A 55300-nucleotide genomic window follows, 5' to 3' on the forward strand; every position below is an offset into this window, starting at 1 on the left:
GCCGGCCATGTTCACCGTCCTCGTCAGCCAGTCGGTCCGCAACCGCCTGCTCGTCCTCGCGCTCGCCGCGGTGCTGGTGCTGTACGGCGCCTTCACCGCCACCAAGCTGCCGGTCGACGTCTTCCCGGACCTCAACAAGCCCACCGTCACCGTCATGACCGAGGCGGAAGGGTACGCGCCTCAGGAGGTCGAGCAGCTCGTCACCTATCCCATCGAGACCCGGATGAACGGGTTGCCGGGTGTCACCCGCGTGCGCTCGGTCTCGGGGGTCGGGCTCTCGATCACCTACGTCGAGTTCGACTGGGGCACCGACATCTACCGCAATCGCCAGCAGGTTGCCGAGCGGCTGTCGCTGGTGCAGGACCAGCTGCCCCGCGGCGTGACCCCGGTCATGGGGCCGATCTCGTCCATCATGGGCCAGATCCTGCTGGTGGCGGTGACGGGCGAGACCGCGACCCCGATGCAGGTGCGCGAGGTCGCCGACTTCACCATCCGGCCCCGGCTGCTGACCATCCCGGGCGTGGCGCAGGTCATCCCCATCGGGGGCGAGGTGCGCCAGTTCCGGGTCAGCCCAAACCCGGCGGCGATGCGCGCGCTCGGGGTGACGAACGCCCAGCTGGAGACGGCGCTCGCGCAGTTCGGCACCAACGCCGGCGGCGGCTTCACCGACCAGAACGCCCGCGAGTACCTGATCCGGAACATCGGCCGGACCATGAGCCTCGACGACCTGCGCAACCTCGTGGTCGCCACGGTCGCCGACGCCCCGGTCTACCTGCGCCAACTCGCCGAGGTGTCCTTCGCCGCGAAGGTGAAGCGGGGCGATGCCGGCTACATGGCCAAGCCCGCGGTCATCGTCTCGGTCGAGAAGCAGCCCGACGTCGACACGGTGCGGCTGACCCGCAGCATCGAGACCGCCCTGAAGGAACTCAACCCGACCCTGCCCGGCGGCATCAAGGCCGACCAGGTCTTGTTCCGGCAGGCCGACTTCATCGAGACTTCGATCCGCAACGTCGAGCGCGTCCTCGTCGAGGCCGTGCTGGTGGTGGCCCTGGTGCTGTTCGCCTTCCTCTTGAACGTGCGCACCACCGCGATCTCGCTGCTGGCCATCCCGGTTTCGGTGCTGACGACCGCTCTGGTGTTCCACCTGTTCGGCCTGTCCATCAACACGATGACGCTCGGGGGGCTCGCCATCGCCATCGGCGAGCTCGTCGACGACGCGGTGGTCGACGTCGAGAACATCTACCGACGGCTCGGCGAGAATCGGAAGGCGGGCAACCCTAGGAGCACCTTCGAGGTGGTGGTCTCGGCCTCGAACGAGGTCCGCTCCGGCATCGTCTACGCGACGCTGATCATCATCCTGGTCTTCGTGCCGCTGTTCGCGCTCTCAGGCATCGAGGGCCGGCTCTTCGCGCCCCTGGGGCAGGCCTACATCATCTCCATCCTGGCGAGCCTGCTCACCTCCATCACCCTGACGCCCGTGCTGGCGTCCTGGCTGCTGCCGGGGCTCCGGAACCTGGAGGAGCACGACAGCCGCTTGCTGAAGCTGCTCAAGCGCGGCAACGCCGCCCTGCTGCGGGTGGCTTTCCGGCATAAGGGCCTGCTGGTCGGCACCGTCGCGGCCGCGGTGGCCGCCGCCGGCATCGCCGCCTGGAACTTGCCGCGCGCCTTCCTGCCGCCGTTCAACGAGGGCTCGTTCACGGTCAGCATGACCTTCAACCCGGGCATCTCGCTCGCCGAGAGCAACCGGGTCGGGCTGATCGCGGAAAAACTGCTCCTGGAGATTCCGGGCGTGAAGGCGGTCGGCCGCCGGACCGGCCGGGCCGAGCTCGACGAACACGCCGAGGGGGTGCATTCCTCCGAGATCGACGTCGCCCTGGACGATGGGCTGAAGCGTCCGAAGCAGGCGCTCGTCGCCGACATCCGCGGGCGCCTCGGTGCCCTGCTGGTGGCGGTCAACGTCGGCCAGCCGATCTCGCACCGGCTCGACCACATGCTCTCGGGCGTCCGCGCTGAGATCGCGCTCAAGGTGTTCGGCGACGACCTCGACGCCCTGCGCCGGGTGGCGAACGGCCTGAGGGACCGCCTCGCCAAGATCCCGGGGCTCGCCGACCTGCAGGTCGAGCGGCAGGTCCGCATCCCGCAGCTGGAGGTGCGCGTCGACTACACCCGGGCGGCCCTCTACGGGGTCCAGCCCGCCGCGGTCGTCGAGCAGATCAGCCGCCTCTCGAACGGGCGGGTGGTCTCGACGGTCGTCGACGGCGTGCGCCGCTTCGACGTGGTGCTGCGCCTGTCGGAGAACCGGCGGACGACGGCTGGCCTCGGTGACCTGCTGCTGGAGACGCCCTCGGGCTGGGTGCCGGCGCGCCAGGTCGCGGACATCCGCGAGACGGACGGGCCGAACCAGATCCTGCGCGAGAACGCCCGCCGCCGCATCGTGGTCCAGGCCAACACCACGGCCGAGAGCGACATGGCCACGATCGTGGCGGCGATCCGCGAGGCGGTGGCCCAGGAGCCGATGCCGCCCGGCTTCTTCACCAGCCTGGAGGGCACCTTCCAGGCGCAGGAGGAGGCGAGCCGGACCATCGCGGCGCTCTCCGGCCTGTCCTTGGCGCTGGTCTTCGCCATCCTCTACAGCCGCTACCGCTCGGCCGCGCTGGCGCTCATCATCATGGGCAACGTGCCGCTCGCCCTGATCGGCTCGGTGGCGGCCCTGTGGCTGGTCGGGCAGCCGCTCTCGGTCGCGTCGATGATCGGCTTCATCACGCTGACCGGCATCGCGGCCCGCAACGGCATCCTCAAGATCAGCCACTACCTGAACCTGTCGCTGCACGAGGGCGTGCCGTTCGGGCCCGAACTCGTCGTGCGCGGCAGTCTGGAACGGCTGACCCCGGTGCTGATGACGGCGCTCTCGGCCGGCGTGGCGCTGTTGCCGCTGCTCTACGACGCGGCGAGCCCGGGCAAGGAGATCCTGCACCCGGTCGCGGTGACGATCTTCGGCGGCCTGATCAGCGCGACGTTGCTCGACACCTTCCTGACCCCCGTCCTGTTCCTGCGCTTCGGCCGCAGGCCGCTTGAGCGGCTGCGTGCGCTGCACGCCGAGGCGCCGGCCTACCCATCCCCGGACGGCGCGCCCCCGCGGCCGGCCGAGGCCTACTGACCCCGCAACCGAGGAGTTCCCCATGATCCTTTCGAGAGTGACCCTGGCCGCCGGCCTGCTCGCCGCGACCGCCGCCTACGCCCACGAGACCACCGGCCAGCACGGCGGCCGGGTGGCGGACGCGGGCAAGTTCCACGTCGAGCTCGTCACCAAAGGCGAGACCGTCGACGTGTTCCTGTTGGACGAGGGCCAGAAGCCGGTCCCGACCTCCGGCTTCAAGGGCACGGCCATCCTCGTCGTCGGCGGCAAGCCGACCCGCGTCCCCCTGGAGCCCGCCGACGGCAACCGCCTGTCCGGCAGGGCCGCGGTCGCCCTCGGCGAAAGCCCCAAGGGGGCCGTGCAACTCACTGGTCCCGACGGCGCGACCGCCAGCGGCAAGTTCAACTGACCCCTCGCACCAGGAAGCCTCCTCGATGAAGACCCTGACCTCGACCCTCGCCGCCGGAGCCCTGGCCCTCGGCCTCTCGGGCATCGCCTTAGCGCACGAGGCCCACGACCATGCCAGCCATGGCGGTCACGACCACGCCGCCATGGCTGCCGCGGACAAAGCGGACACGCCGGCCACGAAGGCGTTCCGGGACGTCGATGCCGAGATGCACCGGAACATGGACATCCGCTACTCGAACGACGTCGACGTCGATTTCGTGCGCGGCATGATTCCCCACCACAAGGGCGCCGTCGGGATGGCCAAGGTCGCCCTCCAGCATTCCAAGGACCCCGAGATCCGGAAGCTGGCTGAGGAGATCATCAAGGCTCAGGACGTTGAGATCGCCCAGATGGAGGCCTTCCTCAGGAAGCGCGGCACCAACTGAGCGGTCGCGTCCGCGCGCAGGCGGCCCTCCCGAATACGTGATGCTTCAGAGTATTTATTTCAGAACGCATCTGTATCCCGTGAGTTCTATATTAGGGTAATGACGGTCTGACTTATCTGATACTGAGTCAGCATTCCAGTCGTGCCGCAAACCTTGCGATGGATAGACGGAGAACCTGAATGCACCAGATGTCGAGCGAGATGCAGTCCTGCATCGACGAGTGCCTACGCTGCTACCAGACCTGCCTCAGCATGGCCTCGAACCACTGCCTCCCGGCCGGCGGCAAGCACGTCGAGCCCGAACACTTCCGGCTGATGCTCGCCTGCGCCGAAATCTGCCGGACCTCGGCGCACTTCATGCTGTTGGGGACCGCACACCACAAGCATACCTGCGCCGAGTGCGCCGACGTCTGCGAGGACTGCGCCCGCAGCTGCGAGCAGGTCGGCGACATGCAGCAATGCGTCGAGCAGTGCCGCCGCTGCGCCGAGAGCTGCCGGAAGATGGCCGCCTGATGGATCCGGGGCGGCCGACCGGGCCGCTCCTCACCCCCAACGAGAGAAGGCAATCATGCTTGTTCGTACCCTGATTCTCGCCGCGGCCCTGGCGCTCCCGGGCGCCGGGATGGCTCTCGCGGCCGACCACGACCATGGCTCGATGCAGTCCGCCGTGAAGCTGCCGGAGGCCTGCAAGGCGGCCACCGCCGGCAAGGACGCCATGATGAAGGACATGCAGGGGCACATGTCCCAGGCCATGCAGGGCATGGGCGGCCAGATGACCGAGACCCAGAAGGGTCTCCAGCAGGCCATGATGTCGATGAACGGCCCGATGATGCAGGGGATGATGGCGGGCGACCCCGACGTCGCCTGGATCTGCGCGATGATCCCGCACCACCAAGGCGCCATCGACATGGCCCGCGCCGGGCTGAAGGGCGCCGACAACGCCGAGAGCAAGCGCCTCGCCGAAAAGACAATCGAGGAGCAGGAGAAGAGCATCAAGGAGCTCGTCGCCTGGCTCGACAAGAACGCCAAGACGGAAGGCAACCAGTAAGCCGCCGGCTGTCGTCGGGTCGCTTGCGGCCCGGCGGCGCCCGCTCGGCCATGCGGAAGGAGCGGTCATGAGCGACGCGCCACAGGGACACGATCCTGCCCCAGGAGGCCACGGCCATGCCGAGCACGGGCACGCACACGGCCACGACCACGGCCACCATGCCGGCGTCACGGAGAGCGAGGACGGCGCCTTCCGCGTGAAGGACCCGGTCTGCGGGATGATGGTCGACCCGCATGCGACGAAGCACCGGGCCGAGCACGACGGGCACCCCTACTACTTCTGCTCGAACGGCTGCCGGACCAAGTTCGAGGCCGACCCGGTCCGCTACGTCGACCCCGGCCGGGCCGCGAAGAAGGCCGACCCGGTGCCCGAGGGCACGATCTACACCTGCCCGATGCACCCCGAGATCCGGCAGCTCGGCCCAGGGGCGTGTCCGATCTGCGGCATGGCCTTGGAGCCGGTGCTGGTCGGCGCCGACAAGGGTCCGAGCGAGGAACTCGTCGACATGACCCGGCGGTTCTGGATCGGGCTCACGCTGACCCTGCCGGTGTTCGCGCTGGAGATGGGCGGCCACCTGACTGGCCTGCTCGACCTCCTCGGCCAGCAGAATTCGAACTGGGTCCAGTTCGTCCTCGCGACCCCGGTCGTGCTCTGGGGAGGCTGGCCGTTCTTCGTGCGCGCCTGGGCGTCGGTGCGCAGCCGCAACCTCAACATGTTCACCCTGATCGCGATGGGCACCGGGGTGGCCTGGGCCTACAGCGTCGTCGCCACCGTTGCGCCCGGACTCTTCCCGCAGGCGCTGCGCGGTCACGGCGGGGCGGTGCCGGCCTACTTCGAGGCGGCCGCGGTCATCACGGTGCTGGTGCTCCTCGGGCAGGTCCTGGAGCTCCGGGCCCGCGAGAGCACGGGCGGGGCGCTCCGCGCGCTGCTCGACCTCGCGCCGAAGACGGCCCGCCGCATCCGGCCCGACGGGACGGACGAGGAGGTGCAACTTGACGCCATCGGCGTTGGCGACCGCCTTCGCGTCCGCCCCGGCGAAAAGGTGCCGGTCGACGGTGCCGTCGTGGAGGGCCGCAGCTCCGTCGACGAGAGCCTCGTGACCGGGGAATCGATGCCCGTCACCAAGGAGGTCGGCACCTCCGTCATCGGCGGCAGCCTCAATCAGTCCGGCGCCCTCGTCATCGAGGCGACCAAGGTCGGGCGCGACACCATGCTGGCCCGCATCGTCCAGATGGTGGCCGAGGCCCAGCGCTCTCGCGCGCCTATCCAGCGTCTCGCCGACCAGGTCGCCGGCTGGTTCGTGCCGGCGGTCATCGGCGTGGCGGCGCTGGCCTTCATCGCCTGGATGGCGTTCGGGCCGGAGCCGCGCTTCACCTTCGCGCTGCTGGCGGCTGTCGCAGTGCTCATCATCGCCTGCCCCTGCGCGCTCGGCCTCGCCACGCCGATGTCGATCATGGTCGGCGTTGGCCGCGGCGCCGGGGCCGGGGTGCTCGTCAAGAACGCCGAGGCGCTGGAGCGCATGGAGAAGGTCACCACGCTGGTGGTCGACAAGACCGGCACGCTGACCGAGGGCAAGCCAGCGGTGACGCGGGTGGCGGCGGCGACCGGCTTCGACGAGGCCAGCGTGCTGCGCCTCTCGGCGAGCGTCGAGCGGGCGAGCGAGCACCCGCTCGCCCTCGCCATCGTGAAGGCGGCCGAGGAGCGCGGGATCGGCCTGGCTCCCGTGGCGGATTTCGACAGCCCGACCGGCAAGGGCGCGCTCGGCACCGTCGAGGGGCGCCGGGTGGCGCTCGGCAACGCCGCCTTCCTGCGCGAGCAGGGGGTGGAGGTGTCGACTTACGCGGCCGAGGCGGACGACCTGAGGCGAGATGGGGCGACCGCGATCTTCGCGGCCGTCGACGGGCGCGTGGCCGGCGTCATCGCGATCGCCGACCCTGTCAAGGTCACGACGCCCGAGGCGCTCGCCGCGCTCCGGGCCGAGGGCATCCGGGTCGTGATGCTGACCGGCGACAATCGGACGACCGCAGAGGCGGTGGCGCGCCGCCTCGGGATCGAGGAGGTCGAGGCGGAGGTGCTGCCCGACCAGAAGGCCGCCGTGGTCGAGCGGCACAAGGCGGCCGGCCAGGTCGTGGCGATGGCCGGCGACGGCGTCAACGACGCTCCCGCGCTCGCCGCCGCCGACGTCGGCATCGCCATGGGCACCGGCACCGACGTGGCCATCGAGAGCGCTGGGCTGACCCTGCTCAAGGGCGACCTCCTCGGCATCGTGCGGGCGCGGCGGCTGTCGAAGGCGGTGATGGGCAACATCCGCCAGAACCTGTTCTTCGCCTTCGTCTACAACGCGGCCGGCGTGCCGATGGCGGCGGGCGTCCTCTACCCGTTCCTCGGCATCCTGCTCTCGCCCGTCATCGCCGCCGCCGCCATGGCGCTGTCTTCGGTCAGCGTGATCGGCAACGCCCTGCGCCTGCGGGCGACCCGGCTCGGTTGAAGCGTCCCACCTCGGAGCCCCTTGTTCGCGCCCGTCGTCCACGACCTGATCCACCGGGTCACCGGCCTGGATCAGCCCCACGGCCCTGGGTGGATTGAGCTCGTCTCGGTCCTCGTTCTCGTCGTGGCGCCGGCCTGGACGGGAAGGCTGGCGCTCCGCCTCGGCTGGCGCTGGCTGCGCGGACGGCAGCGCCGTCGCGGCGCCGGAAGCCCGGAGCGGCGGAGCCTTGAGCGCGACGTCCCGCGGGCGACGCTGCGCTTCCAGCTGCGCCTCGTGCTGCTCTCGCTGCTGACGCTTCCGGCGGCGTGGCTTCGTCCAGGGCCGCCTCTCGCTCGACGCCCTGGTCGCGGCGCTGGCAGCCTTCAAGGAGATCGCGCCGGCCCTGCGCGAGCTGTTCGGCTTCGCGCAAGGCTGGTCCGACGCGAGAGCGCGGTTCGAGGAGATCACGAGGTCGCTGCAAGCACTTGAGTTGGCCGTGGGGCTGCGCGGCCTTGAGGTGAAGCTGGAAGCTCGCCACAGCGCGGCCGGACCCGCGTCGATCATCCACGCCATGTCGCGGCAGCTATCCGCTGTCGGGGTTCGCGGCGTCCTCCCGAAGTTCCGCAATTGAAGACCAGGCGCCGGTTCGTTCGTGCGCGCCTTCCATCGATGTTCGGCCGTTATATGGCATCCCGGACGCTCGCATTGCGTGCTCGCTCATACACTGCTCAGGCTTGAGTGAGTTGTCCGGACGATCGTTGTGTTCGGGATCTCGATGCGCGCCGCGGTGGAACATTGCATCATCGTCGGCGAGGTGAGGTGATGAGACAAGGCGCGGCTGTGCTGGCAGCGGAGGATGCGGGCCCTCACCGTCGCGCCAGGGCCGCCGTCCGGGCGATGGCCACGGTCGCCCCCCCCCCCCCCGCCGTGGCGTGCTGCGGGTTCGCGGCCAAGGGCCGTTCGAGAGACGGGAGCTGATGCCCCTTGCGTCGCCTGCGGAGCCAGCCGCACGTCCCTCAGGCGGGGTCGACCATCGGCGAGAGGGCCTCGATGATGCGGCAGTCCGCGACCGACCCGCAGCCGCACTGGCCGATGACCTCGCGCAGTTCCGCGGCGAGCCGGGCCAGGTCGGCCAGCTTGCGCTCCACGTCGGCGAGGTGGGCGCGGGCGATGATGTCGACCTCGGTGCACGAGCGCTCCCGGTCGTCGGAGAGCGCCAACAAGTCCCGGATCTGCTCCACCGTGAACCCGAGGGTGCGGCTCCGCCGGATGAAGCTCAGCCGGCGCAGGTGCTCGGGCCCGTAGAGCCGGTAGTTCCCGCTCGACCGCGCCGGCGGGGGCAGCAACCCGACCTTCTCGTACCACCGCACCGTCTCGACGCGGGTCTGCGTTGCCTCCGCGAGCCTGCCGATGGTCATGGACGCGGTTTTGCTCACGGCTTGACCCTGCAGTGACTACAGGGTGCATGTAGGCACCCGTCCCGGTCCGGTCCAGGGCTCGGACGAACGGAGCGCAGCATGAACCAGGCCGCCCCCGCGGACACCCTGTCCCCGTCCGCCCCCGGCGCGCAGGCCCTGCGCTACAGGGTCAGGGGCATGGACTGCCCGACCTGCGCCGGGAAGATCGAGACCGCCGTCTCCCGGCTGCCGGGCGTCGCGGACGTGCGCGTGAACTACGGCAGCCAAATCCTCGACCTCGCGCTCGACGAGGCCGCGACGCCGAGGACCGACTTGGAGGGGCGCATCGAGCGCCTGGGCTACGGCGTCGCGCCGCTCCCCACGGCCGCGGACCTGGCCAGGGCGCAAGCCTCGGGCGGCGCCCCGCCCGCCGAGAGCGCGGAAGAGCCCGAGCCGCCGCTCTGGCGGAGCCGGAAGGCGCTGCTGGGCATCCTCATCGGCGCCCTGTTCGCCGCCGGCTTCCTCGTCGAGCGGATCGCGCCGGGCCTGGCGGGCGAGTACGCCTACTGGCCGGGCGCGCTCGTCGGGCTCGCCTATTACGGCCGCCGGGCGGTCCTGGCGGCGTTCGCCGGCACGCCCTTCTCCATCGAGATGCTGATGTCGGTCGCGACCGCGGGGGCGCTCGCCATCCACGCCGCCGAGGAGGCCGCCATCGTCGTGCTGCTCTTCACGGTCGGCGAGATGCTGGAGGTCGTGGCGGCGGGCCGGGCGCGCGCCGGGATCAAGGCGCTCGCCGCCCTGGTGCCGAAGACCGCCCGCCTCGTCGACGGGCCCGACGGCGCCATCCGCGAGGTGCCCGCGGCGTCGCTGGCCATCGGGCAGGTCGTCGTCGTGAGGCCGGGCGACCGCGTGCCCGCCGACGGCGTGATCACCGACGGCGCGTCGAGCCTCGACGAGTCCCCCATCACCGGCGAGTCGGTCCCGAAGCCCAAGGAGGTCGGCGACCCGGTCTTCGCGGGCAGCGTCAACGCCGACGGCGCGCTGCAGGTCCGGGTCACCAAGACGGCGGCCGACAACACGGTCGCCCGCATCCTGCACCTCGTCGAGGAGGCGCAGGCCTCGAAGTCGCCCACGGCGCGCTTCATCGACCGGTTCAGCGCGGTCTACACGCCCATCGCCTTCGCGTTCGCCGCCGCGGTCGCAATCGTGCCGCCGCTGCTGCTCGGCGCCGACTGGGGCACCTGGGTCTATCGGGGCCTGGCGCTCCTCCTGATCGCCTGCCCCTGCGCGCTGGTGCTCTCGACCCCGGCCGCCATCGCGTCCGGGCTGGCCGCCGGAGCGCGGCGCGGGCTGCTCGTGAAGGGGGGCGCCGCGCTGGAGGTCATCGGGCGGGTGCGCACGGTCGCGTTCGACAAGACCGGGACGCTGACGGCGGGGCGGCCGCGGGTCACCGACATCCTGGCCCTCGCCCCGGACGCGTCGGAGCGGTCGCTTCTCGGGTTGGCCGCCGCGGTCGAGAGCGGAAGCAGCCACCCCATCGCCCGGGCCATCCTCGACCGGGCGAACACGGACGGGGTGCCGCTGCGGCCGACGCGGGACGCCCGCGCCATCCCCGGCAGGGCGGTGCAGGCCACGGTGATGGGCCAGACGGTGCTCGTCGCCTCCCCGCGCCACGCCGCCGAGAGCGCGCGGCTCGGCCCCGAGGCGGACCGCGCCGTCGCGGAGCTGGAGGCCGGCGGCAAGACGGTGGTCATCGTCGTCCGCGGCGCCGAGGCCCTGGGCGCCATCGCGGTCCGGGACGAGCCCCGCGCCGACGCGGCCGCCGGCATCGCGGCCCTGCGGAAGCTCGGCGTGCACAGCGTGATGCTGACCGGCGACAACCGCCGCACGGGCGGGGCGGTCGCGTCCGAGCTCGGCCTCGACGTGAAGGCCGAGCTCCTGCCCCAGGACAAGCTCGCCGAGATCGCGGCCCTGAAGGAGAGGGGCCCGGTCGCCATGGTCGGCGACGGCATCAACGACGCCCCGGCCTTGGCCGCCGCCAGCGTCGGCATCGCGATGGGCGGCGGCACCGACGCGGCCCTGGAGACGGCGGACGCGGCGGTGCTGAACGACCGCGTCGGCGACGTGGCCGCGCTGGTCTCGCTGTCCCGGGCGACCCTGGGCAACATCCGCCAGAACGTCGCCATCGCGCTCGGCCTGAAGGCGGTGTTCCTGGTGACGACCATCGCCGGCATCACCGGCCTCTGGCCCGCCATCCTGGCCGACACCGGCGCGACCGTCCTGGTGACGGCCAACGCGCTGCGTCTTCTGAGGGCCTGATGAGCTCTTCGTCAGGCTGGGCCGGCCGCATGGCGACCGTGGCCGTGGTCATCCTCGCCTCCACGGCCATCGACCTCGGCGCGAAGGCGGTGGCCGAGGCGTGGCTGACCGAGGGCGTGCCCCGGGGCTTCGTGCCCTTCGTCGACCTGAGCCTGTCGTTCAACCGGGGCATCAGCTTCAGCCTGTTCGCGGCGCACGATCCGTCCTCCCTCGCGCTGCTCCTCGCCCTCCAGGGTACGCTCACCTGCCTCGTCATTGCCTGGGCGCTGGCTACGACGGGCACGCTCGAACGTCTCGGGCTCGCCGCGATCGCCGGCGGGGCGGCTGGAAACTTCCTCGACCGGCTCATCGACGGCGCCGTCACCGACTTCCTCGACCTGCACACCGGCGGCATTCGCTGGTTCACCTTCAACCTGGCCGACACCTGGATTTCCGCCGGCGTCGTCCTGCTGCTCCTCGAAGGCCTTTCCGCGCGACGGAGCCATCCCGGTGCCGGGGAACCAGTCCCATGAGGGGCCCGATTCCGCCGAACCACGGCCACGACAACCTGGCATCAACCCTTCGGGCCCAGGCTCGTGCGCCCACCCCAGCGAGGCCGACATGCTGAAGACGACGACGCTCGGTCTGGCCCTCCTCCTGGCGCTGTCCGCCTGCCAGGACGGCCAGTACGCGGCCTCGACGCGCCACCTCGCGCCGATCCCGCCCGCGACCCTGGCCCTGATGTCGACCAAGGGGGTCTCGGCGGCCGACCCGATCCTGATGCGGGCCTACAAGAAGGAATCCGAGATCGAGCTCTGGAAGCGCGGCGCGGACGGCAGGTACGCCCTCCTGAAGACCTATCCGATGTGCCGCTGGTCGGGCCAGCTCGGGCCCAAGACCCGGGAGGGGGACCGGCAGGCGCCGGAGGGCTTCTACGCGGTCACGCCCGCGTCCCTGAACCCGAATTCGAGCCTCTATCTCTCGTTCGACCTCGGGTACCCGAACGAGTACGACCGCTCCCTGGGACGCACGGGCGCGCACCTGATGGTGCACGGCTCCTGCTCGTCGCGGGGCTGCTTCGCGATGACGGACGAGGCGATCTCGGAGCTCTATGCCGTGGTGCGCGAGGCCTTCGCGGGCGGGCAGCGTGCCGTCCAGTTCCAATCCTATCCGTTCCGCATGACCCCGGAGAACCTGGCCCGGCATCGGCAGGATCCGAACGTCGCGTTCTGGAGGAACCTCAAGGAGGGGTCCGACCGCTTCGAGGTGACGTGGGCCGAGCCGGTCGTCGGCGCCGCGGGCGGTCGCTACGTGTTCGATGCCGGCGGCGACGAGGCCACGGCCGGCGCGGTCGCGCGGAAGCAGGCGGACGACGAGCGGCAGGTCGCCGCCCTCGTGGCGAGCGGGACGCCGGCCGTCCGGCTGGTGTACGAGGACGGTGGCCAGCACCGGGCTTTCCGCGAGACCATGATGGCGATGGGAAACGGGCTCGGCGAGGTGAGCCGCCCCGAGGCCCTGGCCGCAGGGCCGCGCGAGGTCGCGATGCCGGCCTCGGGCCCGGTTGCCCTTGCCGGACAGCGCGAGCCGGTCCGGGGTGCGGCGGCACGCAAGCCGCCGGGGCCCGGCGGGACCGAGGCGGAGCGCCAGCGCCCCCGCAAGACCTTCGCCGCGGCGGGGGACGGGCGGGAGTGACGAGCCTGCCTTCATCCCTGCGCCGGGCCTGAGACCATGGCCATCGACGCCTCAAGCGTGGGCTTCGTGGCGGCCTTCGCGGCCGGCGCCGTGTCGTTCCTGTCGCCCTGCGTGCTGCCCCTCGTCCCGGGCTACGTGTCCTACGTCGCGGGCCAGTCGGCTGCCGGCGGGCGCGACAGCCTGCGCACGCTCGGCCTGAGCCTCTGCTTCGTGCTCGGGTTCACGACCGTCTTCGTCGCGTTCGGCGCGGGGGCGAGCGCGCTCGGCTTCGCCCTGCTCGCCCATCGCGAGGCGCTGAACCTCGCCTCGGGCCTCCTCGTGATCCTGTTCGGCCTGTTCACGGCCGGTCTGCTGCGGCCCGCCTGGCTGCAGCGCGAGCTGCGCTGGCACGGCGATCCGCCGGGGCGAGGGCCGGTCGCCGCCTATCTCCTCGGAACGGCCTTCGCCTTCGGATGGACCCCCTGCATCGGTCCCGTCCTCGGCGCCATCCTGGCGGTCACGGCCTCCTCGGCCTCGGGCAAGGGCGTCGCCCTGCTCACCGTCTACTCGCTCGGCCTCGGCGTGCCGTTCGTGGCCGCGGCCCTGTTCCTGTCCGGCTTCGTCGCGCGCCTTCGGACCCTGCGCTGGTTCGGCCGTGCCCTTCAGGTGGTCGGCGGCGGCGTCATGGTGGCGATGGGTCTGCTGATGATCACCGACCGCATGACCGCCGTGGCCGCCCTCATCCTGGAGGCCTTCCCCGCGCTCGGGCGGATCGGTTGAGCCGGGCGAGCGCGCAGGCGCCCGCGCGGCGGCAGAGGCAGCCGCCGAGGCAGGGCGTCGTTCGCGCGGAGCGGGTCAGCTTCGTGGCCGCCGGCGCGGGATCCGGACCTCGCCGTCCCCAACCCGGGGACGGAACGACGGCGGGTCAGGAACGTAGGGAGGCGCGCCTCAAGCGAGCTTCGCGCGCGGCGCGGATCGGCGCGAGGCGGTCGCGCAGGGCCTCCATCCGAGCGATCTTCTCGCCGAAGGTCAGGGCGGCGAGCTCGCGGCGCCCTTCCGCTTTCCGAGCAAGGATGTCGGACCGGTCGGGATAGGCAGCGGTCGAAGCGTTCTTCATGACACCGTCGACCCTACGGCGCACCGATCCGCGACGCCAACCACCGGGCGGAAGGCCTGCCACTTCTCGACCGGCTTGATCCGTACCGACACGGGGGCCGGGCCGTTCAGCCAAGCTGACGCGTCGCCCTTCCCGCGATCCGGCGGGCATAGAGGAGGCCGCCGGCGCCCGCGTCAGGCGTACGGGACCGCTGCCGACGGCATCCGTGCGAGGCCGCATGCCTGCCCGGCCGCCCCTCAGCGCCGCCGCCATCGTTCCCGCAATGTTCCCTTTCCGGTCCGGGTGCCCTACCCTCTTGCGACGCGGGCCGGCACCATGCGGAAACGAATCCGTGGACAACGGCCGGAATCGGACGTGACGGGCGGGAGAGCCGGAACGTAGACCATGCGTCATGCGGTTGTGGGAGGCGGCGGAGCCGGCGTCGCCGCGGGGACAGGACCGAGGATGGGCGAGCAACTCGACTGGACGGCCCTTCTGAATTCCCGGCGTCGCAAGCCGAGGCCCGGCGGGAAGGCGCACGAACCGAGGCTGGGCGAGGATCGGACCCAGCACGAACGCGATCACGACCGCATCCTGTTCTCCACCCCGGTGCGGCGCCTCCAGGACAAGACGCAGGTCTTCCCGCTGGAGCGCAACGACAGCGTCCGCACGCGGCTGACCCACAGCCACGAGGTGGCGAACATGGCGCGGAGCATGGGGACCACCCTGGCCTTCGTCCACGGCGAGGCGCTCGGCTTCCCGGCGTCGGTCGAGCCCCTGCGCAACGTGCCGGCCCTGCTGGAGGCCATCGGGCTCGCCCACGACCTCGGCAACCCGCCTTTCGGGCACCAGGGCGAGACCGCGATCCAGACCTGGATGAAGCGTCACGCGACACCCCGTTCGGAGGAGCCGGGCTCCTTCGCGATCTTCGACGCGCCGGGCCTGACCGAGCCGATGCGCCGGGACTTCCTGGCGTTCGAGGGCAACGCGCAGGCGTTCCGCTTGCTGACCCGGCTGCAGATCCTGAACGACGATTTCGGGCTCAACATGACCTACGCCTTCCTGGCGGCCCTGATGAAGTACCCCGTGCCCTCGGACGCGGTCGACAAGTCGTCCCATGCCCGGAAGAAGTTCAACTTCTTCCAGTCCGAGGCCGGCATCGCCGCGGAGGTCTGGGCGGAGACCGGGCTGCGCCAGGGCGTGCGGCATCCGCTGACCTTCGTGATGGAGGCTTGCGACGACATCGCCTACTCGGTCGTGGACGTCGAGGACGCCGCCAAGAAGAACCTGATCAACTTCAACGTGCTGACGGCGTGGCTGCGCCACGATGCCTGCGACGACGAGGTCACCCTCGGGGTCTGCGAGCGGGCGGAGCGCTACCATGCCGACTTCCGCGACGAGGGACTCTCGCCCGGGGAACTCGACGACATCTCGATGCAGATGTTCCGCGTCGACGCCATCGGGACGATGGTCCGGGCGGCCGTCGGGGCCTTCGTCGCCAACCGGGACGCCATCATGGCCGGCGCGTTCGACAGGGAGTTGATGGCGGCCTCGGACGCCGTCGTGCTGTGGACCTCGCTCAAGCGCTTCGCGAAGTTCCACGTCTACCGCCACCGCAGCGTCCTTGAGGTCGAGCTCGCCGGCCACCGCACGCTCCACGAGCTCATGGACATGTTCTGGACGGCCGTGGTCGAGCGCAAGGACCCGGACGACCTGAGGTCGGATCGCGAGGCCCTGCCGGCCTACGTCTACTCCCGGATCTCGGAGAACTACCGGCGGGTCGCCGAGGCTCCGGGCAACCGGATGCCGATGCGCTACCGGGAGTTGCAACTCATCACCGACATGATCTCGGGCATGACCGATACCTTCGCGGTATCGCTGCGCGACGACCTGGGGCGGCACCATGGCTGACCCGGGCAGGCGCGCCCGGGACGGGGCCGAGCTGGGCCGGCGGATGCGGGCCTTCCTCGCGGACGAGGCCCGTGGCGGCGACGAGATCGCGGACCTGATCGGCCACCTGGGCCAGGCCGGCGAGGTCGCCATCTTCGGGGGCATGCCCCGCGACATCGCCTGGGGCGGGGCCGACGCGTTCGGGTCGGACGTGGACCTCGTCGTGGACACCGCGCCGGGGCGCCTGGCGGAGCTGCTGCGCGACGGCCGCGCCGTGCGCAACCGTTTCGGCGGGTACCGGATCGCCGGCCGCCGGCACTCCTACGACGTCTGGGCCCTCCCCTCCACCTGGGCGGTGCGCACCGGCCACGTCCGCGCGACGCGCCTGGCCGACCTCGTCCACACGACCTTCTTCGACCGGGACGCCGTGCTGTACCTGTGCGGCTGCCACCGGGTTCACCACGGCCCGCGGTTCGCGGCCTGGCTGGGTCACGGCACGGTCGACATCAACCTGGAGGAAGACCCGAACCCGCGCGGCACGGCGCTCCGGGCGCTGCGCATCCTCCTCGAACCCGGGCAGGCCGTCGGCCCGAGGCTGGCCGACTACCTGCGCCGGATGGCGACGGCGCCCGGCCACCATCTCGACGCGGATACCGTGTCGCGGCTCGCCGCGGCGGCGAACCTTGCCGGCGCGCCGTCCCGGCCTGTCGGACCCGTGGCGCAGCGCCGGTGCAGCCCTGCCGAGGGCCGGGCTCGGGCACGGGATTGGCGCGCCGACCCTGCTGGGCGCAGGGGTGGCCGTGGCGAGCGGTGAGGCGCGGTCCATGGCAGGGCGCGAACCGGGGGCCGGCCGAGCCCGGGAAGGCCTTCTGTTGCTCGGATCGGCCGTGGCGCTGGCGGCCGCCGCGATGCAGTTCGTCCAGGTGGGCTGGCCGGCCCTCGTCACGGGCGCGACGGTCCTCCTGGTCGGCTGGATGAGCCTCGGACGCCGTTCGGGCGACCGCGCGACGGGCGCGGGCGCGACCACGGAAGCCGCGAGCGCGCCGGTCGACCCCGCGCCGTCCACGATCCATGCTCCGCCTGACCCGCCTGACCTCGCCATCCCCGCGACCCCCCTGCCCGCCCCGCCCGAGGGACCGCGAGACACGTTCGGTCGACGGCCCCCCGAGGCGGTTGCCTCCGAGGCGCACGTCGAGCCTGCCTTCACGGTCACGCCCCTACCCGACGATCCCGCGCCCGTGCCGCAACCCTCGCCGGAGGGGCGCGGCAAGCGGGGCCGGTCGGCGCGCTGGGTCCCTCCCGGCGAACCGGTCGAGATCCAGGGCCTGACGGTGACGGGAGGGCTGATCTACGTCGGCGAGAAGCTCGGGTCGGATCCGTGGCGCAGGGAGAACTGCCTGATCGATCCCGCGCTTCCCGTGGCGAAGGCGGGGCGGGGCTCGGCGACCGGCCTGACCTACTGGTGCCGGTACGACGGGCTGAACCCGGCGGGCCGCCGCGCCTACCTGGACTGGCTGGCCGGGGGGCGCTCCGACCCCGCGGCCAGCATCGCGCTCGTCTTCCTGTACTTCTACGGTCTGGAATACCGGCTGTTCAAGGAAGGGGTCGCGGCCGACGCGCCCGTGCTGGTCGCGGAGGTCGAGCGCCTGCGCGCGATCTACGGGGCGAACAGCTCGTTCCAGGCCTATGCGCGGAGCTTCGTCGAGGCCGCCCGGCTGTTGGTGCCCGCGGCGGAGGAGCGGCGTCCCGAGCTGAACCTCGACCCGAATTTCTACAGCTACGAACTGCCGCTCGCCGTCAGGGTCCATCTCGGCCGGAAGCTGGCCGACGGCCAGCCCCTCGACGCGGACGACGCCCTCCTCTGGCTGGCGGGCCTGCCCGACCGCGGCTTCCGCACGCCGGTGACGCGATGCCCGGACGAGTTCGCGGCGCTCTGGCGCCTCCGGTTCCCGGCCAAATACCCGAAGGGACTCAAGGTCGGCGCGCCGAAGGCGCGGATCAAGGCGTCCTATCGAGCCGCCAGTTCGACGTTCCAGGTGGACCTCAAGGCGCCGGGGTCCCTGCCCGATATCGCTGCCGTCTCCGCCCCCGTGAGGAAGCTCCGCGAGCTCGTCGAGGCCTGCACCGACGAGCTCGATGCGTTCAGCCGCTTCGTCGGCAGGCGCCCGGACGCCCGCGGGAGCGTGCAGGCGGCCCTGCTCCTGCCGCCGGACCTGGCCTGCGCAGGCGACGCGTGGACGGCCGTCGGCGAGCGCTGCGAGGCCCTGTTCGCCGCCGGAGCGGCCATGCCGGCCACGTCCCTGCGCCGGCTGCTTGAGGTGATGGAGATCCCGCTGCCGGAGGAAGGCCGCGTGCCGCAGGCCGGCGTGACGCAGCTCTGCCAAGCGCTCGACCGGGTCGGCATCGGCATCGAACCGGACCGCCGCTACGGGCCGGAACCTCGCGCCGGCGCCTCGGCCTCGGACGCCGATGCGGCGGTCGTCCTGTTCAAGGGGGCCGCCGGGGCACCGGTCGACGCGACACGCCCCGAGTACCTGGCGCTGCGCGGCGTCATCGAGGCCGCATGCCTCGCCGCGGCGTCGGACGGCGCGGTGTCCCAGGGCGCCGCCGACGGGATGCTCGCCGCGATCCGGGGCACCGATACCCTCAGCCTTGCCGAGAAATCCCGCCTGACCGCCTACGCCCTGTCGATCCACCGCAACCCGCCGAAGCCGCAGGGGATCCTGAGGCGGTTGGCGGGCCGCCCCCTGTCCGAGCGCCAGGCCTGCGCGCGGGCGGCGCTCGCGGCCGTCATGGCCGGCGGTCAAGCCAAACCCGCGGAGGTGCGGTTCCTCGAACGGTTGCACGCGTTCCTCGCGCTGCCGGCCGACGGGATCTACGCCGCCCTGCATCGCGGGCCGCTCGGGTCGGCCGCGTCGGCGGAGCCGCGGGGCGCCGACGGGAGCCAACCGCGCGGGGACGTCGGCGACCGCGCTTCCGGGCGCGTCGTCATCGACGCATCGCGGCTGGAGCGCGTTCGCCGCGAGACGCAGGCGGTCGCAAGCCTGCTCTCGGACATCTTCGTCGAGGACTCGGCGCCCGGGTCAGGTGCGGGCACGGTTTCGCCGCCGGGTGGCGTCGCCCCGGAAGCGCCCGCGCCGGCACCGGCGGACACGGGCCCGGCCGGGCTCGATCCGGCCCATGCCGGCCTGCTCGCCGCGGTCGCCGCATCCCCGGACCCGATGCCGCGCGAGGCGTTCGACCGGGCGGCCCGCGCGAACGGCCTGTTTCCCGACGGGGCGCTTGAGACCATCAACGAATGGGGCTTCGAGCGCTTCGACGAGGCCTTGATCGAGCACGACGACCCGGTCACCATCGCGGCCCACCTTCGCCTCCACCTGCTCCCCAGCACCACCGCCTAGCCCCATGCAGCCAGCCCCGACCATCCGCCCGCGGGACCGTGACGCGATCCTGCAGGCCCTCTCGGCCGGCGTCGTGCCGCGCACGGGCCTGCGCCACGTCCAGGTCGGGCGCGCCGCCGAGATCGCCGCCCTGGTGCGCGACATCGACCGCGTCGCCGACGAGGGGTCCTCGATCCGGTTCGTGATCGGCGAGTACGGGGCCGGGAAGACCTTCTTCCTCAACCTGGTCCGGCTCGTCGCCCTCGAACGCAAGCTCGTCACCGTGCACGCGGACCTCGCGCCGGACCGCCGCTTGCACGCCAGCGCGGGGCAGGCGCGGGCCCTCTACGCCGAGGCCCTGCGCAACATGGCGACCCGCACCAAGCCGGACGGGGGCGCCCTGGGCAGCGTCGTCGAGCGCTTCGTCACGGACGCGGTCAAGGAGGCGCAACAGGCCGGCCTGCCCGTCGAGCGGGTCATCGACCGCAGGCTCGCGCCGCTCCAGGACGAGGTCGGGGGCTACGACTACGCGGTCGTCCTGAAGGCGTACTGGCGCGGGAGCGAGGACGGGAACGAGGCGCTGAAGGCGGCGGCCCTGCGCTGGCTCCGCGGCGAGTTCTCGACGCGGACCGAGGCCCGGCAGGCGCTGGGCGTGCGGACCATCGTCGACGACGACAACGTCTACGACGCGCTCAAGCTGCTCGCCGCCTTCGTCCGGCTCGCGGGCTACGGCGGCCTGTTCGTCGTCTTCGACGAGCTGGTCAACCTGTACAAGCTCCAGAGCGCGCAGGCGCGCAACCAGAACTTCGAGCAGGTCCTGCGCATCCTCAACGATGTGCTGCAGGGGAACGTGCGCGGGCTCGGCCTGGCCCTGGGCGGCACGCCGGAATTCCTGCTCGACACCCGCCGCGGGCTGTACAGCTACCAGGCGCTCCAGAGCCGGCTGGCGGAGAATGCCTTCGCGAAGGGCGGCCTGGTCGACCTGTCGGGCCCGGTGATCCGGCTGCAGAACCTGACCCCGGAGGACATGCTGATCCTGCTGTCGAACATCCGGGCGGTGTTCGCCGGCGGCGACCCCGCCAGGCACCTCGTGCCGGACGAGGCGCTCGGCGCCTTCATGGGTCACTGCAACGACCGGATCGGCGAGGCCTACTTCCGGACGCCGCGCAACACGATCCGCGCCTTCGTTCAATTGCTTGCCGTCATCGAGCAGAACCCCGGCACGGGCTGGAAGGAGCTGCTCGGGCACGTCGAGGTCCGCAGCGACGACCAGGCAGATGACGCCGGGGCGGACGCCGACGTCCCCTCCAGCCCGGCGCCCGGCGATGAGCTCGTCAGCTTCCGCCTCTGAGCGGCGCCTCCGCGACGGGGCCTTCGACCGCCTCGCCCCGGAGGTCCGCTCCTGGATCCGGGAGCAGGGTTGGACGGGGCTGCGGGACATCCAGGCGCGCGCGATCGACGCCGTCCTCGACGGCGGTGACGACGTGTTGGTCGCCGCGGCGACGGCGGCCGGCAAGACCGAGGCGGCCTTCCTGCCCATCCTGACCCGGATCGCCGGCCGGGCCGAACCCGGCCTGGCGGTGCTCTACGTGAGCCCCCTGAAGGCGCTCATCAACGACCAGTTCCAGCGGCTCGACCAGCTCTGCGAGCGGATGGAGATCCCGCTTGTCCGCTGGCACGGGGATGCGCCGCAATCGGCCAAGGCGCGGATGCTGGCCAAGCCGGCCGGCATCGCCCTGATCACCCCGGAATCCGTCGAGGCCCTGCTGATCCGGCGTCCCGCCGATGCCAGTCGATTGCTGGCGGCGTTGGATTTCGTGGTCGTCGACGAAGTGCATGCCCTCCTGTCGGGCCCACGGGGGCTCCACCTGGCGTCGCTGCTGAGACGTGTCGAGGCCCTCGGCGCGCCGGGCAGGACGCGACGGGTCGGCCTGTCGGCCACCATCGGCGACGCCGAGGCTGCGGCGGCCTGGCTTCGCCCGACCGCGCCGGAGCGCGTCCGCCTGCTCCAGGACGGCGGGGCCGGCCTGGACCTCCAGCTTCGGATCCTCGGCTACCTGGAGCCGCTCGACGCCGACGGCACCGACGGGGCCGAGGCGGAGGGCGCGGCCGGCGCAGGGCCGGTGCCGGCACTCGACGCGATCACGGACCACCTGTTCGCCTCGCTGAGGGGCAGCAACAACCTGGTCTTCGGCGGCTCCAGGCGGCTGGTGGAGGCCCTCTCCGACAGGCTGCGGCGCCGGGCCGAACGGGGCGAGGTCCCCAACGAGTTCTTCCCGCACCACGGCAACCTCTCCAAGGAGTTGCGCGAGGAGCTCGAAAGCCGCCTCAAGGACGCGTCCCTGCCGACCACCGCGGTCTGCACCTCCACCCTGGAACTGGGCATCGACATCGGCTCGGTGCGGTCCGTCGCCCAGGTCGGCGCGCCCCGCTCGCTGGCGTCGCTGCGGCAGCGCCTGGGCCGGACGGGGCGGCGGCCGGGCGTGCCCGCCATCCTCCGGATCTACGTCCGCGAGCAGGAGCTCGACACGCGCTCCTCGGTCCTCGACGAGCTTCGCCAGGACGCGGTGCGCGCGGTCGCGGCCATCCGCCTGCTCGCCGCCCGCTTCGTGGAGCCGCCGCTGGCCAGCGACGCCGCGCTCGCGACCGCCCTGCTGCACCAGGTCCTGTCCGTGATCGCGCAGCGCGGCGGCGCCCGGGCCGACGCGCTCCATCGGCTTCTCTGCGGTCCCGGGGTGTTCGCCTCGGTGACGCCGGGCGACTTCGCGGAGCTGCTGCGCGGCGCGGCCCGGACGGGGGTGGGCCTCATCGAGCAGGCGCCGGACGGCACGCTGCTCCTGGGCGAGCGCGGCGAGCGCCTCGTCCACGCGCGCGAGTTCTACGCCCTGTTCGACAGCGGGGCGGAGTGGCGCCTGGTCGCCGGGACCCGGGCGCTCGGCACGATCCCGCTCACCAACGCGGTCGCCCAGGGCACCCTGGTCGTCTTCGCCGGGCGCCGCTGGCTGGTCGAGGAGGTGGACGAGCGGGCCCACGTCCTGCAGGTCTCCGCGCACCGGGGCGGGGTGATCCCGAAGTTCGAGCGGCTGTTCGCCGAGCCCACGCACGACCGCCTCCTCGCGGAGATGCGCGGCGTCTTCGAGGCCGACGACGTGCCGGCCTACCTCGACGCGCGGGCCCGCACCTTCCTCGCGGAGGGGCGGTCGGCCTACCGCCGCCTCGGTCTGGGACGCTCCCGGATGGTGCACACCGGGCGCGACCTTCACCTCTTCGCGTGGCGCGGCAGCGCGACGTGCGACGTCCTGGCGGTCATCCTGTCGATGCTCGGGTTGCCGGCGGAGCCGCACGACCTTGGCGTCACGCTCCCCGGGGTGAGCCCGGACGACGCCCGAGCGGTCCTGCGCAGGGTTGCGAGCATGGTGCCGGGCGATTTCGCGGCCGTCGCGGAGTTCGTCGGGACCATCCAGACCGCGAAGTACGACGAGCATGTTCCGGAGACGCTGCTGCGGCGCTTCTGGGCCCGGCGAAACGAGGGCGTCCTGGCGCGGATGCCGGGCTTGGCCGCCGAGATGCTCGACGGCGTGCCCGAAGCCTGACGCCCGGTGACGGGCGCGGCCGAGCGGGCCCAGGGGAAGCTGGCGACCCCGAGCGGGCCGCGCTGGGCACGGGCGCGCCGGGAAGAGCGCGCAAGCTCGCGCCCGGGCGCGGAGCCAAAGCCTCGGCCATCGTCAGGTTCGAGCAGGTTGTGCACGGCTGGGCCGGGGCGACTCGTACGAGCTTGACCGTTTCTTCAGCCTCGCCGGAGATGGGTGACGGTCGACGGTCGGGGAAATGATTCGCATGATGGCGCGCCGGACGGTGGTGATCCAAGGCCGCCTCGCCATGTCGGACGGCCGGCTGGCCGCCGCGCGCCGGTCCGACCATGGCGTCCAGCTCATGCCCGTGGAGCGCATGGTGGCGCGCCTCGCCGGGGGCTTCGCGCGACCGGTCGACGACGAGACGCTCAAGAGCCTTCTGCCGGCCGCCCTCGCCGAAACGGACCTCGGCGAGCTCGATCCCATCAAGACGCTGCCGGGCATGGTCGACGCCGCCGCCGAGACCGTGCGGAAGGCGTGGCTGGCCGCCTTCGACCTGGCGCGGTCGGCCGACCCGGCCGACCGGACCGCCTCGGTCCGGCGCCTGGAGGAGGCCGTCCTCGCCCGCCTGCCGGCCGGGATGATGCGGCCCGTCGACCTCGCCGAGGCCGCGCGGGCGCGTCTCGCCCACGCGCCGCGGGTGCTCGGGCCCGTCGAGATCGTCGGGCTCCCGGACGTGCCGCCGTGCTGGCGCGGCCTCGTCGCATCCCTGGTCGCGCACGTTCCCGTGACCTGGGTGGCGGGGCCGCGCTCCGTCCCGGATTGGGTGGAGGCGGCCGGCATCCGCGTCGTCACGTGCGCGCCGGAACGGCCGGCGGTCGCGGTCTGCAGCGCGGCGACCCCGAGGCACGAGGTCCTGGAGGCGCTGCGCTGGGCCCGCGAGCTGATGGCGTCCGGGCAGGCCGCGCCCGCGGACATCGCGGTCGCGGCCTGCCGCACCGAGGAGTACGACGACGTCGTGCTCGCGCTCCGGGCGGAGGCGAACCTCGACGTGCGCTTCGTCCACGGGGTGCCCGCCGCCAGCGTCCGCGAGGGGCAGGCCGCGGCCGCCCTCGCCGACGTCCTGGTCAGGGGGATCTCGCAGGACGGCGTCCGCCGCTTGGCGGCCCTCCTGCGCGACGGCCCCGGTCCCTTCGCCGCGTTGCCCGAGCGATGGACCCGCGTCCTTCCGCGCGAGGCGCCGCTGACCGACCCGACGGCCTGGGAACGGCTGCTGAACAGCCTCCGGGCAGAGGATTTCCCGGACGGGCAGGACCACGTCCCGGCGCTGCGGGACGTCGTGGGCGTGCTCGTGCAGGGCGTGTCGGTCGCGGCGGAGGCGGGAGAGCGCTTCCTGCACGGCCTGGCGCTCCGGATCTGGCGCAAGGCCTTGATCGAGGGGGCGCCGGCCGTCGTCGACCTGACGCTGGGACGCCTGCGCATCGACGACGGGGCGGACGCCTGCGCCTCGGTCGTCTGGGCCCCCGCCTCGGCGCTGGCCGCCGCCCCGCGGCGCTTCGTGCGCCTGCTCGGGCTGAGCTCGCGCGGCTGGCCGCAGGTCAGCGCGGAAGATCGGCTGCTGTCGGACCATCTCGTGCCGTCCCGTCTTCTCGACCCCTTCCCCAGGCCGCTGGCCGACAGGAGCGACTTCCGCGCGATTCTGGCCACCAGCGCCGGGGCCGTCGTGCTGTCCCGGCCGCGGCGCGGCCCCGACGGGCGCCTGCTCGGGAGGAGCCCGCTGCTGCGCGAGTTCGGCGCGGCCGAGACCTACCTGGGGCGCAACCGCGTCCCGGCCCACGCCGTGGGCGAGGTCGACCGACTCATGGCCCGGCCGGCGGAGTTCCGCGCGACGGCCCCGGCCATCTGCGCGGCGGGCTGCTGGCGGGCCTGGGGCCGGGCGGAGCTGACCGCGCACGACGGGCGCGTCCGGCCGGACCACCCGGTCGTGCTCGCGATCCTGGATCGCACCCATTCCGCCCGGTCGCTGCGCAAGCTCCTGCGCGACCCGCTGGGCTTCGTCTGGACCTACGGGCTCGGCCTGGAGACGGCCGACGCGGCCGCGGAGCCGCTCACGCTCGGTCATCAGGCCTTCGGCAACCTCCTGCACGAGGTGCTCGAACGCGCGGTGGTCGCCCTGGAGGCGGATGGCGGCTTCGCCCCGTCGACGGACGCGGGCAAGCGCCGGGCGCTGGCCGCGGTCCTCGCCACCGTCGCCGAGGTCTGGGAGCGCGAGCGCCCGATCCCGCCGCGGCTGATCTGGCGGCGGACCCTGGACGAGACGGCCGCGCTCGCCCTGGCCGCGCTCACCCACCCCGACCAGCCTCTCCTCGGGCAGGGAAGCTGGGTCGAGGTCCCGTTCGGCGGGCAGCCGCCGAAGCGCGACCACCACCCCCTCCCCTGGGACAGCGACGCCACGGTCACGATACCCGGCACCGGTTTCCGGATCTCCGGCTACATCGACCGGCTCGACCTGTCGCACGACCGCGGCAGCGCGCGGGTGCGCGACTACAAGACCGGCAAGCCCCGCGAGGCGGGGACGGTCCTCGACGGCGGCCGCGAACTGCAGCGGTGCCTGTACGGCTACGCCACCCGCGTGCTCCTCGGCGCGGACGTGTCGATCGATGCCTCGCTGCACTTCCCGCGGGAATCCCTGTGCCTCCGGCTCGAACGGCCGGACGAGGCCCTCGACGAGCTGGCCACGTATCTCGTCGCGGCCGGCGCGAGCCTGCGGGCCGGCAACGCCTTCGCCGGCCCCGATGCCCGGGATGCCTGGAACGACCTGGCCTTCGCGCTGCCGGCGAACGCCGACAAGACCTACTGCCCGCGCAAGCACGACCTGGTGACGACGGCGCTCGGCGAGGCCGCCCGCGTCTGGGAGGCCGCCTGATGACCGCCCACGACCGGGGCCTCGCCGACGCGGCCCAGCGCGCGCTCGCCATGACCGCCCACGACAGGTCGCTGCTCGTGGAGGCCGGGGCCGGATCCGGGAAGACGGCGCTGATGGCCGGCCGCATCGCCATGATGCTGGCCGCGGGCGTCGCCCCCGGATCCATCGCGGCGGTCACCTTCACGGAACTCGCCGCCAGCGAGCTGCTGGAGCGCGTCGGCGAGGTCGTCGGCCGGCTGGTCGAGGGGCAGGTCCCGGAGGAGCTGCGGGTCGTCCTCCCGAACGGGTTGTCTCCGGATCAGCGAGCCCGGCTGGTCGAGGCCGGCGAGCATCTCGACGCGCTGGCCTGCACCACCATCCACGGGTTCTGCCAGCGCCTGGTCAAGCCCTACCCGGTCGAGGCCGACATCGACCCGGGCGCCCGGGTCGCCGACGAGGCGGAGGCGGACGGCATCTTCCAGGATCTGCGCGACGGCTGGCTCCGCGAGTGCCTCTCCGGCGGCGGCGGCCTCGTCGCGGAGATGGTTCTGGCCGACCCCGACGCGGCGCTGGCGGCCATCGACCGCGTGGCCGGCTGCCTGCGCGAGGGGCGCGCGGTGGGCACCGCGCCGGCGGAACCCCTCCCCGACCTGGTGCGGGCCTTCGGCGCCAGCGTGCAGGCCTTCGCGGACTTCCAGCGGAGCTGCGGGGTTTCCGAGGGCGAGACCGCCGCGAACGTGCGGGCGTTCCAGGCGATGGCCGCGCGGCTGCCGGACACCGGCGTCGCCGACGCCGACCTCGTCGCCATCCTGACGGCGGCGGCGGAGGCGAGCCTGTGCAAGGCGGACGGCGACTTCGCGAAGTACCGCGGGGGCAAAGGCAAGTGGGCCGGCGCCGCCAAGCTGGTCGGCCTTCCGAAGACGGAGGCCGACCGGCTCCAGGCGTCGGCCGAGCGCCTGCACGTCGCGTGCTGCGAGGCTTGGCGCCGGCTGAAGGCCAACGCCGCGAGCGAACTCCTGGCCAGGCTCGTCGGAACGGTGCGGACCGTTCTCGACCGGTACCAGGCCCGAAAGCGCGACGGCGCCCTGCTCGATTTCGACGACCTGATCGCCGCGGCCGCCACGCTGCTCCGCGCGCACGAGACCGTGCGGCAGGCGCTGGGGCGCCGCTACCGCCACGTCCTGGTCGACGAGTTCCAGGACACGGACCCGATTCAGACGGAGATCCTCTGGCGGCTGTGCGGCGAGCTGCCCGACGGCGCGGCCGACGCGTGGACGGAACGCGTGCTGCGGCCGGGCGCGCTGTTCCTGGTCGGCGATCCGAAGCAGGCGATCTACCGCTTCCGCGGGGCGGACGTGTCGACCTACGTCCGGGCGCGCGACCGCATCCTCGCGCGCTCGCCCGACGACGTCCTCGCGATCTCGACGAACTTCCGGTCCTGCCGCTCGATCCTCGCCTACGTGGACGAACGCTTCGGCGACATCCTGAACGGGGTCGGGCAACCCGGGTTCGCGGCGCTCGACGCCTTCCATCCCGACCACGACCGCGGACCCTGCATCGCGGCGCTCGACGTGCCGGCCGGTGCCGACGGGGCGAAGCGGACCGCGGAGGCGCTGCGCGACGCCGAGGCGGAAGCGGTCGCGGACCTTTGCGCGCGCCTGATCGGGCACCAGCTCGTGACCTGCAAGCGCGCGGGCACCCGCACGCTCCGGGCCGGCGACATCGCGCTGCTGGCACCGAGCGGGAGCGACCTCTGGCGGTACGAGGAGGCGCTTGAGGCCAGGGGCATCCCCGTCTCGACCCAGGCCGGCAAGGGCTTCTTCCGGCGGCAGGAGGTGCATGACCTGATCGCGCTGACGCGGGTGCTCGCCGACCCGCGCGACACGCTCGCGCTCGGGGCCCTGCTGCGGGGGCCGGCCGTCGGCCTGACCGACGAGGAGTTGCTCGACCTCGTCGACGGACTGCCGCGCGACCCGGAGCGCCCGGAGAGCGTCCCCAGGCTGCGCCTGCACGTCGATGTCGCGCAGGTGAACCATCCGGTGGCCCGGCCGGTGCTGGAACGGTTGCAGGCCCTGGCGAAGCGGGCGCTCGGCACGACACCGCACGACATCCTCAGCCAAGCCGTCGACGCGCTCATGCTGCGCCCGGTGGTGCAGCAGCGTCACGACGGCCACGCCGAGAGGGCGCTGGCCAACATCGACCTGTTCCTGGAAATGTCGCGCCCGTTCGCCGTGCGCGGCCTGCGGGCCTTCGCGGGGGCGATGAGGGCGGCCTGGGAGGGCCGGACGCGCACGGTCGAGGGCCGGCCGGACGCGCAGGAGGCCGCGGTCTCCTTGCTCACCATGCACGCGTCCAAGGGGCTCGAATGGCCCGTCGTGATCCCGATCAACACCACCACCCGGACCAAGGCCGTCTCCGGAGCCCTGGTCGACCGCGCCTCGAACTGTCTCTACTGCCCGGTCTTCGGGGTGCGCCCGGCCGGTTACGACGAGGCGCTGGAGGCCGAGAAGCGCGAGGTCGGGAACGAGCGGGTCCGCCTCTGGTACGTGGCGGCGACGCGGGCCCGCGAGACGCTGGTGCTCACGCGGTTCGCCGAGCCGGGCGCCAGCACGTCCTGGTCGGCGGTGGTCGACCTCGGGCTGGCGGATTTGCCGTCCATCGACGTGGAGCGGCTGCCGGTCGGGACGCCGGCCGTCGCGCCGGAATTCGCGAACGGTCAGACACGGGAAATCTTCGCCGCCGAGGCCGCCGCCGTCGCCCGGCAGCGCCGCTTGCGCTGGATCGTCCCCAGCCGCGGCGATGCGGCGGGTCCCGAGACGTCCGGCGCCCCCGGCCTGGTCGAGGGCGGTACCGACGGCGGGCGCGGACCCGGGGGACGGCCGACAGGCAGCCGGGAGCGCGGCATCCTCATCCACAAGCTGCTGGAGGAGATCCTCACGGGCGAGGCGAGCGAAGGCGACGATCTCGGACGGCGCGCCGGGCTCCTCGCCCGGCAGCTCGGTCTCGGAACCGGCGACGCTGCCGGGGCCGAGGTCGACCTGGCCGAGGTCGCGGCCAGCGTGACCCGGGCGCTCGGCCTTCCCGAGATCGCCGGGATCCGCGAGCGCCTCCAGGCCGAGTTGCCCGTGTTCGGGTTCGAGAGCCTCGCCGACGAGGACCAGGCGACGGCGGGCGTGGTGGACGCGATTGCCTGCGACGCGGTCGGCAAGCCGGACATCGTGGTGGACTGGAAAAGCGACGTGGATCCTGCGGAGGCGGTCCTCGCCGACTACCGGCGTCAGGTGGCCCGATACCTTCTCACGACGGGCGCGCGCCTCGGCCTGATCGTCTTCGTGACGAGCGGCCGGGTCGTCCCGGTGACCCGCGCCGCGATGGCCGACGTCGGGGCTGGATGAGCGACGAGGAAGAGCGGCCGGGCTTCCGCAGGCCGCTGCGCGGGCATCACCCGGCCTGTTCGGAAGGCCGCCATGTTCCCGGAACGGAGGGTCCGGTGCCGATGCCTGGGGAGAAGCCTTGCCTCGACGTGGGAGCCTGCGCCTTCGCGAACGGCGGAGGAAGGCACTCATCACTTGCCAGGTCAACGCGGCTCGGCCTGCTCCGGCTCGTGAATGAGCAAGGACGCAGAGTGTGAGCAAGTTCAAGCGGTTGACAGCGGATCCCCGGGTCTGCGTGAAGAGCGCAGGAAACAGTCCGTTCCCGGGGATCGGCAGGCTCGGTCGCTGGCCGGCGCCGACGGGCGTGGGCGGGCGCGTGTGCTCTGCCCGTCCCGGTGCGGCCGACGCCGCCGTCCCGTGCTGGCCGCGGCGCGGACCATGAACCCGTTGCGCGAGAGCGACCTGCCGGGCGGTCTCCCCCGAGCGCGTGCCGAGCCCGCCGCTGCCGACTGAATTCCGGTGGCGCCGCCTTGAGACGTCCATCAGAGAGCTTCCCGGACGGCTTCGAGCGCGCGCTCCCGCCCGCAGGCGCGGTTGTCCTGCGTCCCACGGTGGACTCACCGGCTTCGACGGATGATGCTCCCGCGGGAAACATGCGATGCCGGGCGAAGATGTCGAGCGCGTTACGCGCCGGCCACGTCTGCCTGCCCGGCATCGCCAGGGTTGGGAATTCCTGTCAGAGCCACCATGTTAGTGCCAGCTAAAACAGGGTTGTCTAATACAGGGCGGCCGACGTCGATGGATGCGGTGACAACGACCGACCTGCTGCGCCTTCAGGACAAGGCGGCCGATGCCGCGCGCCTGCTGCGCCTTCTCGCGAACGAGAAGCGTCTCCTCATCCTATGCCTGCTGGTCGCCCGGGGCGAGATGGACGTGACGAGCCTGGCCGAGGCGGTGGACCTCAGCCAATCGGCCCTCTCGCAGCATCTCGCCAAGCTGCGCGAGGACGGGCTGGTCGCCTTCCGGCGCGAGAGCCAGACGCTCCACTATCGCCTGGAGGATCCCCGCGCCGCGCGCCTGCTCGCGATGCTCAAGGACATCTTCTGCCCGGAGGCGGGCTGATCGGGTAACCAGGGCTCCGCCAGGCGCGCGCTCCGCCGCGTCGGCGGCTTGGCCGTCCACCCAGCGCCGCCGTGACGGCCTGGTCGACCCGGCTGCCACGGTCGTCGGCTCCGGGGCCAACCGGATCGGAACCCCCGGCGTGCCCGCAGGGCGTCGCGCTCGACATCGATCGCCCGGGCGGCCCGAAGGTCGAGGCGCCTCAGGACAGGCAACGGCGGGCCCCAGTCCTGGACGGCGTGAGGCGGCAGAAAGGCGGCCACGGCCGCCGGGAGCCGTGACCGGCGCCGGTCCGTGACCGCTCCCGAGAGCCATCCCGGCCAGCGTCGCCGCGTTGGCCGCCGACGTGGGCCCGCGATCCCATTCCCGTCCAGTTCGCGCGACCGCCGGCCGCTCGCCTCGGGATGCCCCCGTGCCAGCGGAGGCTCTCGTGAAGCGCCGCCTCGATCCGGCGGTTCACGCCAGGGGCGGTGTGGAGCGCGGCCCGTTCCGCCGTCTCCCCGCCATCCCTTGACATTTAATTAGATATTTCTAATTTAGACATCACTAATCTGGTGGCGCCGTCGCTGGACGCTGCCGCTCACGACGGCCACGCCCCCGGCGCCTGAGGGATCGCTCCAAGCCTGCGCGAGACGCCCGGCACCGCGGTCCAGGAGTGAGTGCCATGGATACCTTCACCCCGCTTTCCGCCGTTTTCGGCGGTCTCATGATCGGCGCCTCCGCAGCGCTCTTCCTGATACTCAACGGCCGCATCGCGGGCGTCAGCGGCATTCTGGGCGGCCTGCTGCCGCCGAGCAGCGGCGGGATCGGCTGGCGCGCCGCCTTCCTCGCCGGCCTGCTTCTCGCGCCCCTCGTCCACGCCGGCCTCGGCGGCGGCAGGCCGCCCGTGGCGGTCGAGGCCTCGCTCCCGCTCCTCGGGCTTGCGGGATTGCTGGTCGGTTTCGGCGCGCGGCTCGGAGCCGGCTGCACCAGCGGCCACGGCGTCTGCGGCGTCGGCCGCGGCTCGCCCCGCTCCCTCGTGGCGACCGGCACATTCATGGCCGCCGCCGCCGTGACGGTCTTCGTCACGCGTCACCTGATCGGAGCCTGACCATGTCCAGGATCGTGTCCGCGTTCGCGGCCGGCCTGCTGTTCGGGCTTGGCCTCATCGTCTCCGGCATGGCCAACCCGGCCAAGGTCCTCGCCTTCCTCGACGTGACCGGCCGCTGGGACCCGAGCCTCGCCTTCGTCATGGCGGGTGCCGTCACGGTCTCGGCCGCCGGTTACCGCATCGCGACGCGCCGGGGCCGGCCAGTGCTCGCGCCCAAGCTGGAGATCCCGACGCGGCGCGACCTCGATCCGCGCTTGCTGACGGGCGCCGCGGTCTTCGGCATCGGCTGGGGCTTGGCCGGCCTCTGCCCCGGGCCGGCGCTGACCCTCCTCTCGGTCGTGCCGACCCGGGCCGCGGTCTTCGTCGCCGCCATGGTCGTCGGCATGCTGCTGTTCCAGGCCCTGCCATCCGCCGTCTCCCGGCAAGCGGCGTCCACCTCTGCCGCGCCGGCGGATGCGTGATGGCGAGCTTCGTCACCTTCGGCCTGGCGGCGGGCTCGGGTGGGCTCGTCGGCGTGGTCCTCGGCCTCGTCGGCGGAGGCGGCTCGATCCTGGCAGTGCCCCTCCTGACCTACGCGGTCGGCGTGAACTCGCCCCATGTCGCCATCGGCACCAGCGCCCTGGCGGTCTCGGTCAGCGCGGCCGGCAACCTCGTCCCGCAGTGGCGGGCCGGGAACGTGAAGTGGCGGTGCGCAGGGGCGTTCTCGCTCGCCGGCGTCCTCGGCGCCCTGGCCGGCTCGGCCGCGGCCAGGGCGGTCGACGGGCAGAGCCTGCTCGCCCTGTTCGGGTTCGTGATGCTGGCGGTCGGCGGCCTGATGCTGCGCCGGCGGCGCGGCGAGGGCGATCCGGACGTGCGCCTGACCAAACGGAGCGCCCCGGTGCTCCTGCCCTGGCTGCTCGGCATCGGGTTCGCGGTGGGCCTGTTCTCCGGCTTCTTCGGAATCGGCGGAGGCTTCCTGATCGTGCCGGGCCTGATGCTGGCGACGTCCATGCCGCTGCCCATGGCCATCGGCACCTCGCTGGTGGCGGTCAGCGCCTTCGGGGCGGCCACCGCCGCGAGCTACGCGGTCTCCGGCCTGATCGATTGGACGCTGGCCGGGCTGTTCATCCTGGGCGGCGCGCTCGGCGGCCTCGTCGGCTCCCGCCTCGGCCAGCGTCTCGCCGGGCACAAGCGAGCCCTGACCATCACCTTCGCCGGCCTGATGATCCTGGTCGGCCTCTACGTCGTCGCGCGCGGCCTGCCAGCCTTGCTCGGTCGGGCGTGACGTCCGGAGCCCCGAAGCCGTTCATCCCGAACCGGAGGAATGCATGTCAGACCTGACCGCAACGTCCCTGCACGGACGCCCGCTCGTGACGGGCTTCTACGAGCAGCGCACGGGCAGCGTGCAGTACGTCGTCGCCGATGCGGAGACGAAACACTGCGCCATCGTCGACCCGGTGCACGACTTCGATCCGAAGTCGGGGGCGACCGCCACCCGCTCGGCCGATGCCCTGCTCGCCCATATTGCGCGCGCGGGCTACAGGCTGCAGTGGATCCTCGACACGCACCCGCACGCCGACCACTTCTCGGCGGCCGGCTACCTGCACGACAGGACGGGCGCGCCGACCGCCATCGGCGAGAAGGTCGTCGAGGTGCAGAAGCTCTGGAAGGGGCTCTACAACCTGCCCGAGACTTTCCCGGCGGACGGCTCGCAGTGGGATCGCCTCTTCGCCGACGGCGAGCGCTTCCGGATCGGCAACCTGGACGTCGAGGTGCTGTTCACGCCGGGCCACACCCTGGCCTCCGTCGCCTACCGGGTCGGCGACGCCGCCTTCATCCACGACACCTTGTTCATGCCCGACAGCGGCTCGGCGCGGGCGGACTTCCCGGGCGGCAGCGCGCGCACGCTCTGGCGCAGCATCCAGCGTATCATGGCGCTGCCGGACGCGACGCGGCTGTTCACCGGCCACGACTACCGCCCCGATGGGCGCGAGGCGGCCTGGGAGAGCACGGTCGCCCGGCAGCGGGCCGACAACAAGCACCTGACGGAGACGGGGAGCGAGGGGGCGTTCGTGCGGATGCGCGAGGCGCGCGACCGCGAGCTGCCGATGCCGAAGCTCATCCTGCATTCGCTGCAGGTGAACATCCGCGGCGGGCGCCTGCCCGAACCCGAGGCGAACGGCAGGCGCTACCTGAAGATCCCGCTGGACGCCCTCGACGGCGCGGCTGGGGGCGAGTGACGGAGGTGACCATGACCACGAAGAGCGCGAAGGACCTGGTGGCCGCGGCCAACCGCACGGTGGAGACCCTGTCGGCCGAGGAGGCGCTGAAGAGGCTCAGCCAGCCCGACACGGTGCTCGTCGACGTGCGCGAGGGCGAGGAGGTGGCCAAGAGCGGCAAGATCGCCGGCGCGGTCCACGTGCCGCGCGGCTTCCTGGAGTTCCAGGCCGATCCGGCGAGCCCGACCCACAAGGTCGAGCTCGGGCGTGGCAAAAGGCTGGTCCTCTACTGCGGGTCGGGCAATCGCTCGGCCCTGGCCGCCAAGGCGCTCCAGGAGATGGGGCTCGGCCCCGTCGCACACGTCGCCGGGGGCTTCCCCGCGCTGGAGAAGGCTGGCGGACCCGTCGAGCGGACGTGAGCGCGGGCGGCAGGGCCGCGTCTTCCTGACCAAGTGGCCCAGGGGCAGCACCGTGCGCCGTGACGGCCCCGGGCGCGTGGGCGCCGTTCGTTGCCGCTGCCGTCCCGGTACCGACGGACGGCGGATGCCCGGGAGCCGGGTTCGAAATCCGCGTCCGGCCGCCAATCCCTCACCTGTGACCAGGAGAGGCCGGGGAGCGCCCTAGGCCGACCTGTCGCGAGCGGCCGCGGCACCCGTGCCTGATCGTGCCGGCCGGTGGGGCTGACAGCACCCGGCATCCGACGAGACATCGGGCTAGGCTGGCCCCGCGCCCCGACGGCGGAGCTGCCCCGGCGAGGGGCTCGCGATCAGCGTGTCCTGGCATCGCGACGCAACCGCGCCGTCCTCAGCGCAGGTCGATCAGGTCCACACGATCTCCGCCTGGAGCCCGCTCCGGTCGGTCCGGTTGCGAAGCCGGAGCCTCGCCCCGCTTCGCCGTGAGGCGGCCTCCGCGATGGTCAGTCCCAGGCCGCTGCCCGCGTCGCTCCTGTGGCGGCCGCGGTAGAACCGCGTCGTGACCAAGGCGATCTCCTCCTCCGGGATTCCGGGTCCCTCGTCCCGGGCGTAGAAGCCCGCGCCGTCCTGCCGGCGTCCCCACTCGACCGTTCCGGTCCGCATGTGCTGCACGGCGTTCTCGTGCAGGTTGCGGACGGCGAGCCGCAGGCTTTCCGGGTCGCCTCGCATGGTGAAGCCGCGCAGCGCGGGGTCGATGACGGTCACGATGCCGTCCGGTGCCCGCATGCTCTCGACGGTCTCGGTCACCAAGGCGCCGACGTCGATCTCGGTCACGGTGGGACCGTCCGCCTCGGCGTCGAGCCGGGCGGCATCGAGAAGCTGGCGCACGAGCCGCGTGGTGCGGTCCACCGCCGCGAGGATCTGACCCAGCGCGGCCTTGGCCACGTCCGGGTCCCGGGCAGCCATCGCGACCTGGGCCTGCGTCTTCAGTCCCGCCAGCGGCGTGCGCAGCTCGTGGGCGGCGAAGGCCGTCACCTCCCGCTCGTGGCGTCGGGCCGCCTCGACCTTGAGGAACAGCGCGTTCAACGCGTCGGTCAGCGGGCGCACCTCCGCCGGCGCGCGCCCGGCGTCGATCGCGCTCATGTCGTCCGCGTCGCGCCGCGCCAGATCCCGGGCCATCAGACGCAGCGGGCGCAGGCCCCGCCCGAGGCTCGCCCAGAGCAGCATGCCGAGCAGCGGGACGACGAGGAGCGCAGGGGTGACGAGGCCCATGATCAGGTCGGCGACGAGGCGCTCGCGCAAGCCGAGGCGGTCGCCGACCATCACGCGCACGCCCTTCTCGGCGTCCTCCACGGTGAAGACCCGCCAGGTCTCGCCGTCGACCTCGCGCTCGGAGAAGCCGGCGGGCGCGTCCGTGAGGCGGCGCTCGGGCGCGCCGCTCGACCGCGCCACCATGCGGCCGTCGAGGGACCAGATCTGGCAGGAGAGTTGCCGCTCGTAGCCTCCGGGCGGCGCGAAGGCGACCGGCGCGCCCGCCGCCCCGACGTTGCCGACCCTGCCGACGAGGGAGCCGACCATGCGCGCCGCCTCCTGCAGCCGGGTGTCGAGGACCTGCTCCACCTCGCGCTTCGAGCCCAGGTAGATCCAGGCCACCGCGCTGAGCCAGATCAGGCCGGTCGCGAGGAGCAGGATGGCAAAGAGCCTGGCGCGCAAGGAGCTCATGCAGGCGCCCTCATCCGGTAGCCGAGGCCGCGCACCGTCTCGATGGCGTGTTTCCCGATCTTGGCCCGCAGGTTGTGGACGTGCACCTCGACCGCGTTGCTCTCGATCTCTTCCTGCCAGCCGTAGAGGCGGTCCTCCAACTCCGCCTTCGAGCGCAGCACGCTGGGACGCTCCATCAAGGCGGCCAACACCATGAACTCGCGCCGGGACACGGGGATCTGCGCCCCGTCGACCGTGACGGTCAGGCTGCCGAGGTCGAGCCGGATGCCGCCGTGCTCAAGGCTGGCGGTCGCCCGTCCCGCGGCCCGCCTGACCACGGCGCGGATGCGGGCGGAGAGCTCGTCGAGGTCGAAGGGCTTGCCAAGGTAGTCGTCGGCCCCGCCATCGAGCCCCGCGATCCGGTCCGCGACCGCGTCCCGGGCCGTCAGCAGGACCACCGGCGTGCGGTCGCCCCTGCGGCGGAGGCCGCGCAGCACGTCGAGCCCCGAGCCGTCCGGCAGCATCAGGTCGAGCACCACCGCGGCAAACGGGCTCGTGCCGAGGGCGGCGTCCGCATCGGCGCAGGTCGCGACGCAGTCGACGGTCGCCCCGCATAAGGACAGCCCGACACGGAGGCCGTCCGAGAGGATGGGATCGTCCTCGACGACGAGGATGCGCATGCGTTTCTCCTGGCTGCCCGGCATCCTCCGGGCCTGGCTTAAGCCTGGCTTAAGCTGCGTTTTCGACCTGCGCCGGGCCGATCCGAACCCGGGCCCCGCAGCCGACCATGCCGAACCTCCTCGCCCACCTCATCCTCGCTGCCCTTGTCTGGACGGGCGCGGCACTCGGGTCGCCGGGGCGCGGCCAGGACGCCGCCACCGGGCGGGTGCCGTTCACCCTCGCCGCGACCCGCCAGCCCGACCTCTCCCTCCGCCTGCGTTGGACCATCCCCGCCGGCACCTACCTCTACCGCGACCGAATCGCGGCCTCCGCGCCGACCGGGCAATCGCTGCCCGTCACCACCGAGCGTGGGGAAACCAAGGACGACCCGAACTTCGGGCCGACCGAGGTCTATCACGGCGCGGCCGAGGCCACGGTGCCGGGCGCGGCCCTGGCCAGCCTGCGCTCGGTGCGCGTCACCTACCAGGGCTGCGCCGAGAAGGGCATCTGCTACCCGCCGGTGACGCAAACGCTCGATCTCGCGGCACCGGCCGGGCCGGAGGGCGCCCGGTCCGGCGGCGGGACCGGGTCGACCCCGTCCGTTCGCGACGTCGCGGGCGGCCCGGCGGAAGCCGCGCGCTCGGACGACCTACCGTCCGGGCCGGCCTCGCTGCTCACCGGCAACCTCGCCGGCGTCCTGATGGGCATGTTCGGGCTCGGCGTCCTCCTCGCCTTCACGCCGTGCGTCCTGCCGATGGTGCCGATCCTGTCCGGCCTGCTGGTCCGCTCGGGCCGGGGCCTCACGCCGGAACGCGGCTTCGTGCTTTCCGGCAGCTACGTCCTCGCGATGGCCGGGGCCTATGCGAGCCTCGGCCTTGCCGCGGCCTGGCTCGGACGCAACCTGCAGGTCGCGCTGCAGACGCCCCTCGCCCTCGGCCTGATGGCCTCGGCCCTCGTCGGGCTCGCCCTCTCCATGTTCGGCCTGTTCGACATCCAGGCGCCACGGTGGTGGCGCGACCGGGCAGCCGGCTCGGCCGCGACCGGAGGCGGCTCGGTCCTCGCCGCCGCGCTGCTCGGCTTCAGCTCGGCGCTGATCGTCGGACCTTGCGTGACGCCGCCGCTCGCCGCCGCGCTGCTTTACGTCGCCCAGACCGGGGATGTGCTGCGCGGTGCCCTGGCCCTGTTCGCCCTCGGCCTCGGCATGGGGGCGCCCCTCGTCGCGTTCGGCACCTTCGGGGCCGGGGTCCTGCCGCGGTCGGGCCCGTGGCTCGTGCGGGCCAAGCAAGCCTTCGGCTTCGTCTTCCTGGCGCTGGCGGTCTCGCTCGTCGCCCGCCTGCTCCCGGGCGGCATGGCGCTGCTGCTCTGGGGCGTGCTCGCCCTCGGCCTCGGGTGGTCCGTCGCGGCCCTCGCGGGAGCGGACGGGCGGGCCCGCCTCGGCAAGGCGTCGGGCCTCGCGGTCGCCGCCTACGGCTGCGCGCTCCTCGTCGGCGCCGCGACCGGGGCGAGCGATCCGCTCCGGCCCCTGTCCGGCCTCGTCCCCGGGGGCGCGGCGGCCCCCCCGGTCCAACGGACGGCGACGACCCCGGGCGGTCTCGACGCGGCACTGCGGGAAGCGCGCGAGCGGGGTGCGCCGGTCCTGGTCGAGTTCGCCGCGGATTGGTGCTCCGTCTGCAAGACCAACGAGCGGGCCGTGCTGGCGGACCCGGAGATTCGGGAGCGGTTGAAGGCCGTCTCCGTCATCAGGGCCGACGTGACCCACGACGACGCCGGCACGCGCGCCCTGATGCAGCGCTACGACGTCGTCGGCCCCCCGACCCTGATCCTCATTCGCGCCGACGGCAGCGAGGTCCGCGACGCCCGTACCGAGGGCGCGCTCGCGCTCGGCGAGCTCAAGCGCCGCCTCGCCCGCATCGGCGCCTGAGCGAGCCTTTCCCACCAGCCACGAGGAGACCCATCATGAAGCGCAGGACCCTGCTCGCCCTGCTGTCGGCCGCCGCCCTGGCGCCGGCCCTGCGGTCGCTGGCGCCGGCCGCCGAGGACGCGTTCGCGCAAGGCGTCGATCCGAACGCCATCCTGAACGACCCCGAGGCGCCGGTCTCGGGCAACCCGAAGGGCGACCTGACCCTCGTCGCCTTCCTCGACTACAACTGCCCCTTCTGCAAGAAGTCGCACCCGGACCTGGAGCGGCTGGTGAAGTCGGATGGGCGCATCCGCCTCGTCCACAAGGATTGGCCGATCCTCGGCGACGCCTCCGTCTACGGCGCGCAGCTCGCGCTCGCGGCGAAGTACCAGGGCCGCTACGACGAGGTGCACCGGGCGCTCATGGCCATCCCGGGCCGCAAGATCCCGAAGGAGCGGATGCTGGAGGCCGTGTCGGCCTCGGGCGTCGACATGGCCCGGTTGGAGGCCGACCGGGGCGCCCACGCGAGCGAGATCGCCGCGCTGCTCCAGCGCAACCTCGACCAGGCCGATGCCCTCGGCCTGCAAGGCACGCCGGTTTACCTCATCGGCCCGCTGAAGGTGGCGGCCGCGCTCGACTACGACGGCTTCAGGCAGGCTGTCGCCCAGGCCCGCGCCAAGGGCCGCTCGTGATGCGGCTGGCCTCACGTTTCCCGGCGCTGGTCGCGCTCGCCGCGGCACTGGGCGCCTGCACGGCCTCGATGGGGGCGCCGGCCCCGAGTGCGCAGGTCCGGCCGGCCGTCGGCCCCGAGGCCCAGCGCCGGTACGCGGCCGTCACGGACGAGCCGTTCCCGGTCGAGGCGGTCGACCCGCGCGACCTCAAGGCGCGCAACGTCCGACAGGTGGTCGACTACCCGACGAAGGAGCCGCCCGGCACCCTCGTGGTCGACCCCTACAGGCGGTTCCTGCACCTCGTCCTGGAAGGCGGCAAGGCGATGCGCTACGGGGTCGGCGTCGGCAGGGCCGGCCTGGAATTCACCGGCGCGGCCACGGTGGCCCGCAAGGCCTCGTGGCCGCGCTGGACGCCGACACCGGACATGATCCGGCGCGACCCGAAGCGCTACGAACCCTGGGCCGGCGGCATGGCGGGCGGCGACAGGAACCCGCTCGGCGCACGCGCCCTCTACCTGTTCAAGGACGGCAAGGACACGCTCTACCGCATCCACGGCACCACGGAGCCCTGGAGCATCGGCGAGGCGGTCTCTTCCGGCTGCATCCGCATGCTGAACCAGGACGTGATCGACCTGCACCGGCGCGTGCCGACCGGCACGCGCGTCGTGGTCCTGGGGCCCGGGGGCGCCGCGCACGCCGCGCGCCGCGGCCCCGCGGAGGTCACCGGGAGCATATCCGGAGGGCCCGGGCGGGCGCAGCCACCGGAAGACGGCCTCGACCACGCCACCCTCGGTAGCTTGTCCGCCCGTGCGGCGGAGGCCCGAGGGACGGATCGGGAGGAAGACGATCCGCCGGGGGAAGACGCCGCGGACGCCGTGCCGGAGCGATGACGGGGGCGGGACATTCGCGGATCACGGCGGGACGGTACCGCTGGGCGGGGCGTTCTGGCCGAGAAGGACCCCGTCGACGGTCCGGCCATAGAAGTCGAGCGGATCGTCGTGGTGTGCCGTCCGCGTCTCGGCGACGGAGCCTTCGAAGCGGGGATCCTGCGGCCGCTCGCGGCTGTCGAGGAAGGCCGCGACGGACCAGGCCTCCTCGTCCGAGAGGGTGTTGCCTTGGCCGAGTTGCATGTTCGCCTTGATGAACCCGGCGGCATTGGCGACCGAACTCATGCCGGCCCCCCAGTCGTAGGATCGTGCTCCCCAGAGCGGTGGGAACACGGTGTATCCGTCCGCCGTGGCCTGTCCCTCGCCGGCTGCGCCGTGGCAGAGGGCGCATTTGGCCGCATAGACGTCCCTGCCGCGCCCGATGTCGAGCACGGCGGGCTGCGCCAGCTTGGGGTACACCCGACCGGGCGGGCTCAGCCCGGTCCGCGCGCCCCGTGCCAGGAAGAAGGCGTAGCTCTCCAGCGCGACCAGAACCGGATCGCCGAGCGGCGGGGCCTTGCCGTTCATGCTGTAGCGGAAGCAGCCCTGCAGCCGCTCCGCGAAGGTGTTCACGGGCCGGTTCTTGGAGCGATAGGCCGGATAGTTCTCGTAAGCGGCCCAGAGCGGCGCTGCTCCCGGCCGGCAAGCCGCCGCCGGATGGCAGGCACCGGGTGGTGAGCACGCGGCTCCCGCCGTGCCCGACCCCGTAGATCGGCATCTCGCGGCCGGTGTCCGACGTCCGGAACACGCGGGTCCGCCCGTGAAGGCACATCAGGGAGTTCGTGCAGGCGCCGTCGCCAGTCATGACCGGCCGCGGCCTCCAGGAGGGGGAAGTGCACCGTCCCCCGCGCGCCTAGAGGTGCGCGGCATCCAGGCTTCGGCGGACCGGGAACCGCTCGATCCGGTGGGCGTTCGAGCTGCGCGCTTCCGTAGCGGGCGTGAGCTGCCGAAGCGCCCGGTCTCCCTTGCGGTTTCCACCCGAGCTTCGTCCTGCCCGGTGACCTCAGTCACAGACGGCGCGAGCGGACCGGCATAAGATCGCGCCGACATGACGAGAACTCGCCGCGACGTGCCCGGCCGCCCCAGGGTCGGTTCGGCGGGCGCAGTCGGGAGAGACACATGCGACCCCTCGCCCCGCTCCTGCTCGTTTCCGCGTTGATGGCCGGCCCTGTCCACGCCGAGCAGGACCTGCTGCTCGGGGCGGACATGAACACGCCTGCGATGACCCAGGCGGAGATGAGCCGCGCGGACATCGAGGCCATGATCGCCAGGGCCGACGGTAAGCCCCTCGATCTCTCCGACAAGGCCTTGTCCGGCCTCGATCTCTCCGGCCTGAACCTGAGGGGTGTGAACCTGCGCACCGCACGCCTCAACAAGGCGAACCTGCGCGGGGCCGACCTCAGCGAGGCGAACCTTGAACAGGCTTGGTTCATCAAGGCCGACCTGAGCGGGGTCAAGCTCGTCGGTCCGAAAATGTTCGGCATCACCGCCCGCGAGGCTAATCTCAGCGGGGCCGACCTCAGCCGATCCATGCCGATCGGCGACTTCAAGGGTGCGAACATGAGCGGAGCGACGCTCGTCGACCTGAGGGGTGGCGCCGACATCAAGAACCAGTCCATGGGCCTGATGCGGGCCGTGTTCGTCTCGGTGAACCTCTCCGGCGCGAACCTGAAGGGAGCAAACCTCGGCCGGTCGAGGCTGGAATACGCCAACCTGACGGACGCCGACCTCACCGACGCGGTGCTGATGGGCTCCGACCTCTCCGGCGCGAACCTGACCGGCGCCACCGTCGCGGGCGCCGACTTCAGGAACGTCGATGTTAGCGGCGCCCGCCTCGTCGCCCTCAAGGGCCAGGACAGCGCCAAGGACTGGGCGGCCCGGATCAACGTCGACCGCGCCATCACCCGGGCGCGGAACTGAACCCCGGCTTCTTCAGCGCCAAGGAGCGCCCCGCATGTCGACCCGCCGTTCCCTGCTCGGCCTCCTCGCCGCGGTCCCGCTGCTGACCGGCACGGCGGCCTTCGCCGCCGACCCGGTCACCTACACGCCGGCGGCCTTCGAGGCGGCCCAGAAGGCCGGCAAGCCGATCCTCGTCCACATCACCGCCCCGTGGTGCACCACCTGCGCAGCCCAGAAGCCGATCCTGGCGAAGCTTGAGGCCGAGCCCCGTTTCAAGGACCTGCAGGTCTTCGAGGTCGACTTCGACAGCCGCAAGGACGTGGTGAAGCGGTTCGGCGCCACGATGCAGAGCACGCTGATCGCCTACAAGGGCGACAAGGAAGCCGGACGCTCGTCGGGAGAGACGAAGCCGGGGGCGATCACGGCCCTCCTCGACAAGGCGCTCTGAGCGGCCATGGCGGCCGGTCGGACGCCGCGTGGGGCCCGGACGCGTGCCGCGTCCTCCCAGAGTTCGCCCTGGCCGGACCCGTTCACGGCCCGGTGCCCTGCCCGGGCTTCAGCAGGTCCCGTAGACCCGCGATCCGTCCGGGGTGACGGGGCCGACCAGGTCGGCGGCAGGTCGGAGGTAGAGCGGCTGCACCGTGCCCGGATCGATCCGGTCCGGCATCGGGGCGACGAAGTCGACCATCATCGCCTCCGAGCCGCCATAGGCCATGTCGGCATCCTGCTTGGCCTTGTCGATCCAGCCGGGCGTGGGCCGGCCGTGACCTGAACGTCGGTGCCGCGGGCCTTGCCGAAGGTCTCCGCCGCCTCCTCGATGGCCGGCAGCGGGCCGCCGGGCCGGTACCAGGACCCTGTCCGGGACGGGCCACGCCGGCGAGGGCGGGCGTCAGGCCGCGACGAGAACCTGGGCGATGCGGGGCATGGCTAGTTCCGATCCGGGATGCCGTCGGCGCGGTAGGGCTCGAAGCCGTAGCGCGCGAAGATCGCGCGGGCTTCCGCGCCGCGCAGGAAGTCCAGCCAGGCACGCGCTTCCGCGGGATGGGCCGCATCCTTCACTTCGGCACCGGCGTAGGCGCCGGTCTCGTTCTGCTCGGCGGGGATGTCGACGCGCTCCGTCGGCAAGTTCGCCTCGGCCTGGAACACGGCTTCCGAACGCCAGGTGACGCCGGCGTCCGCGCGACCCTGCATCAGCCACACCGGCGTCTGCCGGTGGTGCATCCGCGTGAGGGTTGTCGTGCCCTCGGCCACCTTGGTCCCGTAGACGGTCCTGACGAGCTCCTCGCCGCCCGCCTTCCGGAGGGCGGACTTGATCTGCCGCGCGACGCCCTCGAATTCGGGGTTCGGCATCGCGAGGCGCAGCCCGGGCCGCGCGAGATCCGCGAGCCCGGTGACCTTCGCCGGGTTGCCCTTCGGAACCATGATCGCCAGCTGGTTGGTCACGTAGGGGACCGCGGGCCCGACCAGGTCCCCCTCGCGGACGAGCCGCTCGACCGCCCCGAGCCCGGCGAGGTAGGCGTCGGGCTTGGCGGTCCAGGTCATGTTGCCCACCGTGATGCGCCCGCCGGCCCGCATCTGCCTGACGAGCAGGCCCGGCGGAATGGTCTCGTAGTAGATCCGGCCGGCGAGGTCCGGGTGCCGCGCCTCGAAGGCCGCGACCAGCGGCGCCATCGCGAAGAAGTAGTTGCCGCCGACGTAGAGGATCAGGCGGGCATTCGTCAGGTCGCCGTGGAAGTCCGCGAGGTTGTCCGCCTCGTGGACCGTGAACTCCAGGCCCTTGTCGCGTGCCGGGGCGTTGGCGCCCCCCTGCCAGGGCGGGAACGTGCGTGCGTCGGCGGGAGCCCGATCGGCGTCGCGCCGCGGGTCCGCGGAAGCCGGCGGGGCGGCGAGCAGGGCGAGGCAGGACAGGACGACGGGAAGCGGGAAACGGGGCATCCGGCGCACCTATGGGTGGATGTAGGCGAAGCCTAGGCCCTGGAGTCGTGCGAGCTCGGCGACCCCGCTCGGCACGATGTCGTCCTCCTTGACGCCGTAGAGGCCATGCCAGTCGATCTTGCGCTCCGTCAGGGTGTTGTTGCAGATCAGGAACCGGATCCCCATGCCCTTGAGGGCGTCGATGCGGCCGGCCAGGTCCCGGTCGTCCTTCGCCAACTGGAACAGGACGAGGCCGTCACCGTGGTCGACGACGCGGATCTCGACCTTGTCCTGGCCGAGCGCCTCGACGTGGTTGCGGATGTTGCCGAGCAGGCGCTTGAAATAGGCCCCGTTGTCCGGCGGCGCGCCGTCGTTGTGGTAGACCACCTTCTGCGGCGCGTAGTAGCCGGTCGGCGCCTCGCCGGCCGCGAAGGCGCTCCCCAGGCTCGGTCCCAGCATGAGCAGGACGGTCGCGACGAGGCGGGACAGGATTGCCATGTTGGTCTCCGGGTTCGGATCTCGGGCTTGGCGGGATGGTCAGTCAGACGCGCAGGTAGCTCCAGCCGGCCTCCTGCAGCGCGACGAGGCGGACGGCGCCGGCGCGGACCACGCCGACGTCCGGCAGCAATTCCAGCGTGCGTCCCTCGGCCTTCTCCATCGCCGTGATGGTGTTGCCGCAGGCGGACATCACGATGCCCGGAACGCTCTCCATGACGGACCGGACCCGGGCCTTCGCCGGGGAGGTGTCGGCCCGGACCATGTGAAGTCCCGGGCCGTAGGTGACGATCTCCACCTCGAACTCCTCCGCAGCCTCACCGTACTCGCGCGCGAGGTTCACGGCGTTGTTGAGGGCAAGATCGAAGACCCCGGGATCGTTCGTGCTGACCTGCATCGCGATCCGATGCGTCTTCGCGGCGGTCTCGGCAGCCGTCGCGACCCGGGTGGCCACGAGGCCGGCCACCAGCGCCGCGATGCCCGATACGCCCCTGCGCGACAGCAACATGTTCACCTCTCCCGGTCCCGAGTTCACCTCGGCCGCGACTCGACCGCCTGAGGGCCGCACCTTAAGGAGACCTTAAGGAACCAGGCCGCTGCCGCCCGGCTCATGCGGGCACGAACCGGTAGGCGCCCCGGGACCGCTCGACGCGACCGATGCCGGACCCCGGCAGATGGAAACCGACGAGCGTGAGGCGCTCGTTGGCCAACCGGTCGAGCAGGGCGCGGCGGGTGCGGATCGCGAGGTCGCGGTCGAGGTCGCTCCCGAAGGCCCAGGCAGGGCGGCGGAAGGAGACCACGGCATGGCTCAGCGCATCCCCGCCGATCAGGACCTGCTCCCGGCCGGCCTCGACGAGGACGGAAGCATGGCCGGGCGTATGACCCGGCGTCGCCACGTAGGTGAGGCCGGGCGCGATGGTCTCGCCGGGCGTGCGGCGCTCCATCTTGGCTTCGAGGCGTCTCAGGGTGCGGCGCGAGCCGGCGGCCAGCCCCTTGAGCCAGTCCGGCACGAGGGTCTCGACGTCGTCGCGAGTCCAGAAGTCCCATTCCGCGGCCGGCACGACGTAGCGGGCGTTGGGGAAGCGCTCGCTGTCATCGAAGTCGTCGACCGCGCCCCAGAGGTGATCGGGGTGGGCGTGCGTGAACACGACCCGGGTGATCGTCTCGCGCGGGACGCCCCTGCCCTCCAGGCTCTCCCCGAGCTTCCCGGCCGTCGGCTGGACGGAATTCCCCGAGCCCGCGTCGATCAGGATGACCTCGCCGCCGACGCGCACGAGGCTCGCGTTGGTCGGGATCGGGCTCGCTTCCGCCGGCTGTCCCTCGGCCCTGAACACGTCGTCCACCTCCGCGCGCGGCGCCTCGGGGAGCATGAAGGCGAGGGAGGACGACAGCGTCCCGTCGCTGGCCGTCTCCACGGTGGCCTCACCGACCCTGAGCGGCGCCATGGGGATGGCCGACGCCCGCCCGCCCGGCCAGGCGGAGGCCAGCAGCGCCGCCATGCCGGCGACGACCGCTCGCCTGTCGCAGGCCCGGGCGGGCGATCCGCGCCGCGCCGTCTCGTGGAGGTCGCTCATCGTCAGGCTTCCCGTGTCCTCGCAGGCTACTGGACCGGCGGCGATTCCTTCGCCTTCTCGGACGCCTTGTCGGGCGTCACGTCGAGGATGCGGGCGCGACCCGTGATGGTCGCCTCCTTCGGCAGGCAGTCCGTCATGCAGGGCTTGGCCGTCCAGAACTCCTTCTCCGCGGTCTCGCGGTCGTCCATGAAGAAGTTCTTCTCGTTCGGCAGGCGGATGGTGGCGAGGTTCTTCTCGTTCACCTCGAAGTCCTGATCCTTCAGGATGTCGTTGAGGTAGAGCAGGTACGCGGTCAGCGAGTAGGTCTCGTCGGGCGTCAGGGTCTGCGCCGCGCCGAACGGCATCGCCCGGTGCACGAAGTCGAACACCGTCGAGACGTAGGGCCAGTAGGAGCCGACGGTCTTGACCGGGCTGTCCGACTTGAGCGTGCCGGCCCCGCCCGCAAGCTCGGGCCAGCGGCCGGCCCCCTCGCCGAACTCGCCGTGGCAGCTGGCGCAGCGCTCCTGGAAGATCGTCTCGCCGAGCGCTGCCGTGCCCTTGCCCACCGGCAGGCCCTGGCCGTCGGGGCGCACGTCGATGTCCCACCCCTTGATCTCCTCAGGGCTGGCCGCGCGTCCGATGTTGAGGCGCTCGGCAGCCGCGGGCGAGGCGAAGGCCAGGAGGACGGCCGTGACAGCGGCCCCGATGCCGTTAGGCGACCTCGACATTCTCGATCTCCCCGCTGGGCAGCACGTGCCAGGTCTGGATGCCGTTGTTGTGGTAGATCGAGTTCAGCCCGCGGTGCCGGCGCAGCGCGGCCTTGGTCGGCTGGACGTAGCCGGTCTCGTCGACCGCGCGCGACTGCAGCAGCAGCGGGTCGCCGGTCCAGTCGAACTCGTAGTAGAAGCGGGTCAGCGCCTTATCGAGCACCGGTCCGTCGAGGCGGGCGGCGCGCCAGTTGCGGCCCCCGTCAAGGGAGACGTCGACTTGGCTGATCTTGCCGCGGCCGGACCAGGCGAGCCCGGACAGCACCGTGAAGCCCTTGTGGTGCATCGGCGCCTGCGGGCTCGGGCTGGTGATCACCGACTTCGCGTCCATGGCCCAGGTGAAGCGCCGTGCCCGGCCGTCGGGCAGCAAGGCGGTATACTTCGAGGTCTCCTCGCGGGTCTGCCAGGGCTCGTCGCCGACCTTGATCCGGCGCAGCCACTTCACCCACATGTTGCCCTGCCAGCCCGGCAGGACGAGGCGCAGGGGATAGCCATGCTCGGGATAGAGCGCCTCGCCGTTCATGGCGTAGGCGACCATCGCATCGTCGAGCGCCTTCTCGATCGGCACGGAGCGCGTCATCGCGGCGGCGTCGGCCCCCTCCGGTAGCAGCCACTTGGCGTTCGTCTTGAGGCCCGCCTCCTCCAAGAGGAGCTTGAGCGGGACGCCCGTGTACATCACGCAGTGGACCATGCCGTGCGTGAACTGGCAGCCGTTGAGCTGCGCGCCCTTCCACTCCATGCCGGAATTCGCGGCGCATTCGAGGAAGGCGATCCGGTTGACGCGGGGGAAGCGCCTGACGTCCTCCAGGGTCAGCATCAGCGGCTTCTCGACGAGGCCGTGGATCATCAGCCGGTGCTCGGCCGGGTCGATCTCGGCAATGCCGCCGTGGTGGCGCTCGAAGCCGAGCCCGTTCGGGGTGATGATGCCTTCGAGCTGGTGCAGCGGCGTGAAGCTGACCGAGCTCTGGCGCGAGGCGGTGAGCCACTCGACGTCGCGCCGGATGACGTCCGCCTCGAATTTCGACGGCCGGCCGTAGGGGCGGCTGACGACCCCGTCACCGAGTCCTTGAGACCATTCCGGGACATTCGGCGGCAGGTTCTTGCTCTCGACGGCCGCGGCCTTGCCGGCGAAGGCACCCGTGCCGACGGCGCCGCCGAGCGCGAGGCTTGTCCGCAGGAAGGCCCTGCGCGAGGGCGGGCTCGGCGGCTCCGGGATTTGCTTCGGGTCAGACATCGGCCTCTCCGAACTGTTTCATATATTCAGATACGTGAATGCTTGTGGCACGATCAAGCGCCGCGAACGGTGACCTGCGCCGGGGTCGGGTTCACGGTCCCCTTGCGCCGGACATGGGCGGCCACGACGTCCCAGATCGGCGGGCCCTCGGTGCCCTCGTTGACGCTGGCCCAGCCGGCCACGGTGTAGGAGGTCCCGGCCTCGATGGGCTTGCCGGTGCGCAGCAGGGTCAGGTCGGAGACGCGGCTGCCGGCCGGACGGGCGACGTCGATGGCGTAAGCGACGCCGCCGACCCGCACCATGTCGCCGCCCTGCTGGTAGTAGGGGTCGGCGTTGAAGAGGTTGTCGGCCACGTCTTCCAAGACCTCCTTCAACCGGCCTCCCGTCATGGTCATGCGGTAGGCGGCCGGATAGGTGATGGCGGTGGCGTTGTAGACGTCCTCGCGGGTGATCGATTGACCCGGCAGCAGCGTCGTGCCCCAGCGGAAACCGGGCGAGAGCGCGATCTCGGCCTCGCGCTCGGCGAGCAGCGCGTCGCAGATCATGTCGTCGAGCGTGCCGTTGAAGTTGCCGCGCCGGTAGAGCAGGCCTTCCGCGCGGCCGAGTTCCTCCTTGAGCATCGCCTCGTGGGGGCTGCGGATCGCCTGGATCTTCGCCGCCATCTCCTTCTGCGACGCGATCACGTCGGAGAAGATCGGGATGAGCTTCGAGCGGTAGCCCTTCACCGCGCCGTCGCGCACGTCGAGATCGACGCGCGTGAGGAACTTGCCGTGGCTGCCCGACGCGATGAGCAGGGTCTGCCCGACCTTGACCGCCTGCGGCAGGGCGTCGTGGGTGTGGCCGGTGAGGATCACGTCGATCCCCTTCACGCGCGAGGCGAGCTTGCGGTCGACGTCGAAGCCGTTGTGCGAGAGCAGCACCACGAGCGCGGCCCCGTCCTTGCGGGCCTTGTCGACGCTGGCCTGCACGTCCTCCTCGCGGATGCCGAACAACCAGTTCGGGATCAGCCAGCGCGGGTTGGCGATGGGCGTGTAGGGGAAGGCCTGCCCGATCACCGCGACCTTCGCGCCGCCGCGCTCGAACATCTTCGTGGACTCGAAGGCCGGCTCGTTCCACTCGGCGTCGCGCACGTTCTGGCCGAGGAAGGGGCAGCCGAGCCCGTCGACGATCTCCTTGACCCGGTCGGTGCCGAGGGTGAACTCCCAGTGCCCGGTCATGGCGTCGGGCTTCAGGAGCGCCATGCAGTCGACCATGTCCTGGCCCTTGCTCAGCATCGACGTGTAGCTGTTCTGCCAGGTGTCGCCGCCGTCGAGGAACAGGACCTTGTCGCCGCGCTCGGCGCGGATCGCGTCGAGCACCGTGGCGATGCGGTCGAGCCCGCCCATGCGGCCGTAGCCGCGGGCGAGCGCGACGTAGTCCTCGGGCGTCAGGGCGTAGGCGAGCGGGGAGCCGCCGGGGATGCCGAACAGGTCGAGGTAGGCGCGGCCGGTGACGTGGGGGACCTGCCCCCGCGCCTCGCCGACGCCGAGGTTGGTCGAAGGCTCGCGGAACAGGACAGGCACCAACTGGGCGTGGATGTCGGTCAGATGGACCAGGGTGACGTTGCCCATCGGCTCGAAGGCGAGGAGATCGTCCTGGACGAGGCTCTGCTGGGCGAAGGCCCGGGTCCAGCCCGTCGGCACGAGCGCGGCGGTGGCGGCGGCGATCTGCAGGAAGTCGCGGCGTGAGGTCATCGTGGGTTCCGACGCTCAGTTGCGGACGGCCGGCGTCTCGACCGGCAGGCCGAGGCCGCGCCAGGCGACGTAGGTCTCCAGCGCGAGGAACTCGTCGAAGAGCGGCTTGTAGGGGGTGGCCCGGACGTCCTGCATGCAGCCCTCCATGCGCTCATGGAGCGGCACGAGGCGCTGGTCGCGCAGGCGGTAGACGGGGAAGCCGTTGCTCTGTCCCTGGCTGAGGAAGTCCGCGCGCAGGTATTTGCCGTGGTTCTTCTCGTGGCAGCTGGCGCAGGCAAGGTCGAGCTGGCCGTTGCGCTGGTAGTAGAGGGCCTTGCCGCGGTCGAACCACGGCGTCATCGGCCCGTCGACCTTCACCGCGACCGGCATGCCGCGGGACTGGTTGCGGATGTAGGTGGTCATCGCGGTGAGTTCCGGCGAGCCGAAGGCCCAGGGCTCGGCTTTGAGCGCGCCGCTGCGGCAGATGTTGATCCGCTGCTCCAGGTTGACCGGCTTGCCGAGCTTCCCGTTCCACTTCGGGTAGGCGGCCGCCACGCCCTTCATCGCGGTCGCCGCCTCGTTGTGGCAGCTCGCGCAGGACCTGCCCGCCGCGCCGTCGACCTTCGACCAGAGGTCCTCGCCCTGCTCGACGGCGAGGAAGCCCGGGTTGTTGAAGTCGTCGGCCTGCATCGCCTGCGTCTCCTTGGAGCGGAAATACAGGCCCGAGACGACCTCCCCGAACGGGGAATCGGGGCTTTGCGGCTTGATGCCGTGCTCCTGCCAGGCCGGGCGCTCGGACGTGTCCTGCGCGCGCGGCGAGGACGTGTCCTGCGCGTGCGGCGAGACGGCCAGGGCGAGGATGGCGACGGCGGCGAAGGCCAGAGGAGAGGGAACGGACGGCATGGAAGCTCCGGCTCGGCGTGGGGAGGCGCCCCGGGGCGGGACGCCCCGGGAGAGCGTCACGAGACCTTGATCTGCTCCGTGGCCTGGATCTTCGAGCCGTCGTCGTCGATCCAGGTGAAGGTCAGCGTGCCCGATTCCTCGGGCTTGAGCTTGAACTGGAAGTACGGGTTGGCCGACACGGCGCTTTCCAGGTCGGCGCTGAAGATCGTCTTGCCGTTCAGGTCGCAGATGAACGTGTTCAGGATCTTGCGCGGGATGGTCTTGCCGTCCTTGTCCTTGCGCTGTCCCGACTCCATCGTGTGCGAGACCAGTGTCTTCACCTCGATGACACCGCCCTGGGCGACGTCTTTCTTGTCCAATTTGATCCGCGGCTTCACGTCGGCCATGTCGTCCTCCGGGTCTCGTGCTGATGGGTTCGCCGAGGCGCTAGCCGCCGCAGCCGCCGATGGTGACCTTCACCTGCTTCACGTCGCTGAAGACGGAGCCGTCGTTCATGCGGGCGACCGCGATGACGTTCTGGGTCTCGGCGAGGCGGATGCGCGTGTTGGCCTCGGGGACGCTCGACGGCGTGAAATGGAAGCGGATGACGCCGGGGTTCGGGTTGCCGTCGGCGACGATCATCACCTCCTCGACGAAGCTCTCCTTCGTCATCGGCGCGTCGACGCCGACCGTCATCGGTACGGTGTTGCCGTTCTCGGCGATCTCGGGGAGTTCGAGCTTGACCTTGCCCTTGACCGGCTCCTTGCCGCCGGTGAACGCCTTGATGGCCTCGTCCGTGCTGTTCTTCGCCGCCAGCGCCGGAGCGGCGCGCAGGGACAGCGTCGTCGCCAGGACGGCGCCGGTGCCGAGGGCCAGGGCCTGGCGGCGGTTCAGGGGAGATATCATCGGAAGCGGCTCCTTCTCGGCTCGCTAAGTCACTTCAGGGTGGTGAGGTAGGCGACCACGTCCTCGACCTGCTGGGCGGTCAGGATCGGCTTGCCCTGGAACTCGGGGCGGACGCGGCTCAGGCCGTCGACCCGGTAGAAGGCCGGCATCACCGTCGCCTCGGTGAAGACGTGCTTCGGGTTGACCACGATCATGCGCAGGTGCGCCGCGTCCCAGCGCCCGGCGACGCCGTCGAGGGAGGGGCCGACCTCGCCGTGGAAGTCCTCGCTCTTGACCGACGAGATCTGATGGCAGCCGAGGCAGTTGCCCTGGCGCCGGTTGACCACGACCTTGGCGCCGGCGGCGGGATCACCCGGCTTGTCGGTCAGCGGATCCGGGATGGCGTCCGTGCCGTCGGCCGCGACAATCTTGAAGGGGGCGAGCCCGCCCGAGGCGGTCTCGGCTCCGGCGGCGGTCGCGAGGGCGCAGAGCCCCGCGAGCGCATAGGCGGTGATCGGCCTGCGCATCTGGCGTTTCCTCGGTGGGCCGTCCCTGCGGCTCTCGCGACCGTTTCCCGGCCGGCCGCATCGCCGGAGGGCCTCGACCCATCGACATATGCGAATTTATGCAAGTTTGACGCAGATCGCGTTTGAGTCAAGCCGAAATGTTTTTTGAATGCCGGCCGTCGGCCGCGCGCCCTACCCCTTCTGTCCCGGACCCGAGGAGCGCAGGTACTCGCGCAGGCTCGTCCGCTCGTAGCCGCGCTCGGCCACGAAGGCGAAGGTCCGGCGGAAGTCCTCGGGCGCGACAGAGCCTTGGATGCGCAGGACCTCGCGCTCCCGGGGCCGCCTCCCGGCGATGCCCGTCACCTCCTCGGGGAAGAACTGGAGGGTCGGCGTGAAGCGGACCCCGTACTTCTCCGCGAACCGCTTCTCCGACAGGCGCTCGCCGTCGAAGTCGGTCACCTCCCGCGCGCCGATGATGTTGAGCTGCAGGATCTCGAACCGGTCGCGGACGAAGCCGCTCGTGCCCGGGTCCGCGAAATGCACGAGGTGCATCTCCTTGCAATAGGGGCATCCCCTCAGCTCCCAGAGCACGGCGAGGCGCTTGCCATGCGCGCGCGCCGCCTTGAGGTCGTCGGGCAGGTCGAGGAAGCTTTCGAGGAACCAGGGCTCGCGGTAGAGGCCGTCGTCGTCCTGGACCGGCTCGGCCGCGGCATGCCGCGGCAACCCGAGCGCCAGTGCGCCCGCGAGGAACTGGCGCCGGGTGGACATCGCGTCTCCTCCAGACATTCTTCTTCATGCATGTGTACGGCGCCCCGCCGGCGCCTGGCAATCCGGGAACCGCGTTGCATGCACGAGCGACGCCTGCCATCCGTCCTGCGCCCGGCTGTTCCATGCACCGCCGGGCTCGCCGCGCGCGCTCCCACGGCGCGCCGGCGCGACGCCCGGTCCCGACGTCGGGGCCATCCTGGAGCCTCCAGGGTGGGCGGCGCACGCTGCTGGCCTACCTGGCGCACGACCATGCGGACCTGACCGCCCGCGACCGCCGGCGCTCGACGCTCCGGACGGAGGGCGCCAGGCTCGTCGCGGCGGCGCGAGGACGCTCCGACCTGGCACCCGTCCTCGACGCGCTCGACGGGTCCCTGGACGCGGCGGCCAAGGCGGTCGAGCGCGAGGATGACGCGCGGGCCCGCGAGATCGTCGAGGCGGCGACCCGCGCCCCTGGACGCCGGGCGGCGCGCGGGCGCCCTGCGCCGCTTCTCCGACTGCATCGCGGACCTGTCCGGACGCTACGGCGACTTGGATCGGGACCGCCGCGAGCGACGTGGCCGCGCCCGGGGGCCGCTGCGACGCGGAGGCCGGCGAGGCCGTCCGGTCCGACCCGGAGTTCCGGCGATCGGCGGACGGGATGACGGCCAGCCTCGGCAAGGTCCCGGCCGCCCGCGACGCCCGCGACCCGGCGCTGCCGCACCGCCTGCTGATCGAGCTGCGCGCCTTCGAGCGGCTCCTCGTGTTCCGGTACGGGTGAGTTTCGGGGCGGGACGCCGGAACGTGCCTCCGCCGGCGGTGGATTTCTCAGCCGATCCGTCCGAGGACGGGTACCGCGTCCGTCAGCCAAGCCCCCACGAGCGGCATCCACCCGCCGAAGATGACGAGCCCGGTCGCGACGAGGGCGAGCCCCATCGTCGCCTCGACGGTGCGCAGGTGGCGCCGGAACCGGCCGGCCAGCCTCAGGAAGGGACCGGTGAAGAAGGCGGCGGCGACGAAGGGCAAGCCGATCCCGGCGGCGTAGGCGGCCAGCAGCCACGCCCCGCGCGCGACCTCGTCCTCCCCTCCGGCGAGCAGCAGGATCGAGGCCAGGACGGGTCCGACGCAGGGCGTCCATCCGAAGGCGAAGGCGAGCCCGACCAGGAAGGCCCCGGCGACGCCTTGCGGGCGGGCCTCGACCTGGACGCGCACGTCGCGCAGGAGCGGCATCCAGCGGAAGACGCCGATCAGGTGGAGTCCGAGCGCCGCGATCACGATGCCGGCGACGCGGGACAGCACGCCGACGTGGTCCGCCAGGAGCTGACCGGCGGCGGACGCGCTCGCGCCGAGCGCCACGAAAACCGTGGAAAACCCGAGCACGAAGGCCAGGGCGCGCAGGACGGCGCGCCGCGCGAGCGAGCGGTCCGGGCGTTCGACGAGTTCCTGCAGCGAGACGCCCGCCAGGAAGCAGAGATAGGGCGGCACCAGCGGCAGGATGCAGGGCGAGAGGAACGAGAGCAGCCCGGCGCCGAAGGCGGTCAGGATCCCGACGTCGGCGGTCACGGCGCTTACCCCCTCGAACATATTCGCCTTTCCCTATATTATGTGCCGGGGTGTCGCACTTGGGAAGCCCGATGCACGGAACGCGGCGGTCCTTGATGGCGTGGGCGGGAGGGCTTGCCCTCCTGCCCGCGACGGCCGAGGCCGCCGAACTCCTCATGTTCGAGCGGCGTGGCTGCCCTTGGTGCCGGGAATGGGAGCGGGTGATCGGCCCGATCTACCCGAAGTCCGACGTCGGCCGGCGGGCGCCGCTGCGTCGTGTCGACCTCGACGCGGGCCTGCCGCCGGGACTCACGCTCAGGCGCCCGATCCGCTACACACCCACGTTCGTCCTCGTCGAGGGCGGGCGCGAGCTGGACCGGATCGAGGGCTATCCGGGCGAGGATTTCTTCTGGGGGCGGGCCGAGCGGCTGCTCGGTCGGTTGCCGGCCTTGCCCTGAAGCGGACGGGACGGCACGCCACCTGCAAGCGAACGGCCTGGAAGAGGATTGAACGATGCCGCTGCGGCAGGGGGAGACGGCGACGAGCGGAACGGCACCCGGATCCATCGACCTGGATCTGCTGCTCGCCAACGCCCGCGACGCGAGCGAGCTCCTGAAGGCCCTCGCCCACGAGGCGCGCCTCGTCATCCTCTGCCTCCTGGTCGAGGGCGAGCGTTCCGTCTCCGAGCTTGAGCAACTGCTGAACCTGCGCCAGCCCGCCGTCTCGCAGCAGCTCGCACGCCTGCGTGCCGACGACCTCGTGGAGGCGCGCCGGGACGGCAAGAACATCTACTATGCCCTGGCCCGCCCCGAGGTCCGCGAGATCATCGCGGCCCTGCACCGCGCCTTCTGCGAGGGGCGGACGGGCTGACGGTCGCCCCGGTCCGCGCAACGGGCGCCTTCGGCTCGCGCGGCACCCTGCGGGGACGCGCCACCGACCGGCGAGGCGGCCTTGCCGCTTTCCTGTCGCCGCGGAAGCCGGCTGCGGTTGGGGAGGGCGCGGTCGTCGCGCCCTGGATGGCGCGATCGGGCGATCTCCCGTGGCATCCCAGGCCTGGCCGGCCGCAAGGCGCGCGACGCTTCACGGGCGGCGAGCGATCTTTCGAGCCGAGGCGGGACGTCCCATCGCTGCGCGCTCCGTCAAGGCTCGGACAGCAGGTGCCGGCAGAACGTCCGGCCGTTGCGGCGACCGCCGCGGCAACGAGCATCCCGGCCACCCGCGGTCGGCTCTCGCGCGCTCGGACGACGGCCTCACAGTTCAAGCTTGTCCCGTACCGCCTGAATGCCGGCTTTGGCGCACTTCTCGTCCTCCGGGCCCCCGGGCGCCCCGGACACGCCGACGGCCCCGACGGTCGTGCCAGCGCTCTCGATGACCACGCCGCCGCCGAGCACCACCACGTTCGGCAACTGGCGGATCCCGGCTT

51 protein-coding genes (1 of these 51 only partly in view) are annotated in these 55300 nt (G+C 72.2%); 31 read left to right on the forward strand and 20 right to left on the reverse strand.

What is annotated here, in order from left to right; all coding sequences use genetic code 11:
* Positions 1–7: 7 nt before the first annotated feature.
* The 6 genes from MFF22_RS03110 (at position 8) to MFF22_RS03135 (ending at position 7504) form a co-directional block, all read left to right on the forward strand.
* Positions 8–3157 carry an efflux RND transporter permease subunit gene (locus MFF22_RS03110; RefSeq protein WP_238247524.1) on the forward strand — a complete coding sequence of 1050 codons (3150 nt, stop codon included), beginning with the start codon at positions 8–10 and terminating at the stop codon, positions 3155–3157.
* A 22-nt stretch (positions 3158–3179) separates the two neighbouring features.
* Positions 3180–3545 carry a hypothetical protein gene (locus MFF22_RS03115; RefSeq protein WP_142583006.1) on the forward strand — a complete coding sequence of 122 codons (366 nt, stop codon included), beginning with the start codon at positions 3180–3182 and terminating at the stop codon, positions 3543–3545.
* A gap of 25 nt (positions 3546–3570) precedes the next feature.
* Positions 3571–3969, forward strand: coding sequence for a CopM family metallochaperone (gene copM, locus MFF22_RS03120; RefSeq protein WP_012752945.1), 399 nt, complete (start codon positions 3571–3573; stop codon positions 3967–3969).
* A gap of 179 nt (positions 3970–4148) precedes the next feature.
* Positions 4149–4481, forward strand: a complete 333-nt coding sequence (locus MFF22_RS03125) for a four-helix bundle copper-binding protein (protein WP_009865580.1) — start codon at positions 4149–4151, stop codon at positions 4479–4481.
* Positions 4482–4536: 55 nt separating this feature from the next.
* Entirely contained in the window at positions 4537–5016 is a 480-nt protein-coding gene (locus tag MFF22_RS03130) for a DUF305 domain-containing protein (RefSeq protein ID WP_009865581.1), read from the forward strand.
* A 67-nt stretch (positions 5017–5083) separates the two neighbouring features.
* Positions 5084–7504, forward strand: coding sequence for a heavy metal translocating P-type ATPase (locus MFF22_RS03135; RefSeq protein ID WP_012752944.1), 2421 nt, complete (start codon positions 5084–5086; stop codon positions 7502–7504).
* A 995-nt stretch (positions 7505–8499) separates the two neighbouring features.
* Here MFF22_RS03135 and MFF22_RS03140 read toward each other — a convergent pair.
* Positions 8500–8901, reverse strand: coding sequence for a MerR family transcriptional regulator (locus MFF22_RS03140; protein ID WP_012752942.1), 402 nt, complete (start codon positions 8899–8901; stop codon positions 8500–8502).
* A 99-nt stretch (positions 8902–9000) separates the two neighbouring features.
* On the opposite strand from MFF22_RS03140, the gene MFF22_RS03145 reads away from it, so the two are divergent.
* The 4 genes from MFF22_RS03145 to MFF22_RS03160 all read left to right on the forward strand — a co-directional run bounded on the left by MFF22_RS03145 (position 9001) and on the right by MFF22_RS03160 (position 13629).
* Positions 9001–11199: a heavy metal translocating P-type ATPase gene (locus MFF22_RS03145; RefSeq protein ID WP_012752941.1), complete on the forward strand. Its 2199-nt coding sequence runs from the start codon at positions 9001–9003 to the stop codon at positions 11197–11199.
* Positions 11199–11711: a signal peptidase II gene (gene lspA, locus MFF22_RS03150; protein WP_009864915.1), complete on the forward strand. Its 513-nt coding sequence runs from the start codon at positions 11199–11201 to the stop codon at positions 11709–11711. The genes MFF22_RS03145 and lspA overlap by 1 nt, the downstream gene beginning before the upstream one ends.
* Positions 11712–11799: 88 nt before the next feature.
* A complete protein-coding gene (locus MFF22_RS03155) occupies positions 11800–12870 on the forward strand; it encodes a L,D-transpeptidase family protein (RefSeq protein ID WP_012752939.1) in 1071 nt (356 codons plus the stop codon).
* Between the two features lie 36 nt (positions 12871–12906).
* Positions 12907–13629 carry a cytochrome c biogenesis CcdA family protein gene (locus MFF22_RS03160; RefSeq protein WP_012752938.1) on the forward strand — a complete coding sequence of 241 codons (723 nt, stop codon included), beginning with the start codon at positions 12907–12909 and terminating at the stop codon, positions 13627–13629.
* A gap of 145 nt (positions 13630–13774) precedes the next feature.
* Here the strand turns inward: MFF22_RS03160 and MFF22_RS03165 are convergent, their stop codons facing one another.
* Complete coding sequence (locus MFF22_RS03165; protein WP_009861980.1) at positions 13775–13966, reverse strand: hypothetical protein; 192 nt, start codon at positions 13964–13966, stop codon at positions 13775–13777.
* 444 nt (positions 13967–14410) lie between these two features.
* Between MFF22_RS03165 and dgt the strand changes: the two genes are divergently transcribed.
* From dgt to MFF22_RS03230, 13 genes are all read left to right on the forward strand, one after another.
* A complete protein-coding gene (gene dgt, locus MFF22_RS03170) occupies positions 14411–15856 on the forward strand; it encodes a dGTP triphosphohydrolase (RefSeq protein WP_012752937.1) in 1446 nt (481 codons plus the stop codon).
* On the forward strand, positions 15849–16649 hold the full coding sequence (locus tag MFF22_RS03175) for a hypothetical protein (RefSeq protein ID WP_012752936.1): 801 nt from the start codon (positions 15849–15851) through the stop codon (positions 16647–16649). The genes dgt and MFF22_RS03175 overlap by 8 nt, the downstream gene beginning before the upstream one ends.
* Before the next feature lie 58 nt (positions 16650–16707).
* Complete coding sequence (locus MFF22_RS03180; RefSeq protein WP_238231525.1) at positions 16708–19236, forward strand: tellurite resistance TerB family protein; 2529 nt, start codon at positions 16708–16710, stop codon at positions 19234–19236.
* Positions 19237–19240: 4 nt separating this feature from the next.
* Positions 19241–20566 (forward strand): ATP-binding protein, encoded by a 1326-nt coding sequence (locus MFF22_RS03185; protein WP_066925038.1) that lies wholly within the window; start codon positions 19241–19243, stop codon positions 20564–20566.
* Positions 20541–22808 carry a DEAD/DEAH box helicase gene (locus MFF22_RS03190; protein ID WP_012752933.1) on the forward strand — a complete coding sequence of 756 codons (2268 nt, stop codon included), beginning with the start codon at positions 20541–20543 and terminating at the stop codon, positions 22806–22808. The genes MFF22_RS03185 and MFF22_RS03190 overlap by 26 nt, the downstream gene beginning before the upstream one ends.
* 244 nt (positions 22809–23052) lie before the next feature.
* A complete protein-coding gene (locus MFF22_RS03195) occupies positions 23053–25713 on the forward strand; it encodes a PD-(D/E)XK nuclease family protein (RefSeq protein WP_153874040.1) in 2661 nt (886 codons plus the stop codon).
* The gene (locus MFF22_RS03200; protein WP_012752931.1) at positions 25713–29087 is read left to right on the forward strand and encodes a UvrD-helicase domain-containing protein; all 3375 of its coding nucleotides are present in this window, start codon (positions 25713–25715) and stop codon (positions 29085–29087) included. The genes MFF22_RS03195 and MFF22_RS03200 overlap by 1 nt, the downstream gene beginning before the upstream one ends.
* A 777-nt stretch (positions 29088–29864) precedes the next feature.
* Positions 29865–30188 carry an ArsR/SmtB family transcription factor gene (locus MFF22_RS03205; RefSeq protein WP_238247525.1) on the forward strand — a complete coding sequence of 108 codons (324 nt, stop codon included), beginning with the start codon at positions 29865–29867 and terminating at the stop codon, positions 30186–30188.
* A 661-nt stretch (positions 30189–30849) separates the two neighbouring features.
* The gene (locus tag MFF22_RS03210) at positions 30850–31275 is read left to right on the forward strand and encodes a YeeE/YedE family protein (RefSeq protein ID WP_012752929.1); all 426 of its coding nucleotides are present in this window, start codon (positions 30850–30852) and stop codon (positions 31273–31275) included.
* 2 nt (positions 31276–31277) lie between these two features.
* A complete protein-coding gene (locus MFF22_RS03215) occupies positions 31278–31736 on the forward strand; it encodes a YeeE/YedE family protein (protein WP_012752928.1) in 459 nt (152 codons plus the stop codon).
* The gene (locus tag MFF22_RS03220) at positions 31736–32539 is read left to right on the forward strand and encodes a sulfite exporter TauE/SafE family protein (RefSeq protein ID WP_012752927.1); all 804 of its coding nucleotides are present in this window, start codon (positions 31736–31738) and stop codon (positions 32537–32539) included. The genes MFF22_RS03215 and MFF22_RS03220 overlap by 1 nt, the downstream gene beginning before the upstream one ends.
* A 43-nt stretch (positions 32540–32582) precedes the next feature.
* A complete protein-coding gene (locus tag MFF22_RS03225) occupies positions 32583–33494 on the forward strand; it encodes an MBL fold metallo-hydrolase (RefSeq protein WP_012752926.1) in 912 nt (303 codons plus the stop codon).
* Positions 33495–33505: 11 nt separating this feature from the next.
* A complete protein-coding gene (locus MFF22_RS03230; protein WP_043766164.1) occupies positions 33506–33892 on the forward strand; it encodes a rhodanese-like domain-containing protein in 387 nt (128 codons plus the stop codon).
* A 399-nt stretch (positions 33893–34291) separates the two neighbouring features.
* On the opposite strand, the gene MFF22_RS03235 is transcribed toward MFF22_RS03230, so the two are convergent.
* Together MFF22_RS03235 and MFF22_RS03240 are read right to left on the reverse strand one after the other, a co-directional pair.
* Positions 34292–35608 carry an ATP-binding protein gene (locus MFF22_RS03235; protein WP_012752924.1) on the reverse strand — a complete coding sequence of 439 codons (1317 nt, stop codon included), beginning with the start codon at positions 35606–35608 and terminating at the stop codon, positions 34292–34294.
* Positions 35605–36267 (reverse strand): response regulator, encoded by a 663-nt coding sequence (locus MFF22_RS03240; protein WP_012752923.1) that lies wholly within the window; start codon positions 36265–36267, stop codon positions 35605–35607. The genes MFF22_RS03235 and MFF22_RS03240 overlap by 4 nt, the downstream gene beginning before the upstream one ends.
* A gap of 107 nt (positions 36268–36374) precedes the next feature.
* On the opposite strand from MFF22_RS03240, the gene dsbD reads away from it, so the two are divergent.
* From dsbD to MFF22_RS03255, 3 genes are read left to right on the forward strand one after another with little or no spacing between them, the layout of a single operon-like run.
* On the forward strand, positions 36375–38168 hold the full coding sequence (gene dsbD, locus MFF22_RS03245) for a protein-disulfide reductase DsbD (protein WP_012752922.1): 1794 nt from the start codon (positions 36375–36377) through the stop codon (positions 38166–38168).
* A gap of 35 nt (positions 38169–38203) precedes the next feature.
* Positions 38204–38839: a DsbA family protein gene (locus MFF22_RS03250; protein ID WP_012752921.1), complete on the forward strand. Its 636-nt coding sequence runs from the start codon at positions 38204–38206 to the stop codon at positions 38837–38839.
* Positions 38839–39708 carry a L,D-transpeptidase gene (locus MFF22_RS03255; protein WP_043766160.1) on the forward strand — a complete coding sequence of 290 codons (870 nt, stop codon included), beginning with the start codon at positions 38839–38841 and terminating at the stop codon, positions 39706–39708. Before MFF22_RS03250 ends, MFF22_RS03255 begins: the two co-directional genes overlap by 1 nt.
* A 21-nt stretch (positions 39709–39729) precedes the next feature.
* Here MFF22_RS03255 and MFF22_RS03260 read toward each other — a convergent pair whose 3' ends face one another.
* Positions 39730–40317: a c-type cytochrome gene (locus MFF22_RS03260; RefSeq protein ID WP_012752919.1), complete on the reverse strand. Its 588-nt coding sequence runs from the start codon at positions 40315–40317 to the stop codon at positions 39730–39732.
* Positions 40318–40863: 546 nt separating this feature from the next.
* Here MFF22_RS03260 and MFF22_RS03265 point away from each other — a divergent pair.
* A complete protein-coding gene (locus MFF22_RS03265; protein ID WP_012752917.1) occupies positions 40864–41664 on the forward strand; it encodes a pentapeptide repeat-containing protein in 801 nt (266 codons plus the stop codon).
* A 34-nt stretch (positions 41665–41698) separates the two neighbouring features.
* Positions 41699–42091, forward strand: coding sequence for a thioredoxin family protein (locus MFF22_RS03270; RefSeq protein ID WP_012752916.1), 393 nt, complete (start codon positions 41699–41701; stop codon positions 42089–42091).
* 108 nt (positions 42092–42199) lie between these two features.
* On the opposite strand, the gene MFF22_RS03275 is transcribed toward MFF22_RS03270, so the two are convergent.
* From MFF22_RS03275 to MFF22_RS03335, 13 genes are all read right to left on the reverse strand, one after another.
* Entirely contained in the window at positions 42200–42358 is a 159-nt protein-coding gene (locus MFF22_RS03275; protein ID WP_012752915.1) for a hypothetical protein, read from the reverse strand.
* Between the two features lie 212 nt (positions 42359–42570).
* Positions 42571–43578 carry a molybdate ABC transporter substrate-binding protein gene (locus MFF22_RS03280; protein WP_012752914.1) on the reverse strand — a complete coding sequence of 336 codons (1008 nt, stop codon included), beginning with the start codon at positions 43576–43578 and terminating at the stop codon, positions 42571–42573.
* A gap of 9 nt (positions 43579–43587) precedes the next feature.
* Entirely contained in the window at positions 43588–44055 is a 468-nt protein-coding gene (locus MFF22_RS03285) for a DsrE family protein (protein ID WP_012752913.1), read from the reverse strand.
* A gap of 43 nt (positions 44056–44098) precedes the next feature.
* Positions 44099–44560 (reverse strand): DsrE family protein, encoded by a 462-nt coding sequence (locus MFF22_RS03290; protein WP_012752912.1) that lies wholly within the window; start codon positions 44558–44560, stop codon positions 44099–44101.
* A 100-nt stretch (positions 44561–44660) separates the two neighbouring features.
* Positions 44661–45626 carry an MBL fold metallo-hydrolase gene (locus MFF22_RS03295; RefSeq protein ID WP_012752911.1) on the reverse strand — a complete coding sequence of 322 codons (966 nt, stop codon included), beginning with the start codon at positions 45624–45626 and terminating at the stop codon, positions 44661–44663.
* A 26-nt stretch (positions 45627–45652) separates the two neighbouring features.
* A complete protein-coding gene (locus MFF22_RS03300; RefSeq protein ID WP_012752910.1) occupies positions 45653–46333 on the reverse strand; it encodes a c-type cytochrome in 681 nt (226 codons plus the stop codon).
* A complete protein-coding gene (gene soxC / locus MFF22_RS03305; RefSeq protein ID WP_012752909.1) occupies positions 46317–47606 on the reverse strand; it encodes a sulfite dehydrogenase in 1290 nt (429 codons plus the stop codon). The genes MFF22_RS03300 and soxC overlap by 17 nt, the downstream gene beginning before the upstream one ends.
* Before the next feature lie 53 nt (positions 47607–47659).
* A complete protein-coding gene (gene soxB / locus MFF22_RS03310) occupies positions 47660–49339 on the reverse strand; it encodes a thiosulfohydrolase SoxB (protein ID WP_012752908.1) in 1680 nt (559 codons plus the stop codon).
* Positions 49340–49354: 15 nt separating this feature from the next.
* A complete protein-coding gene (soxA, locus tag MFF22_RS03315; RefSeq protein ID WP_012752907.1) occupies positions 49355–50221 on the reverse strand; it encodes a sulfur oxidation c-type cytochrome SoxA in 867 nt (288 codons plus the stop codon).
* Positions 50222–50277: 56 nt separating this feature from the next.
* Positions 50278–50607, reverse strand: a complete 330-nt coding sequence (gene soxZ, locus MFF22_RS03320) for a thiosulfate oxidation carrier complex protein SoxZ (RefSeq protein ID WP_012752906.1) — start codon at positions 50605–50607, stop codon at positions 50278–50280.
* Positions 50608–50647: 40 nt separating this feature from the next.
* Positions 50648–51106 (reverse strand): thiosulfate oxidation carrier protein SoxY, encoded by a 459-nt coding sequence (soxY, locus tag MFF22_RS03325; RefSeq protein ID WP_012752905.1) that lies wholly within the window; start codon positions 51104–51106, stop codon positions 50648–50650.
* Positions 51107–51135: 29 nt separating this feature from the next.
* Positions 51136–51612 carry a sulfur oxidation c-type cytochrome SoxX gene (soxX, locus tag MFF22_RS03330; protein WP_012752904.1) on the reverse strand — a complete coding sequence of 159 codons (477 nt, stop codon included), beginning with the start codon at positions 51610–51612 and terminating at the stop codon, positions 51136–51138.
* 171 nt (positions 51613–51783) lie between these two features.
* Positions 51784–52359: a thioredoxin family protein gene (locus tag MFF22_RS03335; protein WP_012752903.1), complete on the reverse strand. Its 576-nt coding sequence runs from the start codon at positions 52357–52359 to the stop codon at positions 51784–51786.
* Positions 52360–52912: 553 nt separating this feature from the next.
* Between MFF22_RS03335 and MFF22_RS03340 the strand changes: the two genes are divergently transcribed.
* Positions 52913–53116: a hypothetical protein gene (locus tag MFF22_RS03340; protein ID WP_012752901.1), complete on the forward strand. Its 204-nt coding sequence runs from the start codon at positions 52913–52915 to the stop codon at positions 53114–53116.
* A 47-nt stretch (positions 53117–53163) separates the two neighbouring features.
* On the opposite strand, the gene MFF22_RS03345 is transcribed toward MFF22_RS03340, so the two are convergent.
* A complete protein-coding gene (locus MFF22_RS03345; RefSeq protein ID WP_043766811.1) occupies positions 53164–53898 on the reverse strand; it encodes a cytochrome c biogenesis CcdA family protein in 735 nt (244 codons plus the stop codon).
* Positions 53899–53993: 95 nt separating this feature from the next.
* Here MFF22_RS03345 and MFF22_RS03350 point away from each other — a divergent pair, with 95 nt between their 5' ends.
* Together MFF22_RS03350 and MFF22_RS03355 are read left to right on the forward strand one after the other, a co-directional pair.
* Entirely contained in the window at positions 53994–54335 is a 342-nt protein-coding gene (locus MFF22_RS03350) for a thioredoxin domain-containing protein (RefSeq protein WP_012752899.1), read from the forward strand.
* 55 nt (positions 54336–54390) lie between these two features.
* Positions 54391–54747, forward strand: coding sequence for an ArsR/SmtB family transcription factor (locus MFF22_RS03355; protein ID WP_012752898.1), 357 nt, complete (start codon positions 54391–54393; stop codon positions 54745–54747).
* A gap of 380 nt (positions 54748–55127) precedes the next feature.
* Here MFF22_RS03355 and MFF22_RS03360 read toward each other — a convergent pair whose 3' ends face one another.
* Positions 55128–55300 carry the 3' end of a GlcG/HbpS family heme-binding protein gene (locus tag MFF22_RS03360; RefSeq protein WP_012752897.1) on the reverse strand. It continues 295 nt past the right edge of the window, so only the last 173 of its 468 coding nucleotides appear in the window; its start codon lies beyond the right edge, outside the window; the stop codon is at positions 55128–55130.

Origin of the sequence: Methylobacterium persicinum, assembly GCF_022179525.1 — a bacterium.
GTDB classification, from domain to species: Bacteria; Pseudomonadota; Alphaproteobacteria; order Rhizobiales; family Beijerinckiaceae; genus Methylobacterium; species Methylobacterium persicinum.

What these genes read in the sequence shown, in the direction of transcription:
- MFF22_RS03110 (WP_238247524.1), top strand. Translation starts at nt 8, where the DNA reads ATGTTCACCGTCCTCGTCAGCCAGTCGGTCCGCAACCGCCTGCTCGTC.
- MFF22_RS03115 (WP_142583006.1), top strand. Translation starts at nt 3,180, where the DNA reads ATGATCCTTTCGAGAGTGACCCTGGCCGCCGGCCTGCTCGCCGCGACC.
- copM (WP_012752945.1), top strand. Translation starts at nt 3,571, where the DNA reads ATGAAGACCCTGACCTCGACCCTCGCCGCCGGAGCCCTGGCCCTCGGC.
- MFF22_RS03125 (WP_009865580.1), top strand. Translation starts at nt 4,149, where the DNA reads ATGCACCAGATGTCGAGCGAGATGCAGTCCTGCATCGACGAGTGCCTA.
- MFF22_RS03130 (WP_009865581.1), top strand. Translation starts at nt 4,537, where the DNA reads ATGCTTGTTCGTACCCTGATTCTCGCCGCGGCCCTGGCGCTCCCGGGC.
- MFF22_RS03135 (WP_012752944.1), top strand. Translation starts at nt 5,084, where the DNA reads ATGAGCGACGCGCCACAGGGACACGATCCTGCCCCAGGAGGCCACGGC.
- MFF22_RS03140 (WP_012752942.1), bottom strand. Translation starts at nt 8,901, where the DNA reads ATGACCATCGGCAGGCTCGCGGAGGCAACGCAGACCCGCGTCGAGACG.
- MFF22_RS03145 (WP_012752941.1), top strand. Translation starts at nt 9,001, where the DNA reads ATGAACCAGGCCGCCCCCGCGGACACCCTGTCCCCGTCCGCCCCCGGC.
- lspA (WP_009864915.1), top strand. Translation starts at nt 11,199, where the DNA reads ATGAGCTCTTCGTCAGGCTGGGCCGGCCGCATGGCGACCGTGGCCGTG.
- MFF22_RS03155 (WP_012752939.1), top strand. Translation starts at nt 11,800, where the DNA reads ATGCTGAAGACGACGACGCTCGGTCTGGCCCTCCTCCTGGCGCTGTCC.
- MFF22_RS03160 (WP_012752938.1), top strand. Translation starts at nt 12,907, where the DNA reads ATGGCCATCGACGCCTCAAGCGTGGGCTTCGTGGCGGCCTTCGCGGCC.
- MFF22_RS03165 (WP_009861980.1), bottom strand. Translation starts at nt 13,966, where the DNA reads ATGAAGAACGCTTCGACCGCTGCCTATCCCGACCGGTCCGACATCCTT.
- dgt (WP_012752937.1), top strand. Translation starts at nt 14,411, where the DNA reads ATGGGCGAGCAACTCGACTGGACGGCCCTTCTGAATTCCCGGCGTCGC.
- MFF22_RS03175 (WP_012752936.1), top strand. Translation starts at nt 15,849, where the DNA reads ATGGCTGACCCGGGCAGGCGCGCCCGGGACGGGGCCGAGCTGGGCCGG.
- MFF22_RS03185 (WP_066925038.1), top strand. Translation starts at nt 19,241, where the DNA reads ATGCAGCCAGCCCCGACCATCCGCCCGCGGGACCGTGACGCGATCCTG.
- MFF22_RS03190 (WP_012752933.1), top strand. Translation starts at nt 20,541, where the DNA reads ATGAGCTCGTCAGCTTCCGCCTCTGAGCGGCGCCTCCGCGACGGGGCC.
- MFF22_RS03195 (WP_153874040.1), top strand. Translation starts at nt 23,053, where the DNA reads ATGATGGCGCGCCGGACGGTGGTGATCCAAGGCCGCCTCGCCATGTCG.
- MFF22_RS03200 (WP_012752931.1), top strand. Translation starts at nt 25,713, where the DNA reads ATGACCGCCCACGACCGGGGCCTCGCCGACGCGGCCCAGCGCGCGCTC.
- MFF22_RS03205 (WP_238247525.1), top strand. Translation starts at nt 29,865, where the DNA reads ATGGATGCGGTGACAACGACCGACCTGCTGCGCCTTCAGGACAAGGCG.
- MFF22_RS03210 (WP_012752929.1), top strand. Translation starts at nt 30,850, where the DNA reads ATGGATACCTTCACCCCGCTTTCCGCCGTTTTCGGCGGTCTCATGATC.
- MFF22_RS03215 (WP_012752928.1), top strand. Translation starts at nt 31,278, where the DNA reads ATGTCCAGGATCGTGTCCGCGTTCGCGGCCGGCCTGCTGTTCGGGCTT.
- MFF22_RS03220 (WP_012752927.1), top strand. Translation starts at nt 31,736, where the DNA reads ATGGCGAGCTTCGTCACCTTCGGCCTGGCGGCGGGCTCGGGTGGGCTC.
- MFF22_RS03225 (WP_012752926.1), top strand. Translation starts at nt 32,583, where the DNA reads ATGTCAGACCTGACCGCAACGTCCCTGCACGGACGCCCGCTCGTGACG.
- MFF22_RS03230 (WP_043766164.1), top strand. Translation starts at nt 33,506, where the DNA reads ATGACCACGAAGAGCGCGAAGGACCTGGTGGCCGCGGCCAACCGCACG.
- MFF22_RS03235 (WP_012752924.1), bottom strand. Translation starts at nt 35,608, where the DNA reads ATGAGCTCCTTGCGCGCCAGGCTCTTTGCCATCCTGCTCCTCGCGACC.
- MFF22_RS03240 (WP_012752923.1), bottom strand. Translation starts at nt 36,267, where the DNA reads ATGCGCATCCTCGTCGTCGAGGACGATCCCATCCTCTCGGACGGCCTC.
- dsbD (WP_012752922.1), top strand. Translation starts at nt 36,375, where the DNA reads ATGCCGAACCTCCTCGCCCACCTCATCCTCGCTGCCCTTGTCTGGACG.
- MFF22_RS03250 (WP_012752921.1), top strand. Translation starts at nt 38,204, where the DNA reads ATGAAGCGCAGGACCCTGCTCGCCCTGCTGTCGGCCGCCGCCCTGGCG.
- MFF22_RS03255 (WP_043766160.1), top strand. Translation starts at nt 38,839, where the DNA reads ATGCGGCTGGCCTCACGTTTCCCGGCGCTGGTCGCGCTCGCCGCGGCA.
- MFF22_RS03265 (WP_012752917.1), top strand. Translation starts at nt 40,864, where the DNA reads ATGCGACCCCTCGCCCCGCTCCTGCTCGTTTCCGCGTTGATGGCCGGC.
- MFF22_RS03270 (WP_012752916.1), top strand. Translation starts at nt 41,699, where the DNA reads ATGTCGACCCGCCGTTCCCTGCTCGGCCTCCTCGCCGCGGTCCCGCTG.
- MFF22_RS03275 (WP_012752915.1), bottom strand. Translation starts at nt 42,358, where the DNA reads ATGGCCTATGGCGGCTCGGAGGCGATGATGGTCGACTTCGTCGCCCCG.
- MFF22_RS03280 (WP_012752914.1), bottom strand. Translation starts at nt 43,578, where the DNA reads ATGCCCCGTTTCCCGCTTCCCGTCGTCCTGTCCTGCCTCGCCCTGCTC.
- MFF22_RS03285 (WP_012752913.1), bottom strand. Translation starts at nt 44,055, where the DNA reads ATGGCAATCCTGTCCCGCCTCGTCGCGACCGTCCTGCTCATGCTGGGA.
- MFF22_RS03290 (WP_012752912.1), bottom strand. Translation starts at nt 44,560, where the DNA reads ATGTTGCTGTCGCGCAGGGGCGTATCGGGCATCGCGGCGCTGGTGGCC.
- MFF22_RS03295 (WP_012752911.1), bottom strand. Translation starts at nt 45,626, where the DNA reads ATGAGCGACCTCCACGAGACGGCGCGGCGCGGATCGCCCGCCCGGGCC.
- MFF22_RS03300 (WP_012752910.1), bottom strand. Translation starts at nt 46,333, where the DNA reads ATGTCGAGGTCGCCTAACGGCATCGGGGCCGCTGTCACGGCCGTCCTC.
- soxC (WP_012752909.1), bottom strand. Translation starts at nt 47,606, where the DNA reads ATGTCTGACCCGAAGCAAATCCCGGAGCCGCCGAGCCCGCCCTCGCGC.
- soxB (WP_012752908.1), bottom strand. Translation starts at nt 49,339, where the DNA reads ATGACCTCACGCCGCGACTTCCTGCAGATCGCCGCCGCCACCGCCGCG.
- soxA (WP_012752907.1), bottom strand. Translation starts at nt 50,221, where the DNA reads ATGCCGTCCGTTCCCTCTCCTCTGGCCTTCGCCGCCGTCGCCATCCTC.
- soxZ (WP_012752906.1), bottom strand. Translation starts at nt 50,607, where the DNA reads ATGGCCGACGTGAAGCCGCGGATCAAATTGGACAAGAAAGACGTCGCC.
- soxY (WP_012752905.1), bottom strand. Translation starts at nt 51,106, where the DNA reads ATGATATCTCCCCTGAACCGCCGCCAGGCCCTGGCCCTCGGCACCGGC.
- soxX (WP_012752904.1), bottom strand. Translation starts at nt 51,612, where the DNA reads ATGCGCAGGCCGATCACCGCCTATGCGCTCGCGGGGCTCTGCGCCCTC.
- MFF22_RS03335 (WP_012752903.1), bottom strand. Translation starts at nt 52,359, where the DNA reads ATGTCCACCCGGCGCCAGTTCCTCGCGGGCGCACTGGCGCTCGGGTTG.
- MFF22_RS03350 (WP_012752899.1), top strand. Translation starts at nt 53,994, where the DNA reads ATGGCGTGGGCGGGAGGGCTTGCCCTCCTGCCCGCGACGGCCGAGGCC.
- MFF22_RS03355 (WP_012752898.1), top strand. Translation starts at nt 54,391, where the DNA reads ATGCCGCTGCGGCAGGGGGAGACGGCGACGAGCGGAACGGCACCCGGA.